The following is a 56,995-nucleotide window of genomic DNA, read 5'->3' on the forward strand; positions in this document are numbered from 1 at the left end:
ATACCCTCCGCATCACGCCGTGCCGTATCAGGGTCCACGCCCAGCGCCAGCAGGAAACGCTCCACGGTCTGGTGCCGCTGGCGGCTGGCATGGGCCAGCGCCTCGCCTTCCGGGGTCAGGAACACGCCGCGGTACGGCCGCTGCACCACCCAGCCATCGCGGGCCAGGCGCCGCAGCATCTTCGCCACGGTGGGCTGGGCCACGCCCAGGCGGGTGGCGATGTCGACCTGGCGGGCCTCGCCGCCGTCGGCCAGCAGGTCCGAGATCAGCTCGACATAGTCCTCCACCAGCTCCATCCGGTGCGCTTCGCGCACTTGCCGGAAGCTCTCGACCTGGCGCTCAGCCTCGATCAAGGGGGTGCTTTTCAGCGATGTCGAATCGTCGGTCTTGCCCACGCCTGCGCCTGTCCTTCCGGTCTACTCCGGGTTTGAAACTGAATTCTGGACCAGTAACGCGATAAAGACGATTGTTTCGCATTGCTAATGACTATAGCAGGAGCTATATTCGGACCCATGAACACCCTGGCGCCCCACGACCCTTCGGCCTCCACCCCGGCCAGCCTGGGCGCGCTCAACGCCTCGGTCGCCGTTCCCGACAAGGGCCATTGGTGGTTCCGCCTGCTGGCCTTCCTCGGCCCGGGCTACATGATCTCGGTCGGCTACATGGACCCAGGCAACTGGGCCACCGACCTCGCCGGCGGTTCGCGCTTCGGCTACCTGCTGCTGTCGGTCATCCTCATCTCCAACCTGATGGCGGTGATCCTGCAGGCGCTGTCGGCACGGCTGGGCATCGCCACCGGCATGGACCTGGCGCAAGCCTGCCGCGCGCGGTACCCGAAGCCGGTGAACCTGGCGCTGTGGGCGCTGTGCGAGGCAGCGATCATCGCCTGCGACCTGGCCGAGGTGATCGGCACCGCGATCGCATTGAAGCTGCTGTTCGACCTGCCGCTGCTGTGGGGCGCGGTGATCACCGCGCTGGATACGCTGCTGGTCCTGCTGCTGATGAACCGCGGCTTCCGTGCGCTGGAAGCCTTCGTGATCGCGCTGCTGATGGTGATCTTCGGCTGCTTCATGGTGCAGATCGCGCTGGCCGCACCGCCGGTGATGGACGTGCTGGGCGGATTCATTCCGCGCGCGCAGGTAGTGACTGATCCGCACGCGCTGTACATCGCCATCGGCATCATCGGCGCCACGGTGATGCCGCATAACCTGTACCTGCATTCTTCCATCGTGCAGACCCGCGCCTATCCGCGCACCGACGAGGGCCGTCGCAGCGCGCTGCGCTGGGCGGTGACCGACAGCACCCTCGCGCTGACGCTGGCACTGTTCATCAACGCCAGCATCCTGATCCTGGCGGCGGCGGTGTTCCATGCCAATGGCCGTTTCGATGTGGAAGACATCGAGCAGGCGCACCAGCTGCTGGCGCCGATGCTGGGCGTGGGCGCGGCGGCGACACTGTTTGCGATTGCCCTGCTGGCCTCGGGCCTGAATTCGACAGTGACCGCCACGCTGGCCGGCCAGATCGTGATGGAAGGCTTCCTGCACCTGCGCCTGCCGCCGTGGCTGCGTCGGCTGATCACGCGCGCACTGGCGATCATTCCGGTGGTGGTGGTGATCATGCTGTTCGGCGACCAGGGCGCGGTGAAGCTGCTGGTGCTGAGCCAGGTGGTGCTGTCGATGCAGCTGCCGTTCGCGATCATTCCCCTGGTGCGGATCGTGACCGACAAAGTGACGATGGGCGCGCTGGTGGCACCACGCTGGCTGGGCGCGATTGCCTGGGTGATCGCGCTGGTGATCGTGGTGTTGAACGTGAAGCTGCTGGTGGATACCTTCAGCGGAGCCTGACGCCGAACCACGGACCCTGCCCCGGTAGATCCACGCCATGCGTGGATGCCCTTGTAGAGTCGAGATCCTATGTTCGTGGTCAAGCCTGCTGGAAGCAGGCTTGACCGACCTTCAGCATGGCCGGATCGAAGTCTCGGCCGCTTTTGAACACGCCCCAGGCGATCCTGGCCAGCTTCCTTGCCAGAATGTTGAAGACGGCGGTGCTGGGGTGACCGCGTTTTGACAGCTCGTCGTAGAGCGGTTGCCCCCGGCGACACCGCTTGAGCCCCATTGCGGCCATGTAGAGCATCTGGTGCAGCATCGGTGCGCCCTGTTTGGACAGCCGACGCCGTCCAGTTCTACCGCCAGACTCGTTGGGCCGAGGATCCAGGCCAGTGCAGGCGATCCACGCGTTGGCGTTGGCCAACGGCCAGCGCGTCATGTAGTAAATCAGGTGGGACGCGACGGCAGGGCCGATACCCGGGATGGTCAGCAGGCGCTTGTAGAGTGCGCCATGCTCTCCATCGCGGCCCAAGCGCTGCAGTTCGCTTTCCAGCTCGGACAGCGTCCCAGCCAGAGCGCAGAACAGATCTGATAGCTCCCCAGGGTCACTTTTGCTTACCCCGAAGGATTGCTCCAGGCGCGCGCGCGTCTCCACCAGCGCTCGCCGCTTGCGCAGCAAATCATGCATCTGCTGCTGCTCGTCGGTACGCGGTACGTATTCACGCAGGCGGTCGCTCTCCTTCTTCACATAGCGGGCGATCGCTTGGGCATCCATGGCATCTGTCTTGCCGCGCGAGCCCGTCGCCCGAGCGTAGTTCTTGATCAGCCGTGGATCGATTACATAGACAACGTGGCCCGCCTGGCCAGCCATCCGAGCCAACAACTCGTAGTACCGCCCCGTCGCTTCCATGCCAATCCGGCATCGCTGGGGCAAGGTTTTGAGCCACTTGGCTATGCCGGCCCGGGTGTTGGCGACCCTGTCACCGGCCTTGCGGTCGGCCACCGCCGGCACGAACTCCTTGGAGTCCACGTCCACGCCAATATCGAGAGAATCAGACATTTGTACGGCTCCCAGCTATCTTTAAAGGGCTGGGGTGGTACCGCACCGACGTTAGCTTGCCTACATCGACGATCCCCTTGGGGGCCGTACGATCCTTTATCGACGTTCGTGTGCGGGATGGGGATCGCTCGACTCGTCTGTCGGCTGGTATCCGCAGATGCATGCTTGACGGTCCCTCCACCCTGGCTCCTACATACAGCGTAGGAGCCGGGAGGAACATACAAGCCATGCTCGACTCATCGCTCACCGCGCGAACGGCAGCCGAGCATGGGCTCGGCTCTACAGATGCAACGCGATCGCGGCCTCGATCTGCTGCGGTGACTGGAACCCTGCCAGGCGCGTGCGCTCATCACCGTCACGGAACAGGGACAACGTCGGGGTCTGCCGCAGTCCCAGCTCCCTGAAGAACGCCTCACCCAGCACCTCCAGCTGCACGCGCAGCAAGGTCGTGCCCTGCCCCGCCACGCTGTTGGCCACCCGGTGCAACGACATCTCCAGCATCCGGCAGCCCGGGCACTGGTCCTTGTGGAAATCCACCAGCACCCGCGGGTGCTCGGCCAGCAGCTGCTGGAACTGCTCAGGCGTGGTGGCGTCGATGATCTGCATCGCTGTTTCTCCAGTAGTGGGCCAGGACCGCATCGGTCCAGGCGTCGATGGCTTCGGCATGACGCTCGCCATGCGGCATCTGTTCGATCTCCAGCGGCGGGTAGTCGCTGCGGAAATAGCGGATCAGCCGGTGCACGGCACCGCAGTAGTACTCCTGCCCCCACTGCGTTTCGCCGGTGCCGAACACCGCCAGCTGCCGTGGCCGCTCGCCGCGCTCGGCAATGCCGGCCACCCACGCCTTCATCTCCGCCGGCGTGCGGCCGGCGTTGTCGGTCCAGCAGCCCAGCAGCACCAGGTCGGCCTCGCCGGCAGCCAGCGGCGGCGCCTGCCGCAGGTCGTCGGCCTCCTGCCAGTGCACGGCATGCCCCACGGCACGGCAGCGCTCGGCAATCTGCCGGCCGAGTTCGCGGGTGTTGCCGCTCAAGGAGGCGACCACCATCAGGATGCTCAGCACGGCGCCAGGCTCAGAGATCGTCGAAGCCGTTGTCGACGTTGGTCTTCTTGTAACTTGCATTGCGCATCTCGAAGAAGTCGGTCTTGGTTTCGGTGAAGTTGTCGGCGTAGGCCTTGATCCACGGCATCACGTTGTCGGTCGTGTCGCTGTACAGGCGCTCGATGCCGAGCATGCCGGCCATCTTGTTGGCGCGGTATTTCACGTAGCGCACCATCTCGTCCACGTCGATGCCATCGATGCCATCCAGTACCTCCGACGACCACTGCGTCTCCAGCTCGATCGCATGTTCGAACGATTGGTGCACGTAGGCGGTCAACTCGTTGGTCTGCAGCTCCGGGTTCTCGCCGATGATGGCGCGGATCAGCTCGCTGATGAACTTGGTATGCGCCAGCTCGTCGCGGTTGATGAAGCTGATGATCTTGCCGGTGCCATTCATGCGGTTCTGCCGCACCATGTTGTAGAAGTACGCGAACCCGGAATAGAAGTTGATGCCTTCCAGGATCGAGGACTGGATCAGCGACTTGAGCAGGGTCTCGGCGGTCTTCTCGCGCATGAAGTCGTCATACGCGCCCATGATCGGGGCATTGCGCTTGATGATGGTCGGGTGGGTGCGGGCGATCTCGAAGATGCGGTTCTGGTTCGACAGGTCGGTGATCGAGGCCAGCACGTAGCTGTAGCTCTCGTTGTGGATCACTTCCTGCTGGCCGATGATCGCCGCATTGGCATGCGCGGCCGGGTCGGTGATGTACTCGGCCACGTTGTAGATGAAGCGCGTCTGCGGCGAATCGAGCGTGGCCAGCAGGCCGATGATCGAATCGTAGGCGTTCTTTTCACGTGCGTTGAGCTCGCCGTACTGGCGGGCATCGAGCTTCATGTCAACCTCGTCGGGAATCCAGAAGTTGGTCGACAGCTCCTTGTAGGCCCGATAGAACGACGGATACGGGATATCGTTCCAGTTGAGGATGCCGCTGGTACGGCCGTTGATGATGCCGGTGCTGCGGTTGGGATGGCGCGGTTCGAGAATCTTGATGCGGTCGAGGGGGGTTGCCATGGTCGTTTACCTTCGTATTACGTGCGTTGCGGATGTAGCGCCGAGCCCATGCTCGGCTGCTCTTCGCCTCTGAGCCGAGCGTGGGCTCGGCTCTACTGGGGGCGCAGCGATCAGCTGGAGCACCACTCGCACTCGCTGATGTCGATGTCGTTGGAGCGCACGTAGTAGGTGGTCTTCAGACCTTCGCGCCAGGCGCTAAGATGCAGCTCCAGCAGCGTGCTGGCGCGGATCGTGCTCGGCACGTACAGGTTGAAGCTGATCGACTGGTCGACATGGCGCTGGCGGCGCGCGTTTTGGCGCACGCTGGCGAACTGGTCGACCTTGTAGGCACCCTTCTCGTAGTACGGCCAGGTTTCCAGCGACAGGCCCGGCGCAGCCACCGGCCGCCGGAAGTCCTTCTTTTCCTCGTAGTAGAACGCGCTGTAGATCGGGTCGATCGACGCGGTGGAACCGGCAATCTGCGCGGTGCTCATGTTCGGCGCCACCGCCAGCAGCCAGCCGTTGCGCAGGCCGTGCGTGGCGACCTCGTGGGCCAGGCTGTCCCACGCGGCGCCAGTGTAATCGCGGTCACGGAAGTAGCGCCCGTTGTGCCAGTCACTGCCAGCGAACATCGGGTAACTGCCCTTCTCCTTCGCCAGCTGCGCGCTGGCCTGGATGGTCAGGAAGTTGATGCGTTCGTAGAGACGGTCGGCCAACGCCTCGGCATCCGGTGATTCCCACTGGATTGCCTGCTGCGCCAGCAGGTGGTGCCAACCGAACGTGCCCAGGCCGATGGCGCGGTACTTGCGGTTGGTGATCGTGGCCTGCGGCACCGGCAGCGCGTTGAGGTCGATCACGTTGTCGAGCATGCGCACCTGGATCGGGATCAGGCGCTCCAGCACGTCGGTGGCCAGCAGGTCATCCGGCGCACTGATTGCCCGGCCGAGATTGATCGAGGACAGGTTGCAGACCACGAAGTCACCGGCGCGGCGCGTGGTGACGATCTGGTCACCGCTGACGATCTCCTGGATCATCCGCGTCGGGCTCATGTTCTGCAGGATCTCGGTGCACAGGTTGCTGGAATAGATCATGCCCGCGTGCTTGTTCGGGTTCCGGCGGTTGACCTCGTCGCGGTAGAAGAGGAACGGATTTCCGGTCTCCAACTGGCTGAGCATGATCCGCTTGAACAGATCGATCGCCTTCACCGTGCGGCGGCTGATGCGCTCGTCGGCCACCAGTTCGGCATAGCGGTCGCGGAAGCTGCCCGCACCGCGCGTCTCATCGTAGAAGTCCTGCAGGTACCAGCCCTTGGCCTGCTTCACCTCGTGCGGGTCGAACAGGTACCAGTCGGCGCGACGCTCCACCGCTTCCATGAACAGGTCGGGCACGCACACCGAGGTGAACACATCGTGCGCGCGCAGGCGCTGGTCGCCGTTGTTGAGGCGCAGGTCCATGAACGCTTCGATGTCGCGGTGCCAGATGTCCAGGTACACCGCCACCGCGCCCTTGCGCTGGCCAAGCTGATCAACCGACACTGCAGTGTTGTTGAGCTGCTTGATCCACGGCACCACGCCACCGGAGGAATTGGCCACACCACGGATCGGTGCGCCGCTGCTGCGCACATAGCCCAGGTAGGCGCCGACGCCGCCACCGTGCTTGGACACGCGGGCGATATCGGTGTTGGAGTCATAGATGCCCTGCAGGCTGTCGTCCACCGTGTCGATGAAGCAGCTGGACAGCTGGCCGCCGACCTTGCCGGCGTTGGCCAGGGTCGGCGTGGCCACCGTCATGTAGAGGTTGGACAACGCCCAGTACGCCTCGCCAACCAGCTGCATGCGGCGTTCGCGTGGCTTTTCTTCCTGCATCAGGTACAGCGCGATGGTCAGCCAGCGCTCCTGCGGCAGTTCGAAGACCTCGCGGCTGCGGTCGCTGGCCAGATAGCGCGTGGCCAGCAGGTACAGGCCGTTGTAGGCGAACAGGCGGTCGCGCTCCGGGTCGATCATCTCGCCGGCCTGCTGCAGCTCTTCCTTCGAATAGCAACGCAGGATGTCGTTGCTGTAGATGCCACGGTCGGCCAGGCTTTCCTGCAGGCCAACGTAGGAGCCGTACTTCAGACCGACATCGTAGAAGCGGTTGCGGCTGGCGCGCTTGTACAGGCGGCGCAGGTAGATGCGCGCGGCAAACTGTTCCCACTCGGGTGCAACCAGGTCCACCCGCGACTCGGCCTCGCGGATCAGCAGATCAACCAGGTCATCGGCGCTGATGCTCGGTTTGCGTTCGACCATCGACTGCACTACGCGGCGGTAGTCGCTCACGTCCAGCTGCGGGAACTCGGCATGCACGGCATCGATGCTGCGCTGCAGGCGCTCGGCCTCGAACGGCAGGCGGCGGTTGCCGGCCTCCTTGGTGATCCAGGTCGGCACGCGCTCGCCACCGGCGCGCAAGGCGTCGCCAGCGCCGGCCAGATCGGCCACGCGGAAGGTACTGTCGGTCATGGTGGTGAAACTCCAGGCTCGCACGCGCTTTGGCGGTCGATGCCATGGCGGCCCTGAACGCGATACCGGCGCACGGGGCGAACGGATGGATTGCCAGGGCACGGGAACGTAGGTCGTCGGCATCTGCCTGCGCCTGCGGCCGGTATCCGGGCCGTGGGGGCGACCTGCGTCCGCACGATGGCGGCCGCGTCGACACGGCAAGCCTTCAGGGGCGGGCCGCGGGACGTTTGCTGCATGTCCGGCGGCGGCGGCTGACCGGGAGTGACGGCCACAACATAGTGGGGATATCCCGAACCGTCAACACAAGATGCGGTAATCAGCACATGTCGCGACGATCAGTCGCAGGATGCCGTGTTGCAGCTGCGGCGCCTTGTCGACAGCCCCTGCGTCCCCAGTTCGGTACAACATCAACTTTCCCCGGAACACCGCCCATGCGCGCTGCCCAGTACCCCTCCTTCGGCAACCCGGCCGACGTCCTCGCCATTGCCGATGCGCCCCTGCCCGAGCCCGGCCCCGGCGAAGTGCGCATCCGCACCGTGCTGGCCTCGATCCACAACCACGATCTGCTGACCGTGCGTGGCCTCTACGGCTACAAGCCGACCTTGCCGGCGATCGGTGGCAGTGAAGCGCTGGGCGTGGTCGATGCACTCGGCGACGGTGTCGACGGCCTGCAGATCGGCCAGCGGGTTGCCGCCGCCTCGGTGCACGGCACCTGGGCCGAAGCGTTCATCGCGCCGGCACGCATGGTGATTCCGATGCCGGAGGCGATCCCCGACGAAATGGCCGCGCAGCTGATCGCCATGCCCCTGAGCGCGCTGATGCTGCTGGAGTTCCTGCACGTCGAGGCGGGCCAGTGGATCGTGCAGAACACCGCCAACGGCGCGGTGGGCAAGTCGCTGGCGATGCTGGCGCGGGCGCGTGGCGTGCATGTAGCCAACCTGGTGCGCAATGCGGATGCCGTCGCACAGTTGCAGGCGCTGGGCATCGATCATGTGTTCGACACCTCGGTGGACGGCTGGAAGGATCGCGTGCGTGAAGCGACCGGCGAAGCACAGGCCGCGGCCGCCGTGGATTCCATCGGCGGCGACGCCAGCGGTGACCTGGTCGACCTGCTCGGCCACCACGGCACGCTGGTGTCGTTCGGTGTGATGAGCGGCGAACCCATGCGCATCCCCGCCGGCGGCCTGATCTACAAGGAAGCCACGGTGAAGGGTTTCTGGGGCAGCAAGGTCAGCCAGGCGATGGCGGTGGAGGACAAGCGCCGGCTGGTTGGCGAACTGCTGAAGCGTGCGGCTGGCGGCGAGCTGACGCTGCCGGTGGAGCAGATCTTCGCACTGGACGATATCGCCCGGGCAGCGAAGGCCGGTGCGGGTTCGGGCCGTAACGGCAAGGTGCTGCTGCGGCCGTGATGGTCTGACATTGCGTTCTGTAGAGCCGAGCCATGCTCGGCTGCTTTCCGGCCAGTGTGTGGAGCCGAGCGTAGGCTCGGCTCTACAGGTGCGTGCGGACCAACGGTCCGCACGCACCGAGCCGGTTCGTTAAGAACCTGTGATGCATAACTGAATGCGCTTTCGTCATTGGAAGGTGCATGTACCTGCATGCGGTACTGACGGCTCCTCCCCCGTTCGGCGTTGTCGCTTCCATGTACCGCACCACCCTGAACCTGCTTGCTGGCGCGATTGCGCTGGGCCTCACCGCCGGCGCTGCCGGCGCCGCTGAATCCGCCGACACCGGCAAGGACAGCACCACCCTCGGCACCGTGCTGGTGACCGGTTCCAATATCAAACGCAGCGATACCGCCGGGCCGAACCCGGTGCAGATCGTCAGCCGCGAACAGATCGAGCAGACCGGCCGCTCCACCCTCACCGACGTGCTGCGCAACCTGTCGGCCAATGCCGGCAACAGCTTCGACGAGCAGTACACCGGCAGCTTTGCCGCGGGCTCGGCTTCGATCGGCCTGCGTGGCCTGTCGCCGAAGAACACGCTGGTGCTGGTCAATGGCTACCGCGTGTCCAACTTCGGCTTCGCGCTCAATACCCAGGACACCTTCGTCGACCTCAACGCGCTGCCGATCAGCGCGGTGGAACGCATCGAAGTGCTGAAGGACGGCGCCTCGGCGGTGTATGGCTCCGACGCCATCGCCGGTGTCATCAACATCATCCTGCGCAAGAACTTCCAGGGCGTGGAAGTGGGCGGCGGCTTCGGTACCGCCACCCAGGGCGGCCTGGACGAACGCAAGGCCAACCTGCTGGCCGGCTTCGGCGACCTGGAGCAGCAGGGCTGGAACGTGCTGTTCGGGCTGGACCTGCTCAAGCGTGATCGCCTCGACGCCGACCAGCGCGCCTATACCCGCAGCGGCGATTTCCGCGACAAGCCCGGCGGACGCCTGGCCGGCTGGTCCACCGCCGGTGGCAATTGGCTGTCCAACCCGCGCGCGCCGCAACCGTTCGCCAACTGCCCGGATGGCAGTCAGCTGCGTCCCTACAGCGATTTCGGCAGCACCCTGCCCGGCCAGGCCTGCGCCTTCAACGCGCAGCCGTTCAAGACCCTGCAGCCCGGCGCCGAGCGCCTGCAGGCGTCGTTGAGTGCGACCTACCGCTTCAATGACAGTGTCGAAGCGTTCGCCGACGTGCTGTACAGCCACAACAAGGCCGACCAGATCTTCAGTGCGCCGCTGACCGTTGGCCCGGGCCTGCGTGCCTACAACCCGGCTACCGGCACGCTCATCGACGTGCCGGCGGTGCTGCCGGTCGGCCATCCCAACAACCCGGGCAGTACGCCACTGCCGTTCGAGTACACCTTCTTCGATCTCGGCCCGCGCCTGAAGGACAACACGCAGGTGTTCTACCGTGCCCTGGCGGGCGTGCGCGGCAGCGGCGAACGCTGGGACTGGGAAGTGGTGGCACTGACCTCGCAGAGTGCACAGCGCGAGTACGTCGACAACTTCGTCAATCGCTATGCGTTCGAGCAGATCCTGCGCGAGGGCAGCTACAACTTCCTCAACCCGTCCAGCACGCCGGGCGCGCTGGATGCACTGCGCCTGCAGACCAAGCGTCCGGGCTGGTACAAGCTGCACGCGTTGAACGTGAAGGCCTCCACCTCGCTGTGGGAGATGCCCGCCGGTACGGTCGGCTTTGCCTGGGGTGCGGAGTTCCGCAAGGAATCGCTGGACGCGCGCACCAGTGCGCAGGTGCTGTCGGGCACCGAACTGCGTCCGGCCATCAACGTGGTCAATGGCGAGCGCCAGGTCAGCGCCGCCTATGCCGAACTGAGCGTGCCGCTGCACCGCACGTTGGAGCTGCAGGTGGCCGGTCGCGGCGATCACTACGATGACTTCGGCAAGGCGTTCTCGCCGAAGGTGGCGCTGCGCTGGCAGCCGCTGGACAGCCTGCTGCTGCGCGGCTCGTTCTCGCGCGGCTTCCGGGCACCCTCGCTGCCGGAGATCGCGCCGGGCCAGACCGTCAGCTACGGCTCGGTGATCGATCCGCTGGATCCGCTGCAACCGGGCGGCAGCCGTGGCGTGACCAACATCCGCACCGGCAACCCGGATCTGAAGGCGGAGCGCTCGCGCAACTTCAACGTGGGTGCAGTGTGGTCGCCGGATGGTGATACCAGCATCGGCCTGGACTGGTACCGCATCGAGCAGGACAACCTGGTCAAGCCGGACAGCGCGCAGTTCATCGTCGACAACCCGACGCTGTTCCCCGGTCGCGTGCAACGTGATGCGCAGGGACGCATCCAGTTCATCACCAACCAGTACGCCAACCAGGGCGAACTGACCACCTCGGGCCTGGACCTGGACGCCAACCGCACCTTCCGCACCGTGGGCTGGGGCAACTTCACCGTGGCCGGCAGCTGGACCCACCTGCTCAGCTTCAAGCAGCCGCTGGTGGCTGGACAGGCACCGTATGACGGCGCCGGCAACAACCGCCACGGCGCGCTGCCGCGTACCCGCGGCACCACCTCGTTGAACTGGGCGGTGGGCGACTGGAGCAGTACGCTGAGCCTGCAGTACGTGAGTGGCTACGACCAGCGTGTGGCGACGGCAACCAGCAACCCGGGCCTGCGCGACCGCATCAAGCCGTATCACCAGCTGGACCTGTACGTAGCGTACGAAGGTATTCCCAACACCACGCTGTCGCTGTCGGTGCTGAACCTGACCGACAAGGACCCGCCGTTCGACCCGGCCGGTGGCTCCAATGGGTTCGACATCAGCCAGTACAACCTGCGTGGGCAGTTCGTCTCGCTGGGCGCTCGTTACAGGTTCTGATTGCCACTGTAGAGCCGAGCCATGCTCGGCTGCTCTTCCGACACCGAGGAGCCGAGCGCGGGCTCGGCTCTACAGGTGGGTGCGGACCAACGGTCCGCACCCACCGCATCACCGGCTCAGGTGCAGGAACTGCAGGTGCCGTTCGTACTGGCTGATGATGTCGTTGATGATCTGCTTGCGGCTGTAGCCCACCAGGTCGTAGTCCTGGCTGCCTTCGAACAGGTGCACCTCGGCGCGGTAGTAACGCTGGTTGCGCAGCTGCTGTGCGGCGAACGACGGGGTCAGGTAACCGCTCAGGATCACCCGGTACAGGAAGTCCTGCTGCTCGCCATGGTTGACCGTCAACTCCATGTCGCCCGCCTCGAAGCGCGTGGCCACGTCCCAGCCCTGCCCGCGCAGCTGCTCGGCCACCGCTTCCATCGCCGGCTTCACCGTGTCATCCATGAAGCGGTAGACCTGGTCGCGCACCGGGAAATGCATCGCCTGGCTCAGGCGCTGGCGCCAGCCCTGGTGGTGGCGATCGTCGCCGATCAGCGGCGATGGCCGGTACTGCAGCGCGCGCTTGCGGTGCGATTCGTCACTGAAGGCGCGGGTCAGCCCCCACATCATCAACAACAGGATCGCCGAGAACGGCAACGACGCCAGCACCACCGCCGATTTCAGTGCGTCGATACTGCCGGCCAGCAACAGGCCCGCGGTCAGCACCGCGATCACCGTGCCCCAGAACACCCGCAGCCAACGCGGACCATCATCCTCGGGTGCGCCGCCGTGCGAGGACAGCGTGGACAACACCACCGCCCCCGAGTCGGCCGAGGTCACGAAGAAGATGAAGCTGACCAGCACTGTCACCGTGATCACCGCGCGGCTCCAGGGGTAGCCGTCCAGCAGCGCATACAGCACGGTCGGTGGATCATCCACCGCCAGCTGCGCCAACTGTTGCTGGCCGTGGTGCAGCACCTGGTCCAGCGCGCTGTTGCCGAAGATCGACAGCCAGGCCAGGGTGAAGCCCAGCGGAATCAGCAGCACGCCGAACACGAATTCGCGGATGGTGCGGCCGCGCGAGATGCGCGCGATGAACAGCCCGACAAAGGGCGCCCAGCCGATCCACCAGGCCCAGTAGAACACCGTCCAGCCGCCCAGCCATTCCGGTCGGCCGCCGTAGGCATACACATCGAAACTCTTGCCGACCACGCTGCCGAGGTAGTCGCCCAGGTTCTGCATCAAGGTGCTGAACAGGTACTGCGTCGGCCCGGCAAACAGCATGAACAGCACCAGCGCGATCGCCAGCAGCATGTTGATGTTGGCCATCCAGCGCACGCCTTTCTCCACGCCGGAGACGGCCACGGCCACCGCCGCGCCCATCATCGCCACCACCAGCATGATCTGCACCAGGTTGGAATGCGGGATGTTGAACAGGTGCGCCAATCCGGCATTGAGGTGCAGCACGCCGAAGCCCATGTCGGCGCCGATGCCGAACACGGTGGCGACGATGCCCAGCGCGTCCACGGTGTAACCGATCGGGCCATTGATGCGCTTGCCGATCAGCGGGTACAGCGCCGAGCGCAGTGCCAGCGGCAGGTTGTGGCGGTAGGCGAAGTAGGCCATCGCCATCGCCGCCAGCGCGAACACACCCCAGCCATGCAGTCCCCAATGCAGGAACAGCAGCTGCATGGCCTGGCGCGCGCCGGCCTCGCCCGCCGCCGGATCGCCCTGCGGCGGCTGCAGGTAGTGGGTCAGCGGCTCGGAAACGCAGAAGAAGAACAGGGTGATGCTGATGCCTGCAGCGAACAGCATGCCGGCCCAGGAGAGGTAACTGAACTCCGGTTCGTCATGGTCGGCACCGAGCTTGATGCCACCGTACTTGGACAGCGCCACGCCGACCACGAACACCAGGTACAGGGTCATGGCCAGCAGGTAGTACCAGCCGACGTTGAGTGCGGCCCAGTCCTGCGCCTTCAGCAGCAGGCGGCCTGCGCCCAGCGGGAACAGGCTGACGAACAGCGCGAACGCCACGACAACGATCGCCGCGAAGGCGAACACAGGCCGAAGGGTGCGCACCGGGGATTGTTGCGGCTCCAGTACATCCATGGGGCGGCGTTCTCCGGTAGATCAAAGGGTTAGCCGACCGATTGTGGCTGAACCGCAGTGGACAGAGCATGAAGTTGTGGCCAGCGGTCACAGGCCCGATCCACCATTACGTGTTATCACGCGCGCGCCGGCAGACGCCTGCGAGCACAGCCGCGCGCACTGCCTGCGACGCGGCCACGCGCGTACTGTCCAATTACGACATCACATGCACCGCGCACAGCTTGTTGCCATCCGGGTCGCGCAGGTAGGCCAGGAACAGCTGGCGCCCGGCCATGCTGCGGATGCCGGCCGGGTCTTCGATGGCGGTGCCGCCATGGGCCACGCCGGCGTCCTGCCAGCCACGCACGGCCTCAGCACTGTCGAGGGTGAAGCCGATGGTGCCGCCGTTGGCGTGGCATGCCGGCTGACCGTCGATCGGCGCGGTGACGATGAACATACGGCCATCCTTGAAATACACCAGACGGCCCTTGTCATCGAAGACGCCCGGACGTGCGCCCAACGCACCGAACAGTGCATCGTAGAAGCGATGCGCGGCGTCCATGTCGTTCGTTCCAACGGTGATGTGGCTGAACATGCGGGCACTCCCTGTGGAAAACCGCAGTGTCGGCGAGCACGTCGGGCATCGCAAATCCGGCGACCTCCCCCGCTGCGCCCCGCGCAACGTTTGTCGCGCGCCGCTCGATCACCCTATAATGGGAATCATTCTCATTAATGATCAATGCCGATGGCCGTGCCCGCCGCCTCCAGCACTGCGCTGGCGGGGTTCTACCGCGAACACCATGGCTGGCTGCTCGGCTGGTTGCGCCGCCGCACGCACAACGCCGACTGCGCCGCCGACCTGACCCAGGACACCTTCCTGCGCCTGCTCAGCCGTCGTGTCGATCCATCAGAACTGCGCTTGCCGCGCGCCTATCTCAGCACCATCGCGCACGCCCTGCTGGTCAACCACTGGCAGCGCGCGGACCTGGAACGCGCCTATCTGGCCGCGCTGGCCGCGCAACCGGAGCCGGCGCACCCTTCTGCCGAGGAGCGCACACAGGCATTGCAGCTGCTGCACGCCGTCGCCGACATGCTGTCCGGCCTCGCCGAGCGGCCACGGCGCGCGTTCCTGCTGGCGCGGCTGTCCGGCCTTGGCTATGCAGAGATCGGCGTGCAGCTGGGCGTGTCCGAGCGCATGGTCAAGAAGTACATGGCGCAGGCGATGCTGCATTGCCTGCGCCTGTCCGGCGACGCGGCGGCATGAGCGCGGCATTGGCCGGCCCTGCGTTGGAACAGGCTGCCGAATGGTTCGCGCTGCGCCAACAGGGCTGGAGCGACGGCGACCAGCAACGCTGGCACGCCTGGCTGCAGGCCGATGCTGGTCACGCCGACGCCTGGCGACGGGTCGAGGCGGTCTGGCAATCGTTCGCCCCGCTGTCGGCTCCGGCAGCCGCAACTGCATTTGATGCTGCGCGCCTTCGCCGGCGGCGGGCGCTGCGCGGCATCGGTGGCGCCCTCGGCATCGGCGCGGTCTCCCTGCTCGGCCTGCATGGGCTTCAGGCGCAGCGCCGCCTGCAGACGCAGCGCACCGCTGCCGGGCGTACCGGTCATTGGACGTTGGCCGATGGCAGCCAGTTGTGGCTCAACGCCGGCAGCGAAGTGACCGTCGACATCGGCAACGGCCACCGCGCCCTGCATCTGCTGCGCGGCGAACTGCTGCTGCAGACCGGCCACTACCCTGCATTGGTCGGCCTGCCCCTGACCGTGCATGTGCCCGGGGCGCGCCTGCAGCCGATCGGCACCCGCTTCGCGGTCGGCCGCGAAGCGCAGGACGGCCGGTTGGACGTGTTCGAGGGTGTGGTGCGGTGCCTGCCGATGTTCGGTGCGGCGCTGGATGTTCCTGCGGGAAGTGCGCTGCAGATCGGACCGATGGGGGGACTCACAACGGTCGCTGCCGATCCTCTGCGCGGCGACTGGCAGGACGGACGCCTGCAGGTGCAGGACACGCCGTTGATCCGGGTGATCGACGAACTGGCCCGTCACCATCAGGGCTATCTGGGCTGTGATCCGGCACTGTCCGCATTGAATGTCACCGCGGTATTGCCGCGCCTGGACAGCCTGCAGGCCCTGAAACTGCTGGCGCGCGCCCTGCCGATCCGCATCGAGCAGCGTTGGCCGTGGTGGACCGTTGTGCGTCCGCGTTGAAATCGCGGTTCCCTTTCTGCGCGCTCGGCGGGCACTACAAGGGAACCCATTGCGGATGTTGCCGCCCCCATGAAACGACCCTGCCCTTCCCCTCGCCCGCTTGCCATCGCGCTGTGCCTGGCCCTGGCCACGCCGTGCCTGTTGCCGGCGGCCGCCCACGCACAGGATGCAGCCGCTGCCGTTCGCTGGCAGATCCCGGCCGGACCGCTCGACCAGGCCTTGACCACGTTCGGCCAGCAGTCCGGCCTGTCCATCGCCACCGATGCGCGCCTGACCCGCGGCCGCCACAGCAGCGGCGTGCAGGCCTCGCTCAACACCGAGGCCGCGCTGGCGCAGCTGCTGGCCGGCACCGGCCTGTCGTTCCAGCGTGATGCCAGCGGCGTGGTGCTGCAGGCCGCCCCCGCCACCGAAGCTGGTGTGCGCCAGATCGGCACCCTGCGCGTAGCCGGCCAGGCCAACGAAGGTGCTTCGCCGTGGGGCTTGGCCGATGCCGATGCCGTATACCGCGACAGCGGCTCGCGCGTGCATCTGGACCACCAGCAGCTGGAACGCTTCCGCGGCCAGTCGATCGGCGATGTGCTGGCCGGCGCAGTCGGCGTGCACACCGGAGACGTACGCAATGGTGGTGCGCTGGACGTGAACATCCGCGGCCTGCAGGGCCAGAACCGGGTGCCGGTGATCATCGACGGCGGCCAGCAGGCCATCGACGTGTACCGCGGCTATGCCGGTGTGCAGCAGCGCAGCTACCTCGACCCGGACCTGATCAGCGCGATCAGCATCGAGAAGGGGCCGAGCCTGGCCGCCAACGCCGCCAGCGCGATCGGCGGCGTGGTCTACATGGAGACGCTGAACGTCGATGACATCCTCGACGAGGGCGAGGCCTGGGGCCTGCGCGTGCGTGGTGGCGTGGCCGACAACAGCATCGACCGCACCCGTACCTTCAAGCAGATCGCGCGCGGCAGCGACAACCGCAACAGCCTGCGTGACCCGCGCGACTGGAACGGCAGCGTGGCCTTCGCCCAGCGCGGCGAGGACTGGCAGCTGGTGGCCGCTTACGCGCGTCGCCGCCAGGGCAACTACTTCGCCGGCAGCAATGGCGCGCACCGCTACGACGACCAGCATCTGTCCAGCGGCGGTACCGGCATGTCCAGCCAGGCCGTTTCCAATCTGTACCACCCCGGCGACGAAGTACTGAACACCCACACCGACAACGAATCGGCGCTGCTGAAATTCACCTGGACGCCCAACCCCGACCAGCGGCTTGAGCTGAGCCATCGTTACTTCAACTCCAGCTTCGGCGAGATCATGCCGTCGGCGATCGGTCGCGTGGGCCAGTCCAACGAATGGGTGACCTACGTGGACAAGGCCAACACCATGTTCCAGTTCGAGCCCGGGAAGATGCGGGTCAATGCCACCTCGCTGCGCCACCGCTACCGGCCCGAAGCACATCCGTGGCTGGACCTGAGCAGCACGCTGTGGTTCACCACCGCCACCAGCCGCATGTTCAACAGCAACATCGCCAACACGCCACTGTTCAAGGACGTGCCCAACGACCAGATGCCGGACACGCTCAGCGAAACTTATGGCCCGGGCCTGCAGTCGAACGTGAAGACCCGGCGCTGGGGCGTGGACAGCAGCAACACCACCCGCTTCAGCAACAGCCTGGGTGACTGGACACTGCGCTATGGCGCTGCGTTCCAGCATGAGGACACCGCACCGAACTCGCCGGTGCTGCCGGTGGACTACAACAACAACCGTTACCTGCGCTCGGGCACGCGCCGCGAAGCCAGCGTTGTCGCCTCGCTGCAATGGCAGCCGTGGGACTGGCTGTCGCTGACCGCTGGCGGTCGCTTCATCGACTACCGCACCCGTGACCGCAACCGCGTGGCCTTCGTCAGCGAATCGCGCGACCTGCGCTACACCTTCGCGCGCCTGAGCAAGGGCGGCCAGCTGCTGCCGGGCTGGTACAAGGAGTGGTACCCGGATGCACAGGGCAACTACACCTACGACTCGCTGCGCGCTACGCCCTACGGCGACAGCACGCTGGGCCAGAGCTACGACTTCGATGGCTTCATCCCCGACCCGCGCGGCGCCAACGGTTTCTATACCAGGCAGATTCCCACCGCCTGGGACTACAAGCCGGCGATCCGCCGTTCCGGCCACGGCTTCGCGCCGTACGCAGAGGCCCGCTTCAACCTCGATCAGGACATGTTCTTCTACGTGAAGTACGCGCAGGGCTGGAAGATGCCCAGTCTGTTCGAATCGACGCTGGGCAACAGCACCTCGGCACCGGTGGCCGACCTGAAGCCGGAGAAGAACCGTTCCTGGGACATCGGCTTCAGCCTGCTCAAGCAGGACCTGTGGCGCGATGGCGACCGCCTGGCGTTCAAGGTGGCCTGGTTCAAGAACGATATCGACAACGCGATCACCCGTCGCTTCGACTCCAGCAACTGGGCGTTCTATGTCGACAACGTGGACAACTACACGGTATCCGGCTACGAGTTGCAGTCCGGCTATGACGCCGGCATCGCCTACCTGGACCTGTCGGCCAGCTACTACCAGCGCGCGCGCACCTGCGACGCGGCCACCGCCAAGCGCCTGCGTGAAGACCCCTATGCGAAGTGGAGCAAGCTGGACACTACGCCGGACTGCGTGGACGGCGGCTTCGGCACCTCGTTCGTCAACGCACAGAATCCGCCGAAGTACTCGATCCACAGCACGCTGGGCTTCCGCCTGTTCGACAGGCGGCTGGATACCGGCATCCGCCGCACCTACAACAGCGGCCCCACCCACGAACTGGACAAACCCTGGAACACCACCGGCTCGACCGGGCTGCAGAACATCTACCTGCCGACCGCGATCTATGACTTCTACGCGCGCTGGCAGTTCACCCCGAAGACCGAGGTGGAACTGGTGGTCAGCAACCTGCGCAACACCTATTACATGGATACGCTGGCGATGAGCCTGATGCCCGGCCCGGGGCGCACCACGCGGTTGAATTTCACCGTACGCTTCTGAGTCCGCCAGAAACGGCAACGCCCCGGGGAGATCATCCCCGGGGCGCCTGCACGTGGCGGCTCACGCGCTGGCAGGTGCCAACCTTTCAGCACTGGTAGGTGCCAACCTTGGTTGGCACAGCGACGCATTACTTCGCGGTACTCAGCAGCAGCACCGCAACAGTGACCAGCGCGATGCCGATCCAGCCGATCGGGCGCAGGCGGTTGCCGAACAGCAGGCGGCCGCAAGTGGCGGTACCGATCACGCCGATTGCACCCCACATCGCATAGGCGGTGGCCAGGTCCATGTAGCGCACCGCCTGGCCCAGCAGGGCGAAGGCGATCCAGACCATGACGACCGCGCCGACGCCCCAGCGCCAGCGGCGGAAGCCCTCCGACTTGGCCACCATCATGTTGGCGGCAACGTCGATCAGCGCAGAACAGATCACGAAAAACAGAGCCAGGGTATTCATCAGTGCGCCTCCCCGAGGGTGACACAGACGATGCCGACCACCGCCAGCGCGAGGCCGGCCAGCTGCTGCAGCGACAGGCTCTCGCCAAACACGGTGAGACCGACCACGGTCAGCAGGGTCAGGCCCAGGCCTTCCCAGACTGCGTAGGCCACACCCACGGCGATGCGACGCACAGACTGAGCAAGGAAGAAGTAGGACAGCGCCAACGCCCCGGCCATGATCAGGTAGCCGGTCCAGCCACCATCGCGGGCGGCATGGGCCATGAACGAGGTGCCGACCACTTCGGCAACGATCGCCACGGTCAGGCAGGCCCAGGCGACCAACGCGCCACGGGCGGGAACAGTACGGGACATGTGAAACTCCTTGCGGGACGCGGACAGCGCCCCGCCCTCAGTAGATCCACGCCATGCGTGGATGCCCCGCAGACAGGGGCGACGGCGGACAGTATCATCGCCTTTTACGGTCGATTCAAAATGGATACCATCGACAGGAGCGATGGATCAATGCCCTATTCCCCTGAATCCCTGCAGGCGTTCGTCGAAGCGGCCGCGCTCGGATCGTTCTCGGCGGCGGCGCGTCGCCTGCGCAAGACCCAATCGACGGTCAGCACCGCCATCGCCCACCTGGAGGCAGACCTGGGCGTCAGCCTGTTCGACCGTAGTGGACGCTACCCGCAGCTGACCGAAGCCGGGCGCCAGGTGCTCGGCCATGCCCAGGAAATCCTCGCCGCCGATACCCGCCTGCAGCAGTTGAGCGTGCGGCTGGCCGCCCCGGTCGAAGCGCGGCTGACCGTGGTGTTCTCCGACGTGTATCAGCTCGATCCGGAGCAGCGCGTGTTGCAGCGCTTTGCCGAAGCGTTCCCCGAGATCGAACTGGAATGGCTGGATGCCGAAGGCGAAGACGTGCTGGAACTGGTCGGCAGTGGTCGCGCCGCGCTGGGCCTGCTGCCGCGCCAGGAAAGCTACCCGGATGGTCTGGTGGCACGGCCGTTGGCCCATCACAGCGAGCTGTCGGTGTATGTGGCGCGAGACCATGCGCTGGCCGACGCCGGCCGTCGCGCAGCTTCCCAGCTGGCACGGTACCGGCAGGTGCGATTGAGCGCGGAGGTCGACCATGCGCGGGCGGTTACCGGGCTGGCGTGGACCGCCACCGACTACCTGATGGTGATGGAGATGGCCGAGGACGGCATCGGCTGGGCCGAGCTGCCACGCGCGCTGGTACAGCGCTACGACCGCGGGCAGCTGGTGGAACTGACTCTGCCCGGCTGGCCACGACGCATCCACAGCGACCTGCTGTGGCGCCGCGACACGCCGCCGGGGCCAGCGGCGCTGTGGTGGGCCGACGCGTTGGGGTGAACCGAAATCAACGATGGGCGAGCGCGTAATCCAGCGACGCGCACACCGCTGCCACCTGGGCGTCGTTGCACTGCTGCGGGGTCGCCCGCGGGCTGTCCGGGTAGACCTCGGTGGTGGTGGTGTAGGTCGCACCGGTGATGCCGGCACACAGGCCCAGCTTCACCAGCGGGTACTCGATCACGCCGTGAGCGACCACCGGCGAACCGATGATCTCGCCCTTGTCGTCGGCCGGCGCGATGTGGGTGACCTTCTCCACCTCGGCAATCACCGCCTGCTGGAAGGCCGGTTGTGGGTTCTCGCTGTCGTCCACCAGATAGAAGCCATCCGGAATCAGGCCCGGCTCGAACGGCTTGCCGTCACGCGCGGCCAACGCCGGGCGGAACTCACTCTCGTCGCTGTCGGTAGTCTCGTGCAGGTCAATGTGCAGCACGAACTGGTCCTTGATCGGTGCGATCAGCTCGATCAGCGCGGTCGACTCGCGGGCCGGGCCATCGGCGCGGAAATTGCGGTTCGGGTCGATCGCATCGAAGTTCCAGCGGTTGATGCGCTCGAAGCCCCACGGATTCACGCACGGTGCCACCAGCAGATTGGCCTTGCCGGCGTAGTCGGCGGCGTGCCTTTCGAGGAATTCCAGCGCGCCCATCACGCCGCTGGTCTCATAACCGTGCACGCCACCGGTAACCAGGGCAGCCGGCAGCGCCGGGTTCCAATCGCGGCTGCGCAGGGCGAACAGAGTGTAGGTCTCGCCAGCGTAGTCGAGCTGGCCATAGGCCACCTTGTCGAAGCGCGAAGCCAGCGCCTCGATGCGGGGCAGCACCTCCTCGTCATAGCGACGCAGGCGCTGCTGGCGGCCACGCCACGCCTCCCGTTCCGCCGCTCCCCACGGCTGGCCAGGGGTTCCGACGGGGTAGAAAGCGGCTTGGGACATGGCAGATCTCAGCGAGTCAGGAAGCAATCGCCCACTGTATCACCGGGGCATCGGCATGAACCGAAGGCGCATTCCAATAGCGAATGGAATCAGCAATAATTCTCATTTACGACCTTCCGCAGCCTGCACCGATGCCCATCCTCGCCCTGCAACCGGCCCGCCTACCCCTGGCCGCCGCCCTCTCCCTGTGCCTGCTCCCGACCACCCGTGCCTTCGCCCAGGACGGCGCCACCACGCTGGACAGCATCCAGGTCTCCGGCAGCTGGCTGGGTACCGGCCTGCATGACAGCGTCAAGCGCTTTGCCGGCGCGCGCACCGTGGTCGACCGCCAGCGCATCGAGGCCAGCGGCGCGGCCAGCCTCGGCGATGCCATGCGCCGTATTCCGGGTGTGCAGGTCACCGACAACTCCGGCACCGCTGGCAGTTCGGTGTCGCTGAACATCGGCGTGCGCGGCCTCACCGGGCGCTACTCGCCGCGCTCGACCGTCCTGTTGGACGGCGTGCCGCTGGCGGTGGCGCCGTATGGCCAGCCACAGCTGTCGTTCGCGCCGACCAGCCTGTCCAACATCGAGTCGATCGACGTGGTGCGCGGCGGCGGCGCGGTGCGCTACGGGCCGCAGAACGTCGGTGGCATCATCAACTTCAGCACCCGCGCCATTCCCACCGAGGCCGGCCTGCACGGCGAAGCCGGCGTCCGCTACACCGCCTACGACCATGGCGGCGGTGACAGCACCCAGTACAACGCCTTCCTTGGCGGTACCGGCGACAACGATCTGGGCGCCGCCCTGCTGTACTCCGGCCAGGATGGTCGCGGCTGGCGCCAGGGCAGCGATGACCGCTTCAACGATCTCGCGCTGAAGTTCGCCTACGCCATCGACGAACAGCAGGAGCTGCGTGCCAAGCTGTCCTACTACGACGTACGCTCGCTGACGCCGGGCGGCCTGACCCGTGCGCAGTACGAGGCCGATCCGTTCCAGAACACCCGGCCGACCGATTTCTGGAAGGGCCACCGCACCGGCATCGACCTGGGCTACACCAACACGCTGTCGGCCAACAGGGAGTTCGAGGTGCTGGCCTATTACAACGAGAGCACCCGTGCCAGCTCGCTGATCAACGCCGCCAACACCCAGCTGACCGTGCAGCCGCGCGACTACCGCGTGCTCGGCATCGAGCCGCGCTATACCCAGCGCCTGCACTGGGGCAGCGCGGTGCATGACATCACCGCCGGCTACCGCTTCCTGCGCGAGCGCGGCAACGACCGCAGCTACACCGTCGCCCGCCGCACCGGCGCGGCCAGTGCCACCACCCGCTTCGACAACGCCACCGACGCGCACGCCCTCTACATCGACGACCGCATTGCGATCGGCCAGTGGCGGATCACGCCCGGCGTGCGCATGGAATGGATCGACATGGACCGCCGCCAGGCCGGAGGCACGGCGACCTTCAGCAGCCGCAACGACAAGGCCCTGCCCTCGATCAACATCGCCTACCTGCTGACTCCGCAGCTGACCGTGTTCGGCAACTACACCACCTCGTTCGGACCGGTACAGAACATCCAGCTCAATTCGCAGACCGCCAGCAATCCGCTGAACCCGGAAGTGGCCAGGACCACCGAGCTGGGCGCACGCTGGCAGGATGGGGCACTGCGCGCGGAAGTGACCGTGTTCAAGATGCGCTTCGACAACCAGATCCTGCAGGTGCCGGGCATCACCCCGCCCACCTTCCAGAACATTGGTGCCACCGACCACAAGGGTGTGGAGAGCGCACTGGAGTACCACTTCGCCGAGGACGGCGCGCTGGCCGGGCTGGAGCTGTACGCCAACTACACCTGGACCAAGGCGATCCAGCAGTCCGGTGACAACCGCGGCCTGGACGTGCCGTTCTACTCGCGCGACACCGACAGCATCGGCGCCCGCTACGCGCTGGCCGGCTGGACCTTCAACGTCTCCAGCACCCACCAGAGCGGCCAGTTCTCCGACGCCGCCAACACCTGGGCCGAGAGCGCTGACGCGCGCGTGGGACGCGTGCCGGGCGTACGCCTGTGGAATGCCCAGGTGGCCTGGCAGGTGCCGGGGCTGGGTGACAGCGAGATCGCGCTGGGCGTGAACAACCTGGCCGACAAGCGCTGGTACACCCGCAATGTCGATGGCAACGCCGGCCGCATGGTGGCCGCACCGCGCACCTTCTACGTGCAGGGCCGCTACCGCTTCTGAAGCGGTAACCGCCCGATGCAGTGACGGTGGCGCTCACGGTGGCGGCGTATCATGCCGCCACCATGTCTTCGCCCGTTTCGCCATCGCGCCTGCATCTGGCCTTCCAGGGCCTGCGCCTGCGCCTGCGTGGCAGCGACCTGTGGTTCATCGCGCTAGCGTTGCTGGTTGGCTTGATCGCCGGCTACCTGACCCTGCTGCAGTCGGGCATCGCACGCTGGCTGCAGGGCACGCTGTATGGGCTGGACGACGGCATGCGCCTGAGCTCCCTGCCCTCGCTGACCTGGACCGCGCTGCTGGTGCTGCCACTGGGCGGGCTGCTGGTCGGCCTGGTCAGCCTGGCGGCGACGCGACTGAAACGGCCACTGCTCGATGCGGTGGAAGCCAATGCGCTGCACGGCGGCCGCATGTCGATGCGCGACAACCTGATCGTGCTGACCCAGACCCTGCTGTCCAACGGCTGCGGCGCGTCGGTCGGCCTTGAGGCTTCGTATACGCAGATGGGCGCGGGCAGCGGCTCGCAACTGGGCAGGGTGATGCGCCTGCGTCGCAACGACGTGCGCATCCTGGTCGGTGCCGGTGCCGCCGGTGCCATCGCCGCTGCGTTTGGTGCGCCGCTGGCCGGTGCGTTCTACGCCTTCGAGATCGTCATCGGCGCCTACACCCCCGCTGCGCTGGCACCGGTGGCCGTCGCAGCGCTGGCCGGCGCGTTCGTGGCCGACCAGGCCGGCATCGAAGCCTATCTACTGCCAGCGGCCTCGACCATCGACGTGCGCGCCGCCGACTACGCGATCTACGGCCTGCTCGGCTGCTGCTGCGCGATGGTCGGCATCGCCATCATGCGGCTGATCGCCTCGATCGAAGGCACGGTCAAGCGCAGCCCCCTGCCCGCGTGGGGACGGCCGGTGGTGGGTGGACTGCTGCTGATTCCCCTGGCCCTGGCCAGCCCGCAGGTGCTTTCGTCCGGCCACGGCGCGCTGCATCTGGACCTGACCACGCACCTGCCGCTGATCTGGATCGGCGGCCTGCTGACCCTGAAGTGCCTGGCCTCGGGCATCTCGCTCGGCTTCGGCTTCCGTGGCGGACTGTTCTTCGCCTCGCTGTTCATGGGCACCCTGGTCGGCGCGCTGTTCGCTGGACTGCTGGGCATGGCTACCGGCGTTCCGGTGATCGACGCCACCTCGGCCGCGCTGGCCGGCATGGCCGCACTGGCCGCCGCCGTCGTTGGCGCGCCGATGACCATGGCCATGCTGGTGCTGGAAGGCACGCACGATTTCCTGCTGACCAGCGTGGTGATGAGCGCGGTACTGGTGTCCAGCACGCTGGTGCGGCAGTGGTTCGGCTACTCGTTCTCGACCTGGCGCATGCACCTGCGCGGCGAGACCATCAAGAGCGCCCGCGATGTCGGCTGGGTGCAGAACCTCAACGCCGGCCGGCTGATGCGCAAGGGCGTGGCGACCGCCCCGGCCGATCTCGATGCCGCCGCGTTCCGCGAGCGCTTCCCGCTGGGCTCGGGCACCCGGGTGATCCTGATCGACAGCGAGGGCCACTATGCCGGCATCGTGCAGATTCCACGGGTCTACGGCGATGGCGTGAAGCCGGAAACCCCGATCGGCGACCTGGCCGAGAACCGCGACGTCTCGCTGGCACCGTCCTCCGACGTGGTCAGCGTGATGCAGCGCTTCGACCAGACCCAGGCCGACGAACTGGCGGTGGTCGGCGCCGATGGCCAGGTGCTGGGTGTCGTCTCCGAAGCCTTCGTGCGCAAGCGCTACGCCGAAGAACTGGACAAGCGCCAGCGCGAGCTGATGGGCGAGCGCGTCGACGACACCGACTGATCCCGAAAAAGGGGACGGAGGGGATTAAGTCGTTTGTGGCCCATCCGGGCATCCACGCACGGCGTGGATCTACCGTCACATGGCCGGGGTAGACTCCGGCCATGCGCTTCATCGAAACCTTCCAGGCCGGCCCCTTCGCCGACACCGTGGTCAGCCTGCTGGCCGCTTTCGTACTGGGCACGCTGATCGGCGCCGAGCGCCAGTACCGGCAACGCACCGCCGGCCTGCGCACCAACGTCCTGGTGGCGGTGGGCGCGGCCGCCTTCGTCGATCTGGGCATGCGTATCGCCGGCAGCGCCGAAGCGGTGCGGGTGATCTCCTACGTGGTCTCCGGTGTCGGCTTCCTCGGCGCCGGCGTGATCATGAAGGAAGGCATGAACGTGCGCGGCCTGAACACCGCCGCCACCCTGTGGTGCTCGGCCGCGGTCGGCAGCTGCACCGGCGCGGACATGCTGGCCGAAGGCGTGCTGCTGACGGTCTTGATCATCGCCGGCAACACCCTGCTGCGGCCGCTGGTGAATGCGATCAACCGCATTCCGATCAACGAGGCTGCCACCGAGGCCACCTATGAGGTGCGCCTAAGCGTGGACGCCGAAGCGGTGCCGCGGGTGCGCGAACGGCTGGTTGATGCATTGGAGGCGGCACAGTATCCGGTCGGTGACGTGCAGGTGGTCGAACATGCCGACGCACCCACCGATGTGATCGCGGTGCTGGTCAGTACGGCGGTCAGTGCCGACGAGCTGGACGTGGTGCTGGCGCGGATGGAGCACGTGCAGGGCGTGCTGCATGCCACCTGGGAAGTCAGTACTCGCGATTAAGCCGGTACCGGCAACTCACCCACCCGCCATGCGCTGCTGTGCCCGCAGCAGCTTGCGGAATGAACCGCACTGCCGCGCATCCTGTGCTTCCGGGCAGGCCGCCGCGCGCTGCAGGTGCCGGCGCACCCGCTGCAACTGGGTGATCTGCCTCTGCAGTACATCGGCCTGCGCCAGCAGCGCCTCACGGTCCAGGGAGATACATCCACGCTGCGGCGGCAGCGATGCCCCGATCTGCTGCAGTGACAGCCCGGCCGCCTGGCCGAGACCGATCAGTGCCAGCCGTTCCAGCACCTGCTCGTCATACTGCCGGCGCAGGCCACGGCGCCCAAGTGCCTGCAGCAGCCCCAGCTGTTCGTAGTAGCGCAGGGTCGAGGCCGGCACCCCGCTGCGCTTGACCACCTCGCCGATATCCAGTTCACGCATGGGCTTGACCTCAAGTCGTCTTCAAGCAGCAACCTATGGGCCACTTCCCGACAAGGCAAGGCCATGGCCAGCACATCCCCCGTTGATCAGAACACCCTCTGGAACGGCCCCGGCGGCCAGATCTGGGTCGCCCAGCAGGCTATCCTCGATGGCCTGTTCCAGCCGATGGCCGACCTGCTGGTCGCCGAGTTGCCAGAAACCGTCACGCAACTGCTCGACATCGGATGCGGCACGGGCGCAAGCCTGCTTGCCGCCGGTGCGGCACGCCCGGCCGCCCGCTGCACCGGCCTGGACATCTCGGCACCGATGCTGGCAATGGCCCGTCAGCGCGCCGAGGCGGCAGGACTGGACGCAGACTTCATCGTCGCCGACGCGCAGCAGCATCCGCTTTCCTCCACGCACTTCGACTGGATCCAGTCGCGGCTGGGCGTGATGTTCTTCGAAGATACCGGTGCGGCCTTCGCCAACCTGCACCGCGCCACGCGGCCCGGTGCCGGCCTGCGTTTCATTGCCTGGCGCAGCGCTGACGAGAATCCATTCATGACCACGGCCGAGCGCGCGGTCGGCGATGCGCTTGAGCTTCCGCCGCGCGTACCCGGTGCCCCGGGACAGTTCGCCTTCGCAGATGGCCAACGCGTGCAGCGCCTGTTGCAGGCTGCCGGCTGGAAGGATGTGGAGGTGGTTGCGGTGGACCTTCCGTGTTCGATCGCACGCGATGAGCTGCCGACCTACGTCGGCCAGCTGGGCCCGGTGGGCCAGGCGCTGCGGGCGCTGCCCGAAGCGGAGGCCGCCGGGCTGCGCGACCAGGCGCTGGCAGCATTCACACCATTCATCGAGGGCGATCGGGTCCGCGTGGATGCTGCCTGCTGGTTGATCCGCGCACGCGCATGACACAGAAAAGGGGACGGAGGGGATTAAGTCGTCCATGTCCCTGCCGTGCCGGGAACGACTTAATCCCCTCCGTCCCCTTTTTCTTCTACAGTGCCTCGCCGGCGTCGGCCAGGCGCGATTCGATCAGCGCATACCACTGCTGCAACACGTCGATGAGCATGTCCAGTTCGGCGTCGGTGCGCTGTGCGCGACCACTGCGCAGGCAGGCCTGGGCTTCCTGCAGCTGGGCAAGGAAGCCGGCCACGGTGTCTGCCTGCAGGATCAAGCCCGGCAGGCGCCGCCCGGGAATGCGCACCACCGCATGGTTGCCGAGCTGGCCGTACACACTCAATGTGGCTTCCGTCTTCATGGAAAGAGGCAGGAATTGGGCGTTCATCGCGTGCACCATGGAAAACCTGAGCCGCCGGCAGGCATGGTCAACGGGGGAGACGTAACCACGTCCTGCCGACGGTCAGGGGGGACTCGGGATACCGGGGCATGACCCCGGTGTTGGACTCTCAGCGCGGCTGGGCCATTCCAGCAATCTGCACACGCCGGTTCGGCGCCAGGCAGGCGATCAGCTCGCGACGGTTGCGCTGCTCGCACTGCACGATCGGCTCGGCTGCGCCCCGCCCTTCGGCGCTGATGCTGGCCGCAGGCACCCCGCCCTGCACCAGCGCGCTGCGCACGGCCTCGGCACGTCGCTGCGACAGGGTCTGGTTGTAGCTGGCACTGCCGATACGGTCGGTGTACCCGGTCACCCGGATCGACTGCACCTGACTGGCCTCGCGCACCTGCGCCAGCACGCCCTGTACGGCCTGCTGGCCTTCGGCACTGAGCACCGCGCTGTCGAACCCGAACAGCGCATCCGCCGACAACCGCAGCGGCTGCTCCGGCAACGCTGCCGGTGCTGGCGGCGCTGGCGGCCGCGGCGGTTCCAGCACCGCCGCGCACGATTCCGGCTTCCAGTAGCCCCCTTGGGCGATGCCCTTGCTGTCGAAGCGCACCTGGAACTGGCAGGTGAAATACTCCGCGCCCTGCGCGGTGCGGAAGTTGAACAGGTAGTTCCACTCGCGCACGCCCCACATGCCTTCATTGAAGTGCGGCGTGCCCAGCAAGGTATACAGCTGGCGCTTGCTCATGCCCGGCGCGAAGCGGCGCAGGTCGGCGACGTCGGGATAGATGCCTTCCTTCAGCGAGGCCTTCGAAGCCTCCGGGAACTGCACGGCGGTGGTTTCGGCAGGACCCTCGGCGGCCGGCGCATGGCTGCGACAGGCGGCCAGCAGGCCCATCCCCAGGACCAGGCCCAGCACTGCGGCCATCTGGCCAGTGCGGGCGATGCGATGCTGTTTCATGTCATTCCCCCTTTGGACGTTTCCGCGATGCCGGGCCGCGCGTGCGGCCCGGCGGCGGGGATCACCACTGGATGCCGGCACCGACGGCCACACCGGCCTCGCCACGGCTGTTGGTGGAGCCGCTGAACTTGTAGATCCAGCGCCCTCCCTCGGAGACACCGGAGATACCGACCGCCACGCCCGATTCGCCGTTGTAGCTGCCGGCTGCGACCGAGGCCATGCTGCGGCCCGCTTCGCTGGGCTGCGGCAGGGCTGCGGTGGCCATCGCCGAAGCGATACCGGCCGAGGCGCGGTTGTCGGTCTTGCGCAGGTCGCGCTCGAAGCCGCCCATGCGCTCGTCGGTGTAGGCCTTCGACCAGTCCAGGGTCTGCGCCATGCCCGACTTCAGCTGGTCCACGTTGACTGCGTCGGTACCGGCGGTGCCGGCGGCGACGTTGCGCACCGTGGTCGGGCCGCTGTTGGTGCTGCCCAGCGTGACACTGTTGTAGTTGGTCGCACCGTTCACCGTGGTGTCGTAGCGGATCGTGCCCTGCTGCGAGGCCTGCAGCTGGCGCACGTTGACCGCATCGGTGGCCTGCGAACCGTCAGCCACGTTGACGACCTGGCGTTCGGCGCCGCTGGCACCGACCGAGACTGTATTGGCCCGGTTCGCCACCGAACCCGCACCCAGCGCCACCGAGTTGTCGGCCTGCGCCTGCGAACCGTTGCCCAGTGCGGTCGAGTTGGCACCGGCGGCGGTGGAGCCTGCGCCACCGGCGGCCGAGTTGGCACCGCTGGCGGACGGATCGGCCAGGTTGTTGGTGTTGTTGGCGCGGAAGCTGCCGGCCACGTTGGTGATGTTCTGGATCTTCTGGTCGGTGTACTTCTTCGACTCATCGATGGCGTAGTTCACACCATTCTTCAGCTGACCAACATTGGTTGCGTCGTAGGTGTCGGAGCCATCGGCAACGTGGGTGATCTTGCGCTCGCTGCCGGTGCTGCCGACCGAAACCTCACCGGCCGAGTTGCTGGCGCCGGTCTGGCCATAAGCGCCGGTATAACCGCTCTGCGCACCAACGCTGGCCACCGAACCGGCACCCAGGGCGACGCTGTTGCCGGCACTGGCGCTGGCACCGTTGCCGACCGCCACGCTGTTGGCACCGGCCGCACTGGCCTGCGGCCCCACCGCCACCGCCTCCGCACCGGCAGCCGTTGCAGCCGCTGCGGTCGAGTTCACCGCCAGGTAGGCGCTGCCACCGCCGCCGTTGCTGATGCGCTGGTTGAGGACCTTCAGCGAGCCGTCCACCGCAGTGAAGGCGGCGGTGACGTTGTTGTAGTCGCCGCTGGTAAAGGTGCCGTCGGTGGCGATGCTGGAGATGCTGAACTTCGGCGCGGTCCACACATTGGTGGTGCCGTTGTACGCGGTGGTGCCACCAAAGTAGTTGGCGATGGTGCTGTTGGTGCTGAACAGCTGGTCGCCGGTGATGGCATCACTGCTGCCGGCCAGGATGCTGCCGGCGGCGACGTTGGTGATCTTCACCGGGCCGGTGCCGGTACCCGTCAGCGTCACGCTGTTGAGCACGTTGCCGCTGCCGTCGACGTCGTACTTCACGGCCAGCTTGTCGATCTCGCCGGTCTGGTCGGCGACGTTGGCCAGCGAGTTGCTGACGGCATCGAAGGCGGTACCGACGTCGTTGTAGCTGCCCTTGGTGACGGTGCCGTTGGCGGCGACGTTGTTGATCGAGTAAGTCGGTGCGGTCAATACGCCGCTGCCGTTGACCGCCGCGCCACCTCCCAGATGAGTGGCCACGGCCTGGTTGGCCGCAAACAGCTGGGCACCGTTGATGGCCTCGCTGCTGGTGGCGCTGACCTGGCCCGGGCCGAGGTTGCGCAGTGTGGTGGCGGTACCGGTCTGGCCCAGCGTGGCGCTGGCGTAGTTGACGCTGCCGTCGCCGTTGAGGTCATAGCGCAGGGCGCCCTGCTCCGAGGCCTGCAGCTGGCCCAGGTTGACTGCATCGGTCGCTGCGGTACCGGCCGCCAGGTTGGTGACCTGACGCTCGGCACCGGCGGCACCGATGGACACGCTGTTGGCACGATCGGCCAGGCTGCCGGCACCGACCGCGATGCTGTTGGCAGCGGTGGCGCGGGCATTGGTACCGACCGCGATCGAGTCGGCGCCGCTGGCCAGGGCCTCGGTACCGGTCGAGTTCACCCGCAGGTACTTGGTGCCACCGTTACGGATGTCGGTGATCTGCGTGTTGAGGTTGACCAGCGAGCCATCCACCGCAGCGAAGGCATCGGTGGCGTTCTCATACAGGCCCTTGGCGATGGCGCCGCCGGTGGAGATGGTGCTGATCTCGAACAGGGGCGCAGTGAACGCGCCACTGGCAGGATCGAAGGCTGCGCGGCCGCCGAAGAAGCTGGCGATGGCAGCATTGGTCGCCGCCAGCTGGCCACCATTGACCGCTTCCAGGCTGCCGGCCGTGACCGCACCGCCAGCCAGGTTGCCGATGGTGGTGGTGCCGGTGCCCGCGCCGAGCGTGACACGGCGATAGTTCGGGTTGCCGGCACCGTCCAGGTCATAGGTCACCGCAGCGGCAGCCACATCATCGATCAGGCTGATGGCCCCCTTCAGCTGGGCCACGTTGACCGCATCGGTATTGACACTACCCGCCGCGACGTTGGTGATCTGGCGCTCACCGCCACCGGCGGTACCCACCGACACTTCACCGGCAGAGACCTGCGGTGCAGTGAGGCCATAGGCGCTGTAGCTGGCCTGGGCACCGCGCAGCGCGGCCGAGCGGTAGCCCAGTGCGACCGAGTTGGCCTGGTTCGAGGTGGCCTCGGCACCGAGCAGGGTCTGCCCGTTGGCAGTACCCACCGCGCTGTCACCGACGATCACCGAGTGGCCCATGCGTGCGGCGTAGTCCGCGGTCGGCACGCCGGTGGGGTTGCTCGGGTCATTGGTGCCTGCACCCGGGAAGGCCACGTTGGCATCGACCTTCGGCAGTTCGTGCCGTGCATTGGCACCGATCACCACTTCCTTCGAACCGTTGGCGAAGGCGCCGTCGCCCATCAGCACCTGGTAGTCCTGCGCGGCGTTGACGGCCCAGCAGGAGATGTCGGCCAGGGCGATGTCCAGGCACTTGGCGGCCCAGGCCGGCGAATCCTTCGGCAGCAACAGGCCCAGCAGGCCGCCCGGATTGCCGTTGTTGATGTTGTAGATGTAGCTGTCGGAGGTGACGCCACCGATCAGGGTCAGGTGCGAGCTGCCGCCGGTGACGGCGCCGCCGAGGCCATTGAGGGTGCTGCCGACCGGCGACAGGTTGACCACCGGCAGTCCCAGCACATTGACCGTCGAGTAGGTCTGCATCACGTTGGCGTTGCTGAGCTTGAGGTTGCCGTTGCTCAGATAGCCGTTGCCGCCGAACAGGCTGGTGGTGGTCGGGCCGATCAGCTGCCCGACATTACCGACCAGGCCGCCGGTGCCGATGATCAGGCCGGCATTCGGGTCGGCCGGAGCCGGCGCCTTCGGGCTGGTCGGCGGGATCGCCGAGGGCTTGGTCAGGCCGAGGCCGCCGAGCGTGCCACCGACCAGGCCGCCTACGGCGCTGCCGAGATTGCCGATGGTGCCGTTGAGGTTGCCATTGAGCAGGTTACCGACGGCGCCGCCGACATTGCCGAGTGTATCGCCCAGCAGGCCACCCAGGCCGCCGGTGCTGCCACCTGTTGCGCCGTTGAGTACACCGCTGACGGTGCTGCCTACTGCACCCACCGTATTGTTGAGCGTGCCGCCCACGGCACCGCCAACCGAACCGACCGTGCCGTTGAGCGCGCCGCCGACGGTGCTGCCGACCGAAGCGACCGTCCCGTTGAGTGCACTACCCACGGTGCCGTCAACTGCACCGACCGTGCCAACCGCACCGTTGAGCGCACCACCGACGGTGCTGCCGACCGAAGCGACCGTCCCGTTGAGTGCACCACCCACGGTGCCGCCAACTGCACCGACCGTGCCAACCGCACCGTTGAGCGCGCCGCCCACCGCGCTACCGACAGTTCCAACGGTGCCGTTGAGCGCACCGCCTACGGCTCCGCCAACCGTGCCAACGGCACCATTGAGCGTGCTGCCCACTGCGCCGCCTACCGTTCCAACCGTGCCGTGCAAGGCGCCGCCGACCGCATCAACCGTGTTGCCTACGGTGCCATCAAGCACGCCGCCCACGGCGCCACCTGCTGCGCCGACAACGCCGCCCACCAGGCCACCGACGCCCAGCGCGCTGTTCTGCGCTGCCACGGTGGCTTGGCCGGCCAGCTTCAGATTGCGGTCGGCCACGACCTCCTGGCCATCCGGCGCCTGCACGCGCACTTTGCCGGCAACACCGGTATCGAAGGCCGCGGTGATCGCACGATCATGAGTCTCGCCCGGCAGCTCCTCCTTGGCCGGCAGCGTGACCGCCGCCGTCGCCTTGACCTGCCCCTGGCCGTCGATCTGGTGGCCCGCCAGCTTCAGCTGCGAATCCACCTTGCCGTCAACGGACGCCTTGAGGCCGGACAACGAGCCAGCCGGTGCGCCAGCAACAGCGGCGGCCGCCTTGGCACCGGTATCGATCGAGGCCACCTGGGTACCGGCGATGCCAACGCCGGCCTTCGCCTGGGCATCCGCAGCCACACCGAGCGGCGCATGCGCGGACGGCGCAACGTTGGCCGCCAGCGATGCATCAATCTTCGCCATATGGGACGCTGCATGACCCAGCCCGACATTGGCGCGGACATCGGCAGCCAGCGCAGGAACCGCGACCTGCTTCGGCGCGGCGTTCGCCGCCAGCTTCACCTGCACGGTGGCCGGCAGCACGTCGCGTACGATCGGCAGCGAGTTCGTACTCAGCTGCAGGCTGACACGCGCGTCAGCGCTGATCGCCGGACTGCTCTGCGCCTGGCGCGATGCGGCGGCCAGCGCCACTTCCGCGTCGACCTTGACCGGCATCGGCTGCGCGTACTTCGCGGCCAGTGCCTGCAGGTCACGTAGAGACTGATTGGATTCGGACGCGCCTGCATGCCCGCTGGCCAGCGCGCACAGCAGGGCCAGGGCCAGTGCGGTCGGCATCAGCAGTGCACTGCGCGGATCGCGGGCGGCGCTGCCGCCGCTGTCGCCGGTGGCCAGTTCCGAGGCCACAACCAGAGCATTGAGCTGGCGGTTCCATACACGCCGGTAGATGCGGTTCATGAGCATTTCCCCCGTAGGCGAACAACTGGAATGTCAGTGGACTTGCCGTTAGGCAGGTGACTGACATTTCAGCGTTTGCAACGGCGGCTGCGCACTTCATTCCGGCACGGAAATCGCGCATTCCGGCAAATCCACGGTCGGAATCGGCAGCCGGTTATGCAGAAGCGGCAACCATATCGGCAAGCGGATATGCAATTCCGGCAGGAACTGCCGGGAAACCCTTACGGGGCTTGAATCAAGCTGGCTGGCCGATCTGCGCGGGAGCGCGCATCAGCGTGTCACGCGGCAGTTCACCGAAGACCTTGCGGTAGTTGTCGGCGAAGCGCGACAGGTCCCACAGGCCACAGCTGAGGGCGATGGCCTTGACCGAACGGCGGCTGGAATCAGCCATCGACAGGCTGCGGCAGGCCGCGCACAGGCGCAGCATCGACAGGTAACGATTGGGCGACGTGCCGAACAGGTCCTCGAACGCGTAGCGCAGCCCACGCTCGCTGACACCGGCAGCATCGCAGATCTCATTCATGTAGATATTGCGGCGCAGGTTGAGGCGCATGAAGTTTTCCGCCCGCTGTGCGATCAGATAATGTGTGCGCCGCGCACGGCTGCAACCCGGGCGATCGGCGGAACCCGCGCCCAGCAGTGCCTGCACGTGTTCGTGCAGCAGCCGCTCGGTTTCTTCAGGCTGCAGGCCCGTGCCCTGGCCCAGCTGCAGGTGCAGCTGCTGGTAGTGCTGTGCCAGCGGGGCGGCCTCGCTGGCGAGATTGAACAGCGAAAGTGCCTGTCCGGCCGGCGGTGTACTGCGCAGGCTCAGTTCGGTCAGCTTGCGCTGCACCCGTGCCACCGGCACCAGCATCAGGGTCATGTGCGTGCCCGGGCTCAGGGTGAACTCGCTGATACCCTCCGGCATCACGGTCAACGCCATTCCAGGCACGAGCGGTACACCGTGGCACCAGCTCAGGGTTTCATCGGTCGCGTGCAGATACCCCAGCATCGCCCAGTCCGGCGGCAGCATGAATCGTCCACGGCAATGGAATCCACAGCTGATGCTGCAGAACAACGCCTCCTCGTGCACGCGTGAAGCGAAGGCCGCCCGCGGCCCATTGCCATCGAGCAGTAGCAGTTCGACATCACATACACGAAGCACGCCGCTCAGCGTCGCCAGGTCGATCGACCGCAGGCCGCTGTCGTCGCTGTCTCCTACCCCACCATCGACCATGACAGTGTCGTCCCCCGATTATCCGTCGTGCGATACGGCCCCCACTGCCTGACAGGGCGCGCACCTCTCATGGAATCTCTTCCATCGCCGGGATGCGCGCCAGCAAAGTGCGCACCCCAAAAGAAACGCGAGTACTTGAATACGAGTATGCCCGATAATTCAACGGGGTAAACATCTGCACTGCATTGAATAAGATGGATACAGACGTGAAAACAAGGTCGTGGTGTTTGGCACAGTTTTCGCATGCGACTGAAAAACCCGCCTCACATTATCTGCACGTCGATGAATCGTTTTGCGAACGAACGGATTTCCGTCACAGAACCCGCGTGAAAAATTAAGGACCGAAGGGATTCTGCCGAATTTGCATATAGGTTCCGGTTGCAGCCGGCCGCCATTCAGGCAAAGTCGATAACACGGTGATCCGGTCTTTGATAATGACCGCACCCAGGGGGACAGCATGACCATGCACGTATCGCTCGACACCTCGACCACCGGCTCCGCGCCGTGCGGTCGCGGTTGCGCGAACGGCGTCCCGCCTGGAATCGATCACCCTGCTTGAGCATGGCGGGTCCGTCCCGCCGTGCCTCCTCCGCCAGGACGTGCGGAGGTCCACGGACGATCCCGGCGGAGCCGGGCCACCGCCCAACAGGTGTCCTGTAGCAGACAGGTAGAGGGAGACAAACGTCATGAACGCATCGATCCGCAAGTTCCTGAAGGAAGAAGATGGCGTTACCGCACTCGAGTACGGCCTGCTGGCGGCTGTGATTGCGGGTGTCCTGATCGCACTGGGCAGCACGCAGATCAAGGATTTCTTCGAAACGCTCTTTGAGAATCTCACCAAGCTTGCCGACAAGGCGTCAGGCAACCCACCGGCCTGAGCCGCTCCCAGGCTGATCAGGGACAGCAACTGCTGACCGTCCACTGACGGACAATGGAGGGTGCGATGACACTGCTGGGATTGCTGGCCATCGGTGTGTGCCTGCGGATCGCGATCAGCGATCTGTACGCCCGTCGGGTGCCCAACGCCTGGCTGCTGTCCGCATGCGCGATCACCGTTGTCGTGCTCATCGCCGGACAGTTCAACGCGCCGCGCCTGCCGTGGGCTTCCCACATTGCCGGCGCGGCGCTCGGCCTGGTCGCAATGCTGCCTTTCCATGCAGTGCGCTGGATGGGTGCCGGCGATGTCAAATTCTTTTCGGTACTGGGATTGATGCTGGGCTGGCAGGCACTGCTGCCGATCTGGATCGCGGCCAGCCTGGCAGCGGGCGCACATGCCGCACTGGTGCTGGTATCACGCCGGTTGGGTCCAGCACTGCCCATCGGCCTTCAAGCCCATATGCATCGGGCAAGTTCGCAATGGCATTCGCACCCGGCGCTACGCGGAATGCAGAGCGCCCGCCAGGGACGCCAAGGCATTCCCTACGCCGCCTACCTGGCGGTATCCGCCATCGCCTGGATCCTCATCAGCACGTACGGAGGTGTGGCATGAACATCCAGAACCCACGCCGGCAACGCGGCGTGGCCAGCATCGAGTTCGCACTGATGCTGATGCTGGGCCTGCTGCCACTGCTGTTGTTCACGTTCTCCGGCGTGATGATCATGGCGGCCCAGCAGACCCTGGCAACCGCCTCGGCCGAGGGTGCGCGCGCATCGCTGCGCTATGGCAGCGCCAACGAACGCCGTACTGCAGCCTGTGTTGCGGCGCGCAGTTCGATGCAGTGGCTGCTGAACTTCTCGGGTCAGCCGGTCGACTGCAGCAATGGCGGAAGCAACGCCATTCTGGTTTCGGCGCAGGCCCCCTGCGCCGGACTGGCCAGCGCCCAGTGCATGACCGTGACAGTCAGCTACGACTACGCAAGCCACCCCTTCCTGCCCGGCACCGCCACGCTCTACAAGTGGGTGATGCGGGCTCCCATCCGCAGCGTCGCGGTCGCTCAGCTCGACCTCGGCAGCGGCAACTGACGTTCGGTACAGGAGACGGTTCCATGCTCAAGTTGACCCGCATTGCTGCCGTCGCCCTGATCGGGCTGGCCGTGCTGCTGGCGGTGATCGCCTTGATGATCGGGCGCAAGCAGGCCGCGCCGGCCACGGTTGCCCCGGTCGCGCGGAGCGATGCCCAGGCGATCACCGTGGTGGAGGCGGTGGCACGCCTGCCGGCCGGCGAACCGATCTCTGCCAACGGATTGCGTCTGGCACAGCGCAGCGCCCCGGTTGCCGGTGCCGCCACCAGCATTTCCGCCGTGGTCGGAAAGGTACCGGTGCAGGACATCGCCGAAGGCACGGCGATCAGCAGCAATGCACTCGCGCAGGGATTCTCGCTGCAGCTGCGCCCCGGGGAACGCGCACTCGCGGTCCCGGTGGACGAGCTGGTGGGTGCCGGCAACCGCATCCTTCCGGGTGATTTCGTCGACGTGTTCCTCAACCTGCGCACTGCCCAATCCAGCGCCAGCGGCCCGGCCGATGCGGCACAGACGCGCCTGCTGTTGTCACGCCTGCGCGTGCTCAGCTATGGCCAGCAGGACATCGCCCCGGCCAACCATGACGCTGTTGCCAGCACTGAAGCCGATGCCCGCAACGATCCGCGCGCCGCTGACATCACCGGAAGCAGCAGCACCCAGAGCACGGGCAGCGAGACTGCCCAGCCCGCACGCAGCGCGGTACTGGCGGTACCGGTGGCCGACGCCAACCGGCTGCTGCTGGGTGCACAGCAGGGCAAGCTGTTCCTGGCCCTGCGCAACCCTGCCGATGCCGGCCAGCCCGATCTGGCGCTGTTCCCGCAGGCACGCGGGGTGATCGATCCGCTGCGGGGGCTTGATGCGGAGCAGCAGCTTGCGCTGCAACGGCCAGAGAATCACGCCTTCGCCGGCATCGACGGCGATGCGTTGGCCGGGCGCAGCAACACACCGGCGCGCAGCGCCCAGGATGCCCCGGCACGCGCACCCGCACCGCGGCGCAGTGCCCCGCGCGCATCGGGTATCGAAATCATCCGAGGCGACAGCTCCGCCCCCCGTGGTTCCCTTTGACCTGCATCGAGCGCATCCATGACCGAACGTCGCCGCAGTCCACGCCCTTCCCCCCGCCAGCGCTGGCTGGCCCTGCTGCTGGTGCTGCTGGCACCGGCGACGAGCGTGGCCGCCGACGACCTGGTGCTGCAGGCGCGTGAGCAGCGTCCCTGGACCCTGCCGGGCGATCTGGAGCGGGTCGCCATTGCCGATCCGGGCGTGGCCGATATCGTGATGCTGCGCGGCCAGCGCCAGGCATTGCTGGTCGGCAAGGCGCCTGGCACTACCACGCTGCTGCTCTGGCACCGAAAGCAGGCCGAACCACAGCGCCTGCAGGTGCGGGTACAAAGCGCGGTGCAGGGTGCGGCCGACACCGGCGCGAACGGGCTGGTATTCACTCAGCAGGACAATCAGGGCCTGCTGCAGGGAAGCACCGACAGCGTGCTCTCGCACATGCAGGAACAGAAGACCGCCGCCATGGCGCTGGGCAAGGAGGGCCTGCTTGCCGACGCATCCACGGTGAGCAGCGGCGGCGTGGTCCAGGTCGAGGTCAAGGTGGTCGAGTTCAACAAGACCGCATTGAAGCAGATCGGCATCAGCTTCCAGAACCGCAACGGCAACTTCGCCTACGGCTTCGCCCGCCCGGGCGGCCAGTTGCCGGGCAACACCGGCATCCTGCCCGGCATGAAGGAAGGCAACTCCGGCAACGAAGCCGAATCACCCATTTCTTCGGCCTTCCGCCTGGTATTCGGCTCGACCAAGGGCCTGTGGAATGCCGACGTCGACCTGCTGCAGAGCAATGGCATGGCGCGCGTGCTGGCCGAGCCGACACTGGTCGCGCTGTCCGGGCAGAGCGCCAGTTTCCTGGCCGGCGGCGAGCTGCCGATCCTGGAACCGCAGGGGCTGGGCACCACGACGATCACCTACAAGCCCTTCGGCATCGGCCTGACCGTGACACCGACGGTACTGGCGCCGAACCGCATCGCCCTGAAAGTCGCACCGGAAGCCAGTGACCTGGACTACAGCAACGCCATCGCGCTCAACGGCGTGCAGATTCCCTCGATCACCACCCGCCGTGCCGACACCACGGTCGAGCTGGGCGATGGCGAGAGCTTCGTGATCGGTGGCCTGGTCAGTTCCAACGTGGTGTCCAGCGTCGGCAAGATCCCGCTGCTGGGTGACCTGCCGATCATCGGCTCGTTCTTCCGCAACTTCGACTACAAGCGCCAGGACAAGGAACTGGTGATCATCGTCACGCCACGCTTGGTGAAGCCGCTGGCACGCAACACCGACCTGCCACTGCCCGGTGACCGCGAAGCCAAGCCGCACATGCCCGAATGGGGCGCCTGGCTGCTGGGTCCGATCAGCCAGGACCCGGTGCCCGGCTTCTCACGCTGATTCCATGATGCCTGCGATACCACGCCCATGCCCTATGCCACTGCCCAGCCGCTGCATCCGCAAGGACCGCCGATGAACCTGGTCCTGTATGGAATGGATCGCGAACTGCTGCCCCGGCTGGCGGCCAAACTGCCGCCGACCACTACCCTGCACTGGCAGGACAGCAGTACGCCGACCTCCGCCCAGGATCTGCAACGTGGGCCGCAGAGCCTTGTGCTGCTCGATTTCCGCCCCGAGCATGCGGCCGCCTCCAGCGTGCTGGCGCAGCAACTGCAACAGACAGAGCCGGATCTGGCATTGGTTGCCGTCGGTGCCACCAGCGCCGGCCAGGTGGAAGGCGTCGTCATCGCATTGCGGGCGGGCCTGCGTGATGTGCTGGATCTGGACAGCGACAACGTCGGCATCGAGGCCGCGCTGCGCCGCGCCTTGTCGCCACGACCGGCTGCCGCCGCGCAGCACGCGCACAAGGCGCGCCTGATCGTGCTGCTGGGCGTGCGCGCCGGGGTCGGGACCAGTACGCTGGCCGCACATCTCTCGGTGCTTGCACAGCAGACCCGTGCGCTGGCACAGGGCGAGGCACTGCTTCAGGACGGCCTGCTGATGGAGCTGGCCCAGCCTTCGGGTGACCTCGCGCTGTACCTCAACCTGGACAGCCGCTTCCATTACGAAGACGCGCTGCGCAACGCCAGCCGCATCGATGCCACCCTCGCCCGCACGGCCATGGCCCGTCACGATTCCGGGCTGGTGCTGCTGGACCGCGCCAGCGGCAGCGATGCGGTACCGCCGTCCGATCCGGGTGCGTTGCTGCAGCGCCTGCGCACCGTGTTCGCCAGCGTGCTGTGTGATGCCGGTGGCTGCCCGCTGCGTCAGCTGCCGCCGCTGCTGCTGGACCAGGCCGACGAGATCTGGCTGGTCACCGATGCCTCCATCGCCACACTGGTGTCGCTCGACCAGGCACTGAAGCATCTTGCCGGGCAGCGCGAACGCGAGAAGCGCCTGCAGCTGGTGATCAACCGCCACGATGACAGCAGCGGCATGAGCCCGGAGCAGATCGCGCGCCGCTTCGAGGTGCCCCTGCTGGCGACGCTTCCCGAACGACCGCGCGTGCGCCTGGCTGCCAGCCAGGGCCACCTGCTGCTGCAGGATGCACCGCGCGACCCCTACCTGCGTGCCCTCGCTCCGCTGGTTTCGCGCCTGGATCCGGCTGCTTGCCCGATCCAGGCGCAGGGCCTGCGGGAAAGACTCTCCCTTGCCCTGGGTGGATCGCAATGGAAGACAAGGTAACCCCGTTCCCGCATGCCGTTGCCCGGCCGGTGCTGCCCGAAAGCTCGCCGGGCCACCAGCCGTTCGCGCAGACCGAGCAGTACCAGAAGGTGCTCTCGGCCGCGCATGAGCACCTGCTCAACAGCATCGAGGACGAGCGCATCGACATCGATTCCTGGGCCCCCGACACCATCGCCCGTTGGGTGCAGGTGCAGACGGTGGGCTTCATCCAGGAGTGGCGCATCCCGATCAACGAAGAGGAAATGCAGGTGGTGGCCAACGGCCTGGTCAAAGAGCTGACCGGCTTTGGCCCGCTGGACGACCTGCTGCACGACGCGTCCATCGAAGACATCCTGATCAACGGTTTCAAGGATGTGCACGTGTCCCAGGGCGGCCAGCTCCAGCGGGCCACCCAGCGCTTCACCGACGATACGCATCTGCTGCGCATCCTGCGCCGCATCCTCGCCCCGCTTGGGCGCCGGCTGGATGACTCCAATCCGATGGTCGATGCGCGCCTGCCCAACGGCGGCCGTCTCAACGCGATCATCTCGCCACTGGCGGTGGATGGACCGATGGTGTCCATCCGCAAGTTCCGCAAGGACCCGTTCACCCCCGATGAACTGCTGGCCAAGGGCACCTTCGATGCGCCGATGCAGGCCTTGCTGAAGGCGATGGTGCTGGGCCGCTGCAACATCCTGGTATCCGGCGGCACCAGCTCCGGCAAGACCTCGCTGCTGAACGCCCTGGCCAGCTACGTCCCCGCGAACGAGCGCGTGATCACCGTCGAGGACACCGCCGAGCTCTCGCTCAACCACCCGCATGTGGTCCGCCTGGAAAGCCGTATCGGTGGCGCCGAAGGCCACGGTGCGGTCAGCATCCGCGATCTGGTCCGCAACAGCCTGCGCATGCGCCCCGACCGCATCGTGGTGGGCGAGGTGCGCGGCGCCGAGGTCCTGGAAATGCTGCAGGCAATGAACACCGGCCACGACGGCTCGATGGCCACCATCCACGCCAACTCACCGCGCGACTGCCTGTACCGGATCGAGATGCTGGCCGGCTTTGCCGGCTTCCAGGGCAGCGAGGACAGCCTGCGCCGGCAGATCGCCAGTGCCATCGACTTCATCGTGCAGATCTCGCGCTTGGGCAGCGGGCGCCGCGTGCTGGTATCGATCACCGAGATCACCGGTGTGAGCGACAACCTGATCACCACCCAGGAAATGTTCCGCCACGAGCTGCAGATCGACGGCAACGGCAAAGAGATCGATCGCTGGGTCGGGCTGGGCTTCCATCCGCACTCACACAAGCTGGAGCCGTTCCGCCAACAACTGCGCGAATCGCTCTACGGAGACTTCTGAGCATGGGAACCGGCGCGCTGCTGGGCATGTTGAGCATCATCGCGGTGCTGCTGGCGCTGGCAGCCTGGCTGTGGGGCACGGCCAGCAGCCGTGAACAACGCCAGGTTTCAATGCGGCACGCCGAGCAGCAGCTTTCGCGCGGAAGCGCCACGGGCGGAGCACCCGCCGGGCCGTCCGTCACCGCTGCCAACGATCCGGCGCGGCCCGCCAGCACCGGGCGCCGCGTGCTGCCGCTGGATGGCCTGCTGCAGCGCGCAGGGCTGCAGACCGGCTGGAAAATTCCCATCATGCTGCTGGTACCGGGGCTGGTACTGTCGGTGGTGGCGATGCTGCGGCTGGGCACCGCATGGATGTTTCCGCTGACCCTGCTGCTGTACCTGCTTGGCTGCTGGCTGTGGGTGATGCGGCGGACCACGAAGCTGCGTGCGCAACTGCTGCATCAGCTGCCGGACTTCCTCGACAACCTGGTGCGGCTGACGGCACTGGGCAACAGCCTGCAGGCCGCGTTCCAGGTTGCTTCGATGCAGACCAGCGCGCCGTTGCGCGGGCTGCTGGACACTACGGTGCGCTTTGCGCGCAGTGGCATGGAGCTGGACCGTGCACTCGCACAGGCCTCGCATCCCTATCGCATGGATGTGTTGAAGGTGTTGTCGGTGGTGATCGGTGTCAGCGTGCGCATCGGCGGGCGCTCCGACCAGATCCTGCAGCGCATGGGCGATTTCATGCGCGATCTGGAACAGGCCCAGCAGGAGCTTGCGGCAACGACCTCGGAGACGCGCATGTCAGCCTGGGTGCTGGGCCTGCTGCCACCGGCCTGCGCGGTGCTGATGGCGATCGCCAGCCCGGACTTCTTCCAGCCGGTGCTGCACGATCCGCTTGGCCACAAGATCCTGCTGCTTGCACTGGGCATGGAGCTTGTCGGTGGCTTCCTGCTGTATCGCCTGGCCAAATCGCTATGAACCACCCCCGCCCCGCCGGAGACGACCGATGAGCGCCAGCGCCTGGTTCGCCCTCTCCCTGCTCGTACTGGCTGCAGGTATCGCCCTGCTGGGTATCGGCGGCTGGGTACGCAGCCATCGTGAGCAGCGTACAACGGCCACGTTGAAGACCGCCCTGCAGCCGCGCGAGGCGTCCCGTGACCCCGAACCTGCACGGCACGATTCGCTGGGCTGGCTCGAACGCTTCGGCCGTGCCCTCAGCGGCGGCCGCCTGGAAGCGGCATTGCTGGCCAATGAAGACCGGCTGCTGTTGGATCTGGCCGGGTGGAACACCCACCGCGGTACGGCCATCTACCTCGGCCTGCGCCTGCTGCTGGCCGTGCTGGTGCTGGCACTGGTGCTGACATTCAGCAGCGTCACCGGGCTGGCCAGGATCATGGTGATCATCGGCGCATTGGCCGCTGGCCTGCTGCTGCCCAAGTTCATTCTCTCCTCCTGGGTGAAGCGCCGTCGGCGCGCGGTCGACAACGAGCTGCCGCTGCTGATCGACCTGCTGCGCCTGCTGCAGGGCGTGGGCTTCAGCATGGACCAGAGCCTGCAGACGCTCGGCGACAAGCTGCGCGATGCATTGCCGGTCCTCGGCGGCGAGCTGCAGGAGGCCAACGTCGCCTATACCCATGGCCGCACGCGCGCGCAGTCGCTGCGCCGGCTGAGCGAGGTCTATGCAGACGATGACCTGACCAGCCTGATGCAGCTGATCCTGCAGGTGCACGCCCATGGCGGCGCGGTGCAGGAGCCGCTGCGGCAGTTCAGCATCCGCCTGCGCGAACAGCGTCGCAACACGCTGAAGGAAAAGGTCGGCAAGCTCTCGGTGAAGATGACCGTGGTGATGATGCTGACCCTGCTGCCAGCGCTGATGCTGGTCCTTGCCGGCCCGGCGCTGGTCGCGCTGGCCACTACCATGTCCAAGATGGGGTCCCCCTGATGCCTGCCCTGCGCACTTCCTGCCTGATTGTTGCCCTGGCCGCCGTTGCCGGCGCCAGCGGCTGTGCATCGACCACACCGAAGTACCTGCGCGCGCCCAGCCTGGCCGCGCCCGAACCGGCGCCGCAGGACAGCCGCAATGCCTACCTGGAGCTGATCGAACGCATGCAGCAGCAAGGCGCATGGTATGCCTCGCTCGCCCACGTCGACGCCTTCCGTCAGCGCTACGGCGATCCGCCGGCATTGCGTCTGCTGCAGGCCGACGCGCTGCGCGAGACCGGCCAGGCCGATGCTGCGATCGCCCTGTACCGCGATCTTTCCAGTGGTCCCCAGGCCGCCGCGGCCGCACATGGCCTGGGCCTGATTGCCGCGCGCCGCGACGACGACGCCGGCAGTGAGCAGGCACTGGCGCGGGCGACCGAACTGCAGCCATTGAATACAAGCTATCTCGGCGACCTCGGCTATGCGCGGCTGCGCGCCGGGCAGTTCGAGCGCGCGCGCGAACCCCTGGCCAAGGCGCTGGAGCTGTCGCCGGGCAATGCCAAGGCCACTGCCAACCTCGCGCTGTGGGCGGTGCTGCGTGGCGACACCACCACCGCCGAACGCCTCGCCCAGCAGGCCAACCTCAACGACGAGACCCGGCTCAGCATCCAGCAGCAGGCGGCGCAGATCCGTGCCCGCCTGCAGCAACGCCAGGCCGCATCGGCCGCTGCCGCAGCCGTGCCGGCCACTGCGCGTGCTCTCGCCAGAGATGCCGTCGGCAACCCGCCCGCCGCCACGCGACTGGCGGCGGAACCACGCCGCGACAGCCACGACGAACGCGATCCGCAGCGCCTGCCGCCCTCGATGCTGGAACGCTTCAGCACCTCCGACCACCCGAACGGGAACACACCATGACCGCGACGCCCCTGACCCGACGCCTGCTGCCCGTTCTGATCTGCCTGTTACCGGCCACTGCCGTGCAGGCGCAGCAACAGCCGCTGACCGGTCAGATGCTTGGCGGCAGCACGCCGACTGTGCCGACGTCGCAGCCGCTGCAGTCCGAGTCACTGGCCACCGTGGACCTGATGGCCCCGCCAGCACCGGTGCCGCAGGCGGCGCCCGCAGCAGTGGCCATCACCGATGGCAATACTGCAGCCGCGCGACCCGGCCGCAGCCAGATCGGCGATACCACGCGCAACCTGTTCCGCCTGCAGGCATCGGGGCAACAGGCCGGGCAGCACCTGCCGATCCTCGGCGACCAGGCGACGCTGAGCTACGCCCGCTACATGAAGAGCTTCGAACACGAGATCCCGGACTTCTTTGAAACCGATGTCGCCAAGTCCAAGGGATCATCCTCATCCGGACGCTGAGGTAGGCCATGAAACGCCCACGCCAGTTCAGTTTCAGCCGCCCACGGGGCGGCATGTCGATCACCATGATGCTGGTCATGCTGGCGTTGCTGGCGATGCTGGGCCTGATCGAGATCGGTTACCTGTTCTGGGCCAAGCGCGATGCGCAGAAAGTCGCTGATCTGGCCGCACTGGCTGGAGCGCAACGGCTGGAGCTGTGCACCTCGGACAACAGCGACAACAGTGCTGCGCGGCAGAGCGCACTCACCCAGAACAGGTTCGCTGGGAGCCTGGAAATCCGTTGCGGAAACTGGAACGTGACCCGGGCCACCGAGGGGCACTTCAGCCCGGCCGTCGATGCTGCGAATCAACGCAACGCCGTTCGTGTCATCACCCGCCGCGCGGTGCTTCCCTTCTTCGGGCAGAACAGCAGCCTGCCGACCGTGACCGCCCAGGCCGTGGCGCGCCGTGCAGAGCCCACGGCGGTTTTCAGTGTCGGCTCGCAACTGCTCCGCATCAACGGCAACTCACCACTGGGAAATGTCCTGAAACTAGTGGGTGCCGACCTCGACAAGACCACCCTGCTCGGCTACGACGGCCTTGCACAGGCGCATATCACCCCGAACGGACTGCTGCGGGCACTGGGCATTCCGATCGACGTCAACATGGGCGTGGCCGAGTTCAACAATCTGCTGGCGGGCCGCAAGGTCAAGCTGGGCAAGATCCTTCAGGCGACCGTTGACCTGCTCACCCAGCAGGGCGTTGCCCACGTGGACCTGAGTGCGCTGGAGAATGCCCTGGTCGTGCAGGGCATCGACCTCAAGCAGCTGGAGGTGAAACTCGGCTCCGATGACAGCGGCGGCGGCTTGTTCGCACGCGTGGTCGCGCCGGATGGAACGATTTCCAGCGCGCTGCAGGCCGATGTCAATGTGCTGGACCTCATAGGGACCAGCATCAGCATAGCCAATGGCGGCCGCGCGGTCTCGGTCAATGACCTCAACCTGTTGGGCCTGGTCAATGCGAAAGCCGCCGTGGTGGAGCCGCCGTCGATCGCCATCGGAGGCATTGGCTCGCGCGCCTACAACGCGCAGATCCGCGTCTTCCTCGACATCGACACCAACAACATCCCCGTTGCAGGCGGCGTACTTTCACTGCTGGGCATCCGCCTGAAGCTGCCGGTCCATGCAGACGTGACCAATGCAATGGCGACCCTGACCAGCCTGCAATGTGGCAGCACGCCTCCCACGGCGACGATCAAGGTCGAGTCCTCCGTGCTGCGCGCCTGCGTCGGCAAGGTGGCCGACAGCGAGCGGTTTTCCAAGCAGAATGTCTGTGGCGACACCCTGCAGAAGGAACAGATGCTGACACTGCTCGGCGCCCCGTTGATCAATGACAGCATCAAGGTCAATACGCTGACCGACACGCAAAGCCTCACCCTCCCCGCCGGCGCGACCGGTTCAACCCAGGTCAACTCCCTGGAGGTGGGCACCGCCGTGTCCGAGCTGGTCAGCGAACTGCTGCGCGTACTGTCCGGGGTGCTCGATCCGCGCGACGATGGCATGAGCCAGGGCTCGACCGCAGCGCAGTTGGCCGATCGCTACCTGAAAGCAGCCAACGTTGGTCGCAAGCGATACGATGTCGACGCAACCATCAAGCTGCTGGAATTCGGAGACAGTACGCAGGGATTGAAACCACTGGGAAACTGGGACATCACCAAGGGGGTACCGACCAGCTGTGTGCTGGTGACCTGCATGGTCGACGGCAAGGTCTGGCAAGGATTCCGCAACGCAGTGACCGGGGTTGGCTCGGGGCTCCTCGATGGCGTCCTGGGAGCGCTTGTGGGTGGGCTGCTGGTCAAGCAGTGCAACAGCCTGATCGGCGCCCTGGATGACACCACCTACAACAATTGCATGAAGTACAACCTGACTTCCTACCTGCAGACCGCCGATGCCGGCTTCCTGGACCAGTTCGCCGGCGACGGCGTCACCGCCCCCGGCAATGGCCCGGTCAGTTGTTCGGGCCTGCTGTGCTTCCTGCTGAAGCCCGCCCTGGACGTCCTGAAGCCGCTACTCAACAGTGTCGGCTCGCTGCTGCGCTCACTGCTTGCCCAGGTACTGGGCCTGGAACTGGGCCGTACGGATGTGCATGTCCAGTCCATCCAGTGCACGCCCGCACAACTGGTCTACTGACCCGTGACGGGCGCCCTTGGCGGCGCCCGCGCACATGCTAGACTCCCGGCGGGGAACCACCTTCATCTCAACCCACACTCATCCGTGGATGGTCTAGACATGCGAGAAACTTCAGGGGGCGCGGTCTTCGCCCGGCACGCGCGCGGCGCGGCACTGCTGGCCGTGGCCATGATGCTGGTGGCACCGGCGGCGATGGCTGCCCGTAGCGACCGCGAAGCAGCCGCAGAGCCGGCCGCACGTACCGCACCGGTGGTGCGCAACACCGTTGACGAGCTCAAGCAGCTGATGGATGCCCGCCAGCTGACCGAGCTGCGCACCACCTACAACGGCAATTACGGCGCCAGCCTGCTGTTCAATGCCAACACCCTGACCTACTACGTCGCCCTGTTCCAGGAGAAGAATTTCTGGCGGGTGATCAAGACCGATGCCGTCGACAACGCCGAGCGTGTCTACCGCACCTTCGCGCAGCAGTCCGAGCAGCTGGCCCAGGTCTACATCGACACCACCCGCCTGGAGGCCGGCAAGCGCTATACCGAGCGCCTGGTGGCCTACAACGAGGAACGCCTGCGCACCCTGCAGCAGGAAATGGAACAGCAGCAGGCACAGTCGGCCCAGGTCAGCGCCGCCCTTCAGCAGGCCCAGCAGCAGGCGGTCAGCCTGAGCAGCGACGTGCAGAGCACCAACAGCCAGTTGGATTCCCTGCAGCGCCGCATCCAGATCCTGCAGGCCGAACAGGGCAACCCGGAGCTGAGCCTGCCCAAGCCGGACAGCGTGCCCTCGCCGGCACCGGCGGCTGCCAGCGACGGTCGCTGAGGTCCAGCACCTCGCATCCTGTCCAACGGCGCCTGCGGGCGCCGTTGTCGTTTCCGGCACCATTTCGTTTCAGCGGCACGCCTCATGCACGGCATCGTCCAGTTGCCGGCGCTGCACGAAGTCCATGCGCTTGCCATTGGCCAGCACCTTTGCGCGTTGCTGCCGCGCGCGCTCACAGGCGGCAGGATCCGCGCTGATCGATATCAGTGCAGCCCGCGCACGCGCCTGCGGTACCACACGCGGACGGCTTGAGGCTGGGCTCGCCGCCTTGGCCACGGTTGCACCCGTTGAGGCCGGCTCCGCCGGCACCTCCCAGCGCCATTCCGCATGCCCCTGGCACGGCGTCTGCTGGTAGACCGGATGCGGCCCGTCCACGCATTTGTAGACGTTGGTCTGAGCGTGCGCGCCCGCGGCCAGCAGCAGGCACAACAGCGGACTCCAATACGCATTCAACATCGCAGGCTCCTCAGCAGGGCTACCGCCATCCTCAATGCCGGAACGGCTTCGTGCCAGAGCGATATGCGTCACATCCGGTGTAATCCAGCACAGCCGTGCAAGTCGCCGGCCTGGCGCTGCGCTGTACTGCCGGAGGCACCGGCACAACTGCCAGTGCCTTCCCTCCCTTCCGCCAAGGAAACCGCAATGAGCAACTTCGTCACCGTCGCCGACGGCGCCCGCATCTTCTACAAGGATTGGGGTACCGGCCAGCCGATCGTGTTCGCCCACGGCTGGCCGCTGTCGTCCGATGCCTGGGACCCGCAGATGCTGTTCATGGGCCAGAACGGCTTCCGCGTGATCGCTCACGACCGTCGCAGCCACGGCCGCTCCAGCCAGACCTGGGACGGCAACGACATGGACACCTACGCCGATGACCTGGCCGCAGTGATCGAAGCACTGGACCTGAAGGATGCGATCCTGGTCGGCCATTCCACCGGTGGCGGCGAAGTGGCCCACTACATCGGCCGCCACGGCAGCAAGCGCGTGGCCAAGGTGGTGCTGGTCGGCGCGGTGCCGCCGCTGATGCTGAAGACCGAAGCCAACCCGGCCGGCACCCCGTTGGAAGTCTTCGACGGCATCCGCAAGGGCACCGGCGGCGACCGCTCGCAGTTCTTCAAGGACCTGACCACGCCGTTCTTCGGCGCCAACCGCGACGGCAACACCGTTACCCAGGGCATGCGTGATGCGTTCTGGCTGCAGGGCATGCTCGGCGGCGTCAAGGGTCAGTACGACTGCGTGCACGAGTTCTCGGAAGTGGACTACACCGAGGACCTGAAGAAGATCGATGTGCCGGCGCTGGTCGTGCACGGTGATGACGACCAGATCGTGCCGTTCGATGCCTCGGCCAAGCTGTCCTCGCAGATCATCAAGGACGCCGAGTTGAAGGTGTACCCCGGTGCGCCGCACGGCCTGACCGTTACCCACGCCGACCAGTTCAACGCCGACCTGCTGGCGTTCGCGCGTAAGTGATTCACCGCGGCGGCGCTACCCAGCGCCGCCGCACAAAAAAGGGGACGGAGGGGATCAACTCGTTTGTGCACAAACGACTTGATCCCCTCCATCCCCTTTTTGTCAGATGTCGCTGTGGTGGTGCGGGACCCCGGTCTTCGGCAGCGGGTCATGCCCACCCACGAAGTGGCGTACCACCGGTGCGCGCTCACCGCGATGCAGTTCCCGCAGCACTTCCTGGATCGCCTTGTCGTCGGCGGTGATGCGCTCGTGCTGGCGCAGGTGCTCCAGCCACGACGGGGTCACGAAATACTCCAGGTGGATGCCCGGGCTGGCCACATCCTCGACCACGCCCCAGACCACGGCCCCATCGCGGCGGCGGATCGTGCCCAGCGCGCGCATCTGCGCCTGGAACGCGGCACGATCAGCATCGTCGATGCGGTACTCGATGGTGACCAGCACCGGGCCGCGATCATTCGACACCGGTACCGACAGCTCTGGTGCCGGCCAGTGCCCGGCCGGACGCAGGTTCAGGTCTTCGGTACCGGCGATGCGCACGCGCCACACCAGCAATCCGCCGATCACCGCACCTGCGGCAGCCACCAGCAACGCCAGCTCCGGCGAGGTACGCTGAGCCAGCGCACCCCAGCTCAGGCCACCGGCCGCCATGCCGGCGGAGAACACCATGATGTACAGCGCCAGTGCACGCGCGCGTACCCACGCTGGTACCGCGGTCTGGGCGGCAATCTGCAGTGACGACAGCACGGTGATCCAGGCAAAACCGTTGATCAGCATCACCAATGGCAGCACGTACCAGCTGCGGGTCAGCGCCAGCCCGACCAGGCTCAGCGCAAGTGAGAGCGTGGCCAGCAGCACCAGCAGGTCGCGATCCATCTGCGCGCGCAGCTTCGGCAGCAGCAAGGCACCGCCCACTGCACCGATACCGATGCAGCCCAGCAGCATGCCGTACTGCCCGGCACCACCCTGCATCTGGCCGCGTACCACCACCGGCAGCAGTGCATTCATCGCCGCAGCAAAGAAGAAGAAGCCGACCGACTTGATCAGTACCGCCTGCAGGCGTCCGGCACGGCTGGCATAACGCAGGCCCGCCTTCAGCCCTGCGCCAAAACCCTCCGGCGGCAGGCTCGACTGCTTCGGGTCGCGCTTCCAGCCCCACACCACGAACAGCATCGCGGCGAAGGTGATGGCGTTGAAGCCGAACGCCCAGACCGCACCCAGCTGCGCCACGATCACACCGCCGATAGCCGGGCCGATCGAGCGCGCGATGTTGATGCCGATCGAGTTCAGCGCCACTGCCGAAGCCAGCATCGGTTGCGGCACCAGTTCAGACACGATCGCGGCCTGCGCCGGCATCGCCATCGCTGCACCGCACCCCATGCAGAAGGTCAGCAGCACCAGCAGCTGCGGGGTGAGCATGTCCATCGCGGTAAGTGTCGCCATTATCGCGGCGACCAGCAGCATCCAGCCCTGGGTCGCCAGCAGGTACCTGCGGCGATCGACGATGTCGGCAAGCGTTCCGGCGGCCAGCGCCAGCAGCACGATCGGCACGGTGGTGGCCGACTGCACCAGGGCAACCATCAACGGCGAGCCGGTACGCTCGGCCATCACCCAGGCGGCGGCCACGTCGTTGACCCAGGTGCCGATGTTGCTGGCCAGGATCGCCAGCCAGATCGAGCGGAACATCCTGATCTTCAGCGGGGACCAGGCACCTGCGGCCTGTGCGGGGGGTTGCGACGCGGTTGCGTTCACCATTGCCATGCTCCAACGATCGAGGCGAACAGCGTGTCCTGGCCACCGGCCTGCTTCAGCGCAGGACCCGCATCGACCCAGGCCAGCTGCAGCTGCCATTGCCAGTGTTCGCTGGCCTGCCAGCGGGTTTCGGATTTGTATTGGGTGCCTATCCGGCGTGCACCTCCGGCCGTGCCGGGCAAGGCCACCAGGGGTGCCGGCGTGGTGTAGACCGCATCGGCACGACGATGCTTCCAGGCCATCTGTACGCCCAGCTCCGTCGTCACCGCGTCGTGCAGGCGGAGGGTCAGGGTCGGCTGGACGTCCATCAGGTTGGCCGGGGCCAGCAGGCTGGCCTCGCTGAAGTAGGCCGATTTCGGGAACAGTGCGTTGAAGGTTCCCAGGCGGCCGTCATGCAGATTGCCATCGCCACTGGCGATGTCCGCCTTCAGCCCCAACCGCGGTTGCAGCGGCAGGTCCGTCCAGCGCCAGCCGGTGTCGGTGGCCAGCGTCCAGGCGCGGATGTCGAGCGTAGCTGCCGAGGTGCGCAGTTCACCGCCCTGCGCCACCAGTTCACTGTTCCAGTCCAGTGAACCGGACTGGCCGAACCAGCGCGTACCCACGGTCTGCCGCCGTTCGATGCCGGAGCCCGCCGCGAAGCGCGCACCTTCGCGGCGATAGTCCAGCAGGTACAGATCCCACTGTCCTGCGCCCTGCCCGCGTGCCGTGATGGCATAGGCACCCCACAGGTGGGCACCGTGTTCGCCATGATCATCGAAGGCTCCCGGCCGGTTCTGCACCGGCCGCAGCGCCATCAGGTCAAGCGTGCCGAGGCGGCCCTTCCACCCCAGGCGCGCACCATCGAAGGCCAGGCGGATATTCGGCCCATCGCGCACCGACAGCAGCCGCGAGCTGCCATAGCCGGCTTCCTGCCGGCCCAGTTGCAGGTGGAAGCTGCCACGCTGCCAGCGCCAGTACGCCTGCTGCACGTCCAGCGCGCTGCGGTCGGTGCGGCCAGGGCCGCCTGCCTTGCCATTCTCAGCATGCGCGCCCAACTGCAGCTTTGCCTGCCAGCTGTCCTCCACATAGGTGACCGAGGCCAGCGCACGCAGCAGGCCATAGCCATCTTCGCTGCCACCAATACCGAACCGGGTCGGGTCGTAGTACAGGCCACGCAGGCGCAGTGAGGCATCCCACTGCAATTGGCCGTCACCTGCGTCAGTGCAGCGGCCACCCTCGCAGGCCAGCGCCAGCGATGGCACGGCCAGCAGCACCAGGCTCAGAACGCGAAGCACGAGCATCCCATCGCGCCCCAGAAGGCGGCCAGGTCATCGGTGGGCGCCGCATGTTGCGCGGCATGACCGTGAGCACCATGCGTACTGCAGGCCACGCCGTGATGGTGGCGATGGGCGGCGGCCAACCCGGTGGCAGCACCGCCGACATGGTAGCCACCGAACCGGTTGACCGGCGACCAGTTGGGCATCGCCGGCGGCAGCTGCGGCGCCAGGCCGGCGTAGTCGCCGTCGGCATGCACGATGCGGCCACCGACCACGGTCAGCACGCTGGTGATGTCGGCGATCTGCGCATCGTCGACGCGGAAGAAGTCGGCCGAGAGCAGGATGAAGTCGGCCAGCTGGCCGGCTTTCAGCGTGCCCTTCACCGCCTCGTCGCCGGAGAACCAGGCGCTGCCCTGGGTCCACAGGCGCAGGGCCTGTTCGCGTTCAAGCAGGTTCTCATCACCATACAGGGCCAGCCCGCCCACGGTGCGCCCGGTCACCAGCCAGGACAACGCCACCCACGGGTTGTAGCTGGCCACGCGGGTGGCGTCGGTACCGGCACCGACCGGCACGCCTTCGGCCAGCATGCGCCTGACCGGCGGCGTATGCCGTGCGGCCTGCACGCCATAGCGCTCGACGAAGGCTTCGCCCTGGTAGGCCATGCGGTGCTGCACGGCGATGCCGCCCCCCAGCGCGCGGATGCGTTCGATGTTGCGCGGGGTGATGGTCTCGGCGTGGTCGATGAACCAGTGCAGGCCATCGAACGGCACCTCACGGTTGACCTGTTCGTAGACATCGAGAATGCGGCTGATGCTCTCGTCGTAGGTGGCGTGGATGCGGAACGGCCAACGCTTCTCGACCAGCAGCTTCACCACGTCGTGCAGTTCCGGCTCCAGTTCTGGTGGCAGCTCCGGTCGCGGCTCGTTGAACAGCTCGAAATCAGCCGCGGAGAACACCAGCATCTCGCCGGCACCGTTGTGGCGCAGCAGGTCATCGCCCTGGCGCGGCTGCAGGATCTCGCTCCAGCCACGGAAGTCATCCACTTCCCTGCCCTTGTTCTGGGTGAACAGGTTGTAGGCGATGCGCACCGTCAACTGGTCATCGCGGTGCAGCTGCTCGATGACCTGGTAGTCCTCGGGGTAGTTCTGGAAGCCGCCGCCGGCGTCGATCACCGAGGTGATGCCGAGCCGGTTCAGTTCGCGCATGAAGTGGCGCGTCGAGTTCGCCTGGTATTCGATCGGCAGGCGCGGGCCCTTGGCCAGCGTGGCGTACAGGATCAACGCATTGGGTTTGGCCAGCAGCAGCCCGGTCGGGTTGCCCAGCGAATCACGCACGATCTGCCCGCCCGGCGGATCCGGCGTGTCCTTGCTGTAGCCGCACGCGCGCAGCGCGGCACGGTTGAGCAGCGCGCGGTCGTACAGGTGCAGCAGGAACACCGGCGTATCCGGCGCGATGTCATTGAGCTCCTGCAGCGTCGGCAGGCGCTTCTCGTTGAACTGCGCGGCAGTGAAGCCACCGACCACGCGTACCCACTGCGGTGCGGGCGTGCGGTCGACCTGGGCCTTCAGCATGTCCAGGGCGTCGCCCAGCGAGCGCAGGCCGTCCCAGCGCAGTTCCAGGTTGTAGTTCAGGCCACCACGGATCAGGTGGGTGTGGCTGTCGTTGAGGCCGGGTAGCAGGCGCCGGCCCTGCGCGTCGATCAGGGTCGCTTCATTGCCCCAGCCACGCATGATGTCCTCGTCGCTGCCAACGGCGACGATACGCCCGTCCTGAACGGCCAGCGCCTGCGCATGCGGCTGCTGCGGATCGAGCGTGGTAATGCGGGCATTGCGGATGACCAGCGTGCTCATGCGACGCTCCTTGGAAGTGGAATCGAGTGCAGCACCGGCGCGACCGGCCAGGCTGAGCGCAACAGCGGCACCGCTGGCCAGCACCACGTTGCGGCGGCCGTGATCGAGTGGATCGTGACTCATGCGAGGTCTCCCGGAAGTCGGTGGACGTCCAGCGCCCAGGTGCCGGGCCCGGCCAGCGCGATGGCCAGCAGTACCGTGGTCCACATCAACGGGTACTCACTGCCACCGCGCATCCAGAACCATCCCCTGGGCAGGGCCAACAGGACGGTGAAGCCGATGAAAGCGGCCGCCGCAAGCGCGGCGATACGGGTCTGCCATCCCAGCAGCACGGCCAGCCCGGACAGCACCTGCAACAGGGCCAGCAACAGTGGCAAAGGTGCCACCGCTGGCAGCCCGAAGCCGCGCAGCTCGGTGGCGAAACCAGAGAGCCCCGGACCGCCGAACCAGCCGAACAGCTTGCCCAGCGCGTGCGGCAGCAGGAAGCCTCCAGCCGCCACGCGCAGCATCAGCAGGGCCAGGTCGAGGCCATGGCCAGCCAGCATGCTCAGTGCCCGCCTTCCTGCGCGCCGAACATGCGCTTGGCGTACTGGATGCCGATGCCATAGCCACCCGCGTGATCGCGCGCGATGCCGGTGGTCAGGTCGTAGGTTTCCCCGCGTGCCCAGTCGCGCTGCAGTTCGAGCAGGTACTGCACGCTGGTCATCGGCACCGCGCCGGCCTGCACCATGCGGGTGATCGCACGCTCGTGCGCTTCTTCGCTGACATCACCACAGGCATCGGTGATCACATATACCTCGAAGCCCTGCGCCAGTGCCGACAGCGCCGGGCCGACGATGCAGACGCTGGTCCACAGGCCGGCCATCACCAGCCGGCGCTTGCCGATACGGTTGATCTCGTCGATCACCGGCTGGTCTTCCCAGGTATTCATCGAGGTGCGGTCGAACACCGTCTGGCCCGGGAAGATCTGCGGCAGTTCGGGGAACATCGGGCCGGAGAACGAGGCTTCCGCCACCGTGGTCAGCAGCACCGGCACGTGGAAGCCCTTGGCACCCTTGCTGATCAGCGACACGTTGTTGCGCAGCGCGGAGATGTCGATGGTGTGCGTGGCAAACGCCATCTGCGACTGGAGGTCGATCAGCACCAGGGCGTGGTCGGTCGGCGACAGCAGCGCCGGGGCGGGAGTGGCGGTGGCAAGGCTCATGGATGGACTCCGTTGGAAACACGATCAAGGGGAAGCAACAGGGCGGCATCGCCGGCGACGTACTGGCCGGGGCTGCAGCCGGTCTCCGCGCGGAAGCTGCGGACGAAATGGCTCTGGTCGAAGAAGCCCAGCTGCTGGGCCAGGCAGGCCATCGGCAACTGCGCACCCGGCAGCAGCTGGCGCGCACGCTCGATGCGGCGGCGACGCACATAGCGCAACGGGCTGGCACCGGTACCGGTACGGAACAGGCGCACCAGATGGAAGCGGCTGACGCAGGCGGCCGCCGCCAGCTCGGTCACCCGCAGCGGCTGCGACAGGTGTTCATCGACATAGCGCAATGCACGCTGCAATGCTGCGACCTGCTGTGGTGCCAGCGACGCAGCGGGGAATTCCTGTGGAGTAACGGTGGCCATCGAGGTCGCCGCGAGGGGGTGGCCCATGGTGCGGGGCGCCTGCACGATGCCCTACCCCCGTCGGTCGAGGCCAGCACCTACCCGA

At 66.7% G+C, this 56,995-nt stretch carries 49 protein-coding genes (2 of these 49 cut by a window edge); 25 read left to right on the forward strand and 24 right to left on the reverse strand.

Annotation, left to right across the window (positions count from 1 at the left end; genetic code table 11):
* A protein-coding gene (gene mntR / locus M1L61_RS13155) for a manganese-binding transcriptional regulator MntR (protein ID WP_006372477.1) crosses the window boundary here: on the reverse strand, positions 1-395 show its 5' portion. Its footprint begins 76 nt before the window's first position; 395 of the gene's 471 nt are visible here — the first part of the coding sequence; the start codon lies at positions 393-395; its stop codon lies off the left edge, out of view.
* Between the two features lie 117 nt (positions 396-512).
* Between mntR and M1L61_RS13160 the strand changes: the two genes are divergently transcribed.
* Entirely contained in the window at positions 513-1,844 is a 1,332-nt protein-coding gene (locus tag M1L61_RS13160; RefSeq protein WP_010485195.1) for an Nramp family divalent metal transporter, read from the forward strand.
* A 79-nt stretch (positions 1,845-1,923) separates the two neighbouring features.
* Here the strand turns inward: M1L61_RS13160 and M1L61_RS13165 are convergent, their stop codons facing one another.
* The 5 genes from M1L61_RS13165 to M1L61_RS13185 form a co-directional block, all read right to left on the reverse strand.
* Complete coding sequence (locus tag M1L61_RS13165; RefSeq protein ID WP_248853611.1) at positions 1,924-2,886, reverse strand: transposase; 963 nt, start codon at positions 2,884-2,886, stop codon at positions 1,924-1,926.
* 279 nt (positions 2,887-3,165) lie between these two features.
* Positions 3,166-3,492 carry a thioredoxin family protein gene (locus M1L61_RS13170; RefSeq protein WP_005409967.1) on the reverse strand — a complete coding sequence of 109 codons (327 nt, stop codon included), beginning with the start codon at positions 3,490-3,492 and terminating at the stop codon, positions 3,166-3,168.
* Complete coding sequence (locus M1L61_RS13175) at positions 3,464-3,931, reverse strand: flavodoxin (protein ID WP_126560719.1); 468 nt, start codon at positions 3,929-3,931, stop codon at positions 3,464-3,466. Before M1L61_RS13175 ends, M1L61_RS13170 begins: the two co-directional genes overlap by 29 nt.
* A gap of 25 nt (positions 3,932-3,956) precedes the next feature.
* A complete protein-coding gene (locus tag M1L61_RS13180; protein ID WP_006372552.1) occupies positions 3,957-4,997 on the reverse strand; it encodes a ribonucleotide-diphosphate reductase subunit beta in 1,041 nt (346 codons plus the stop codon).
* Positions 4,998-5,107: 110 nt separating this feature from the next.
* Positions 5,108-7,471 carry a ribonucleoside-diphosphate reductase subunit alpha gene (locus M1L61_RS13185; protein WP_248853612.1) on the reverse strand — a complete coding sequence of 788 codons (2,364 nt, stop codon included), beginning with the start codon at positions 7,469-7,471 and terminating at the stop codon, positions 5,108-5,110.
* Between the two features lie 431 nt (positions 7,472-7,902).
* On the opposite strand from M1L61_RS13185, the gene M1L61_RS13190 reads away from it, so the two are divergent.
* Both M1L61_RS13190 and M1L61_RS13195 read left to right on the forward strand, forming a co-directional pair.
* Positions 7,903-8,880, forward strand: coding sequence for a zinc-binding dehydrogenase (locus M1L61_RS13190; RefSeq protein WP_248853613.1), 978 nt, complete (start codon positions 7,903-7,905; stop codon positions 8,878-8,880).
* 179 nt (positions 8,881-9,059) lie between these two features.
* On the forward strand, positions 9,060-11,741 hold the full coding sequence (locus tag M1L61_RS13195) for a TonB-dependent receptor (protein WP_248853614.1): 2,682 nt from the start codon (positions 9,060-9,062) through the stop codon (positions 11,739-11,741).
* Between the two features lie 108 nt (positions 11,742-11,849).
* Here M1L61_RS13195 and betT read toward each other — a convergent pair whose 3' ends face one another.
* Together betT and M1L61_RS13205 are read right to left on the reverse strand one after the other, a co-directional pair.
* Positions 11,850-13,829 carry a choline BCCT transporter BetT gene (gene betT / locus M1L61_RS13200; RefSeq protein ID WP_010485181.1) on the reverse strand — a complete coding sequence of 660 codons (1,980 nt, stop codon included), beginning with the start codon at positions 13,827-13,829 and terminating at the stop codon, positions 11,850-11,852.
* 193 nt (positions 13,830-14,022) lie between these two features.
* Complete coding sequence (locus tag M1L61_RS13205) at positions 14,023-14,403, reverse strand: VOC family protein (protein ID WP_010485179.1); 381 nt, start codon at positions 14,401-14,403, stop codon at positions 14,023-14,025.
* 150 nt (positions 14,404-14,553) lie between these two features.
* Between M1L61_RS13205 and M1L61_RS13210 the strand changes: the two genes are divergently transcribed.
* The 3 genes from M1L61_RS13210 (at position 14,554) to M1L61_RS13220 (ending at position 19,031) form a co-directional block, all read left to right on the forward strand.
* Complete coding sequence (locus M1L61_RS13210; RefSeq protein ID WP_224328239.1) at positions 14,554-15,072, forward strand: sigma-70 family RNA polymerase sigma factor; 519 nt, start codon at positions 14,554-14,556, stop codon at positions 15,070-15,072.
* Entirely contained in the window at positions 15,069-16,013 is a 945-nt protein-coding gene (locus M1L61_RS13215) for a FecR domain-containing protein (protein WP_248853615.1), read from the forward strand. Before M1L61_RS13210 ends, M1L61_RS13215 begins: the two co-directional genes overlap by 4 nt.
* A gap of 69 nt (positions 16,014-16,082) precedes the next feature.
* Entirely contained in the window at positions 16,083-19,031 is a 2,949-nt protein-coding gene (locus M1L61_RS13220; protein ID WP_248853616.1) for a TonB-dependent receptor, read from the forward strand.
* A gap of 127 nt (positions 19,032-19,158) precedes the next feature.
* On the opposite strand, the gene M1L61_RS13225 is transcribed toward M1L61_RS13220, so the two are convergent.
* On the reverse strand, positions 19,159-19,482 hold the full coding sequence (locus M1L61_RS13225) for an SMR family transporter (RefSeq protein ID WP_049437687.1): 324 nt from the start codon (positions 19,480-19,482) through the stop codon (positions 19,159-19,161).
* On the reverse strand, positions 19,482-19,835 hold the full coding sequence (locus M1L61_RS13230) for an SMR family transporter (RefSeq protein ID WP_248853617.1): 354 nt from the start codon (positions 19,833-19,835) through the stop codon (positions 19,482-19,484). The genes M1L61_RS13225 and M1L61_RS13230 overlap by 1 nt, the downstream gene beginning before the upstream one ends.
* Before the next feature lie 150 nt (positions 19,836-19,985).
* On the opposite strand from M1L61_RS13230, the gene M1L61_RS13235 reads away from it, so the two are divergent.
* Positions 19,986-20,837 carry a LysR family transcriptional regulator gene (locus M1L61_RS13235; protein WP_197597872.1) on the forward strand — a complete coding sequence of 284 codons (852 nt, stop codon included), beginning with the start codon at positions 19,986-19,988 and terminating at the stop codon, positions 20,835-20,837.
* A gap of 7 nt (positions 20,838-20,844) precedes the next feature.
* Here the strand turns inward: M1L61_RS13235 and M1L61_RS13240 are convergent, their stop codons facing one another.
* Positions 20,845-21,765 carry a M14 family metallocarboxypeptidase gene (locus tag M1L61_RS13240; protein ID WP_057503797.1) on the reverse strand — a complete coding sequence of 307 codons (921 nt, stop codon included), beginning with the start codon at positions 21,763-21,765 and terminating at the stop codon, positions 20,845-20,847.
* 131 nt (positions 21,766-21,896) lie between these two features.
* On the opposite strand from M1L61_RS13240, the gene M1L61_RS13245 reads away from it, so the two are divergent.
* From M1L61_RS13245 to M1L61_RS13255, 3 genes are all read left to right on the forward strand, one after another.
* Positions 21,897-23,978 (forward strand): TonB-dependent siderophore receptor, encoded by a 2,082-nt coding sequence (locus M1L61_RS13245; protein WP_248853618.1) that lies wholly within the window; start codon positions 21,897-21,899, stop codon positions 23,976-23,978.
* A 62-nt stretch (positions 23,979-24,040) separates the two neighbouring features.
* The gene (locus M1L61_RS13250) at positions 24,041-25,813 is read left to right on the forward strand and encodes a chloride channel protein (protein ID WP_248853619.1); all 1,773 of its coding nucleotides are present in this window, start codon (positions 24,041-24,043) and stop codon (positions 25,811-25,813) included.
* A 101-nt stretch (positions 25,814-25,914) separates the two neighbouring features.
* Positions 25,915-26,631, forward strand: coding sequence for an MgtC/SapB family protein (locus M1L61_RS13255; RefSeq protein WP_159360274.1), 717 nt, complete (start codon positions 25,915-25,917; stop codon positions 26,629-26,631).
* Between the two features lie 15 nt (positions 26,632-26,646).
* Here M1L61_RS13255 and M1L61_RS13260 read toward each other — a convergent pair whose 3' ends face one another.
* Positions 26,647-27,054, reverse strand: a complete 408-nt coding sequence (locus M1L61_RS13260; protein WP_049437693.1) for a MerR family transcriptional regulator — start codon at positions 27,052-27,054, stop codon at positions 26,647-26,649.
* A 63-nt stretch (positions 27,055-27,117) separates the two neighbouring features.
* On the opposite strand from M1L61_RS13260, the gene M1L61_RS13265 reads away from it, so the two are divergent.
* Entirely contained in the window at positions 27,118-27,945 is an 828-nt protein-coding gene (locus tag M1L61_RS13265; protein WP_248853620.1) for a class I SAM-dependent methyltransferase, read from the forward strand.
* 85 nt (positions 27,946-28,030) lie between these two features.
* Here M1L61_RS13265 and M1L61_RS13270 read toward each other — a convergent pair whose 3' ends face one another.
* From M1L61_RS13270 to M1L61_RS13285, 4 genes are all read right to left on the reverse strand, one after another.
* Positions 28,031-28,321, reverse strand: a complete 291-nt coding sequence (locus tag M1L61_RS13270) for a hypothetical protein (RefSeq protein WP_014037513.1) — start codon at positions 28,319-28,321, stop codon at positions 28,031-28,033.
* Positions 28,322-28,442: 121 nt separating this feature from the next.
* The gene (locus tag M1L61_RS13275; protein WP_071305360.1) at positions 28,443-29,279 is read right to left on the reverse strand and encodes an OmpA family protein; all 837 of its coding nucleotides are present in this window, start codon (positions 29,277-29,279) and stop codon (positions 28,443-28,445) included.
* A 61-nt stretch (positions 29,280-29,340) separates the two neighbouring features.
* A complete protein-coding gene (locus M1L61_RS13280) occupies positions 29,341-34,482 on the reverse strand; it encodes a YadA-like family protein (RefSeq protein WP_248853621.1) in 5,142 nt (1,713 codons plus the stop codon).
* A 235-nt stretch (positions 34,483-34,717) separates the two neighbouring features.
* Positions 34,718-35,698: a helix-turn-helix domain-containing protein gene (locus tag M1L61_RS13285; protein ID WP_010485148.1), complete on the reverse strand. Its 981-nt coding sequence runs from the start codon at positions 35,696-35,698 to the stop codon at positions 34,718-34,720.
* Between the two features lie 686 nt (positions 35,699-36,384).
* Between M1L61_RS13285 and M1L61_RS13290 the strand changes: the two genes are divergently transcribed.
* The 13 genes from M1L61_RS13290 to M1L61_RS13350 all read left to right on the forward strand — a co-directional run bounded on the left by M1L61_RS13290 (position 36,385) and on the right by M1L61_RS13350 (position 48,971).
* Positions 36,385-36,576, forward strand: a complete 192-nt coding sequence (locus M1L61_RS13290; protein WP_010485145.1) for a Flp family type IVb pilin — start codon at positions 36,385-36,387, stop codon at positions 36,574-36,576.
* A gap of 65 nt (positions 36,577-36,641) precedes the next feature.
* Complete coding sequence (locus M1L61_RS13295) at positions 36,642-37,187, forward strand: prepilin peptidase (protein WP_100445988.1); 546 nt, start codon at positions 36,642-36,644, stop codon at positions 37,185-37,187.
* A complete protein-coding gene (locus M1L61_RS13300; protein WP_010485140.1) occupies positions 37,184-37,660 on the forward strand; it encodes a TadE/TadG family type IV pilus assembly protein in 477 nt (158 codons plus the stop codon). The genes M1L61_RS13295 and M1L61_RS13300 overlap by 4 nt, the downstream gene beginning before the upstream one ends.
* Positions 37,661-37,683: 23 nt before the next feature.
* Positions 37,684-38,721, forward strand: coding sequence for a Flp pilus assembly protein CpaB (cpaB, locus tag M1L61_RS13305; protein ID WP_049480854.1), 1,038 nt, complete (start codon positions 37,684-37,686; stop codon positions 38,719-38,721).
* A gap of 18 nt (positions 38,722-38,739) precedes the next feature.
* The gene (locus M1L61_RS13310; protein ID WP_010485136.1) at positions 38,740-40,098 is read left to right on the forward strand and encodes a type II and III secretion system protein family protein; all 1,359 of its coding nucleotides are present in this window, start codon (positions 38,740-38,742) and stop codon (positions 40,096-40,098) included.
* A 27-nt stretch (positions 40,099-40,125) separates the two neighbouring features.
* Entirely contained in the window at positions 40,126-41,382 is a 1,257-nt protein-coding gene (locus M1L61_RS13315; RefSeq protein WP_197654732.1) for a fimbrial protein, read from the forward strand.
* Complete coding sequence (locus tag M1L61_RS13320) at positions 41,367-42,716, forward strand: CpaF family protein (protein WP_248853623.1); 1,350 nt, start codon at positions 41,367-41,369, stop codon at positions 42,714-42,716. The genes M1L61_RS13315 and M1L61_RS13320 overlap by 16 nt, the downstream gene beginning before the upstream one ends.
* Positions 42,717-42,718: 2 nt before the next feature.
* Positions 42,719-43,675, forward strand: coding sequence for a type II secretion system F family protein (locus M1L61_RS13325; protein WP_049410331.1), 957 nt, complete (start codon positions 42,719-42,721; stop codon positions 43,673-43,675).
* Positions 43,676-43,703: 28 nt separating this feature from the next.
* Entirely contained in the window at positions 43,704-44,639 is a 936-nt protein-coding gene (locus M1L61_RS13330; protein ID WP_248853624.1) for a type II secretion system F family protein, read from the forward strand.
* Entirely contained in the window at positions 44,639-45,535 is an 897-nt protein-coding gene (locus M1L61_RS13335) for a Flp pilus assembly protein TadD (RefSeq protein ID WP_248853625.1), read from the forward strand. The genes M1L61_RS13330 and M1L61_RS13335 overlap by 1 nt, the downstream gene beginning before the upstream one ends.
* On the forward strand, positions 45,532-45,990 hold the full coding sequence (locus tag M1L61_RS13340; RefSeq protein ID WP_248853626.1) for a DUF3613 domain-containing protein: 459 nt from the start codon (positions 45,532-45,534) through the stop codon (positions 45,988-45,990). Before M1L61_RS13335 ends, M1L61_RS13340 begins: the two co-directional genes overlap by 4 nt.
* A gap of 8 nt (positions 45,991-45,998) precedes the next feature.
* Positions 45,999-48,158: a TadG family pilus assembly protein gene (locus M1L61_RS13345; RefSeq protein ID WP_248853627.1), complete on the forward strand. Its 2,160-nt coding sequence runs from the start codon at positions 45,999-46,001 to the stop codon at positions 48,156-48,158.
* 99 nt (positions 48,159-48,257) lie between these two features.
* Positions 48,258-48,971: a DUF2968 domain-containing protein gene (locus M1L61_RS13350; RefSeq protein WP_019337873.1), complete on the forward strand. Its 714-nt coding sequence runs from the start codon at positions 48,258-48,260 to the stop codon at positions 48,969-48,971.
* Positions 48,972-49,040: 69 nt separating this feature from the next.
* Here M1L61_RS13350 and M1L61_RS13355 read toward each other — a convergent pair whose 3' ends face one another.
* Positions 49,041-49,427, reverse strand: a complete 387-nt coding sequence (locus M1L61_RS13355) for a hypothetical protein (RefSeq protein WP_248854781.1) — start codon at positions 49,425-49,427, stop codon at positions 49,041-49,043.
* Positions 49,428-49,613: 186 nt separating this feature from the next.
* Between M1L61_RS13355 and M1L61_RS13360 the strand changes: the two genes are divergently transcribed.
* The gene (locus M1L61_RS13360; RefSeq protein WP_049480843.1) at positions 49,614-50,438 is read left to right on the forward strand and encodes an alpha/beta hydrolase; all 825 of its coding nucleotides are present in this window, start codon (positions 49,614-49,616) and stop codon (positions 50,436-50,438) included.
* 102 nt (positions 50,439-50,540) lie between these two features.
* Here the strand turns inward: M1L61_RS13360 and M1L61_RS13365 are convergent, their stop codons facing one another.
* The 7 genes from M1L61_RS13365 to M1L61_RS13395 form a co-directional block, all read right to left on the reverse strand.
* Positions 50,541-52,190, reverse strand: coding sequence for an MFS transporter (locus tag M1L61_RS13365; RefSeq protein ID WP_241885242.1), 1,650 nt, complete (start codon positions 52,188-52,190; stop codon positions 50,541-50,543).
* Positions 52,184-53,467, reverse strand: coding sequence for an alginate export family protein (locus M1L61_RS13370; protein ID WP_248853628.1), 1,284 nt, complete (start codon positions 53,465-53,467; stop codon positions 52,184-52,186). Before M1L61_RS13370 ends, M1L61_RS13365 begins: the two co-directional genes overlap by 7 nt.
* Positions 53,446-55,293, reverse strand: coding sequence for an amidohydrolase (locus M1L61_RS13375; RefSeq protein ID WP_248854782.1), 1,848 nt, complete (start codon positions 55,291-55,293; stop codon positions 53,446-53,448). The genes M1L61_RS13370 and M1L61_RS13375 overlap by 22 nt, the downstream gene beginning before the upstream one ends.
* Positions 55,294-55,412: 119 nt before the next feature.
* Positions 55,413-55,838: a DoxX family membrane protein gene (locus tag M1L61_RS13380; protein WP_005410009.1), complete on the reverse strand. Its 426-nt coding sequence runs from the start codon at positions 55,836-55,838 to the stop codon at positions 55,413-55,415.
* A 2-nt stretch (positions 55,839-55,840) separates the two neighbouring features.
* Complete coding sequence (locus M1L61_RS13385) at positions 55,841-56,497, reverse strand: hydrolase (protein WP_191849552.1); 657 nt, start codon at positions 56,495-56,497, stop codon at positions 55,841-55,843.
* Entirely contained in the window at positions 56,494-56,937 is a 444-nt protein-coding gene (locus tag M1L61_RS13390; protein WP_019337880.1) for an AraC family transcriptional regulator, read from the reverse strand. The genes M1L61_RS13385 and M1L61_RS13390 overlap by 4 nt, the downstream gene beginning before the upstream one ends.
* 50 nt (positions 56,938-56,987) lie before the next feature.
* Positions 56,988-56,995 carry the 3' end of a hypothetical protein gene (locus M1L61_RS13395; protein ID WP_248853629.1) on the reverse strand. The gene runs 325 nt beyond the window's last position, so the window shows 8 of its 333 coding nt (coding positions 326-333); the start codon falls outside the window, past its right edge; its stop codon occupies positions 56,988-56,990.

It is taken from the genome of Stenotrophomonas sp. NY11291 (assembly GCF_023277365.1).
GTDB classification, from domain to species: Bacteria; Pseudomonadota; Gammaproteobacteria; order Xanthomonadales; family Xanthomonadaceae; genus Stenotrophomonas; species Stenotrophomonas geniculata.

Bases quoted from the DNA above. Each gene is read 5' to 3' on its own strand.
- M1L61_RS13160 (WP_010485195.1), top strand. From the start codon at position 513: ATGAACACCCTGGCGCCCCACGACCCTTCGGCCTCCACCCCGGCCAGC.
- M1L61_RS13165 (WP_248853611.1), bottom strand. From the start codon at position 2,886: ATGTCTGATTCTCTCGATATTGGCGTGGACGTGGACTCCAAGGAGTTC.
- M1L61_RS13170 (WP_005409967.1), bottom strand. From the start codon at position 3,492: ATGCAGATCATCGACGCCACCACGCCTGAGCAGTTCCAGCAGCTGCTG.
- M1L61_RS13175 (WP_126560719.1), bottom strand. From the start codon at position 3,931: ATGGTGGTCGCCTCCTTGAGCGGCAACACCCGCGAACTCGGCCGGCAG.
- M1L61_RS13180 (WP_006372552.1), bottom strand. From the start codon at position 4,997: ATGGCAACCCCCCTCGACCGCATCAAGATTCTCGAACCGCGCCATCCC.
- M1L61_RS13185 (WP_248853612.1), bottom strand. From the start codon at position 7,471: ATGACCGACAGTACCTTCCGCGTGGCCGATCTGGCCGGCGCTGGCGAC.
- M1L61_RS13190 (WP_248853613.1), top strand. From the start codon at position 7,903: ATGCGCGCTGCCCAGTACCCCTCCTTCGGCAACCCGGCCGACGTCCTC.
- M1L61_RS13195 (WP_248853614.1), top strand. From the start codon at position 9,060: ATGTACCTGCATGCGGTACTGACGGCTCCTCCCCCGTTCGGCGTTGTC.
- betT (WP_010485181.1), bottom strand. From the start codon at position 13,829: ATGGATGTACTGGAGCCGCAACAATCCCCGGTGCGCACCCTTCGGCCT.
- M1L61_RS13205 (WP_010485179.1), bottom strand. From the start codon at position 14,403: ATGTTCAGCCACATCACCGTTGGAACGAACGACATGGACGCCGCGCAT.
- M1L61_RS13210 (WP_224328239.1), top strand. From the start codon at position 14,554: ATGGCCGTGCCCGCCGCCTCCAGCACTGCGCTGGCGGGGTTCTACCGC.
- M1L61_RS13215 (WP_248853615.1), top strand. From the start codon at position 15,069: ATGAGCGCGGCATTGGCCGGCCCTGCGTTGGAACAGGCTGCCGAATGG.
- M1L61_RS13220 (WP_248853616.1), top strand. From the start codon at position 16,083: ATGAAACGACCCTGCCCTTCCCCTCGCCCGCTTGCCATCGCGCTGTGC.
- M1L61_RS13225 (WP_049437687.1), bottom strand. From the start codon at position 19,482: ATGAATACCCTGGCTCTGTTTTTCGTGATCTGTTCTGCGCTGATCGAC.
- M1L61_RS13230 (WP_248853617.1), bottom strand. From the start codon at position 19,835: ATGTCCCGTACTGTTCCCGCCCGTGGCGCGTTGGTCGCCTGGGCCTGC.
- M1L61_RS13235 (WP_197597872.1), top strand. From the start codon at position 19,986: ATGCCCTATTCCCCTGAATCCCTGCAGGCGTTCGTCGAAGCGGCCGCG.
- M1L61_RS13240 (WP_057503797.1), bottom strand. From the start codon at position 21,765: ATGTCCCAAGCCGCTTTCTACCCCGTCGGAACCCCTGGCCAGCCGTGG.
- M1L61_RS13245 (WP_248853618.1), top strand. From the start codon at position 21,897: ATGCCCATCCTCGCCCTGCAACCGGCCCGCCTACCCCTGGCCGCCGCC.
- M1L61_RS13250 (WP_248853619.1), top strand. From the start codon at position 24,041: ATGTCTTCGCCCGTTTCGCCATCGCGCCTGCATCTGGCCTTCCAGGGC.
- M1L61_RS13255 (WP_159360274.1), top strand. From the start codon at position 25,915: ATGCGCTTCATCGAAACCTTCCAGGCCGGCCCCTTCGCCGACACCGTG.
- M1L61_RS13260 (WP_049437693.1), bottom strand. From the start codon at position 27,054: ATGCGTGAACTGGATATCGGCGAGGTGGTCAAGCGCAGCGGGGTGCCG.
- M1L61_RS13265 (WP_248853620.1), top strand. From the start codon at position 27,118: ATGGCCAGCACATCCCCCGTTGATCAGAACACCCTCTGGAACGGCCCC.
- M1L61_RS13270 (WP_014037513.1), bottom strand. From the start codon at position 28,321: ATGAACGCCCAATTCCTGCCTCTTTCCATGAAGACGGAAGCCACATTG.
- M1L61_RS13275 (WP_071305360.1), bottom strand. From the start codon at position 29,279: ATGAAACAGCATCGCATCGCCCGCACTGGCCAGATGGCCGCAGTGCTG.
- M1L61_RS13280 (WP_248853621.1), bottom strand. From the start codon at position 34,482: ATGAACCGCATCTACCGGCGTGTATGGAACCGCCAGCTCAATGCTCTG.
- M1L61_RS13285 (WP_010485148.1), bottom strand. From the start codon at position 35,698: ATGGTCGATGGTGGGGTAGGAGACAGCGACGACAGCGGCCTGCGGTCG.
- M1L61_RS13290 (WP_010485145.1), top strand. From the start codon at position 36,385: ATGAACGCATCGATCCGCAAGTTCCTGAAGGAAGAAGATGGCGTTACC.
- M1L61_RS13295 (WP_100445988.1), top strand. From the start codon at position 36,642: ATGACACTGCTGGGATTGCTGGCCATCGGTGTGTGCCTGCGGATCGCG.
- M1L61_RS13300 (WP_010485140.1), top strand. From the start codon at position 37,184: ATGAACATCCAGAACCCACGCCGGCAACGCGGCGTGGCCAGCATCGAG.
- cpaB (WP_049480854.1), top strand. From the start codon at position 37,684: ATGCTCAAGTTGACCCGCATTGCTGCCGTCGCCCTGATCGGGCTGGCC.
- M1L61_RS13310 (WP_010485136.1), top strand. From the start codon at position 38,740: ATGACCGAACGTCGCCGCAGTCCACGCCCTTCCCCCCGCCAGCGCTGG.
- M1L61_RS13315 (WP_197654732.1), top strand. From the start codon at position 40,126: ATGCCCTATGCCACTGCCCAGCCGCTGCATCCGCAAGGACCGCCGATG.
- M1L61_RS13320 (WP_248853623.1), top strand. From the start codon at position 41,367: ATGGAAGACAAGGTAACCCCGTTCCCGCATGCCGTTGCCCGGCCGGTG.
- M1L61_RS13325 (WP_049410331.1), top strand. From the start codon at position 42,719: ATGGGAACCGGCGCGCTGCTGGGCATGTTGAGCATCATCGCGGTGCTG.
- M1L61_RS13330 (WP_248853624.1), top strand. From the start codon at position 43,704: ATGAGCGCCAGCGCCTGGTTCGCCCTCTCCCTGCTCGTACTGGCTGCA.
- M1L61_RS13335 (WP_248853625.1), top strand. From the start codon at position 44,639: ATGCCTGCCCTGCGCACTTCCTGCCTGATTGTTGCCCTGGCCGCCGTT.
- M1L61_RS13340 (WP_248853626.1), top strand. From the start codon at position 45,532: ATGACCGCGACGCCCCTGACCCGACGCCTGCTGCCCGTTCTGATCTGC.
- M1L61_RS13345 (WP_248853627.1), top strand. From the start codon at position 45,999: ATGAAACGCCCACGCCAGTTCAGTTTCAGCCGCCCACGGGGCGGCATG.
- M1L61_RS13350 (WP_019337873.1), top strand. From the start codon at position 48,258: ATGCGAGAAACTTCAGGGGGCGCGGTCTTCGCCCGGCACGCGCGCGGC.
- M1L61_RS13355 (WP_248854781.1), bottom strand. From the start codon at position 49,427: ATGTTGAATGCGTATTGGAGTCCGCTGTTGTGCCTGCTGCTGGCCGCG.
- M1L61_RS13360 (WP_049480843.1), top strand. From the start codon at position 49,614: ATGAGCAACTTCGTCACCGTCGCCGACGGCGCCCGCATCTTCTACAAG.
- M1L61_RS13365 (WP_241885242.1), bottom strand. From the start codon at position 52,190: ATGGTGAACGCAACCGCGTCGCAACCCCCCGCACAGGCCGCAGGTGCC.
- M1L61_RS13370 (WP_248853628.1), bottom strand. From the start codon at position 53,467: ATGCTCGTGCTTCGCGTTCTGAGCCTGGTGCTGCTGGCCGTGCCATCG.
- M1L61_RS13375 (WP_248854782.1), bottom strand. From the start codon at position 55,293: ATGAGCACGCTGGTCATCCGCAATGCCCGCATTACCACGCTCGATCCG.
- M1L61_RS13380 (WP_005410009.1), bottom strand. From the start codon at position 55,838: ATGCTGGCTGGCCATGGCCTCGACCTGGCCCTGCTGATGCTGCGCGTG.
- M1L61_RS13385 (WP_191849552.1), bottom strand. From the start codon at position 56,497: ATGAGCCTTGCCACCGCCACTCCCGCCCCGGCGCTGCTGTCGCCGACC.
- M1L61_RS13390 (WP_019337880.1), bottom strand. From the start codon at position 56,937: ATGGGCCACCCCCTCGCGGCGACCTCGATGGCCACCGTTACTCCACAG.